Source organism: Acinetobacter sp. ANC 3832 (assembly GCF_002135415.1).
Taxonomy (GTDB): Bacteria; Pseudomonadota; Gammaproteobacteria; order Pseudomonadales; family Moraxellaceae; genus Acinetobacter.
Genome location: NZ_NEGJ01000007.1, coordinates 115,343 through 173,013 on the forward strand (window position 1 = coordinate 115,343; position 57,671 = coordinate 173,013).

At 36.5% G+C, this 57,671-nt stretch carries 48 protein-coding genes and 8 tRNA genes (1 of these 56 cut by a window edge); 17 read left to right on the forward strand and 39 right to left on the reverse strand.

From position 1 onward, the window contains the following. From B9T35_RS11125 to B9T35_RS11135, 3 genes are all read right to left on the reverse strand, one after another. On the reverse strand, positions 1–435 hold the 5' end (the start) of the coding sequence (locus B9T35_RS11125) for an alanine/glycine:cation symporter family protein (protein ID WP_086191187.1). Its footprint begins 1,041 nt before the window's first position; only the first 435 of its 1,476 coding nucleotides appear in the window; the start codon lies at positions 433–435; the stop codon falls past the left edge of the window. Positions 436–513: 78 nt separating this feature from the next. Continuing rightward, entirely contained in the window at positions 514–1,755 is a 1,242-nt protein-coding gene (gene gltS, locus B9T35_RS11130; protein ID WP_086191188.1) for a sodium/glutamate symporter, read from the reverse strand. 641 nt (positions 1,756–2,396) lie between these two features. Then, positions 2,397–3,680: a DcaP family trimeric outer membrane transporter gene (locus B9T35_RS11135; protein WP_086191189.1), complete on the reverse strand. Its 1,284-nt coding sequence runs from the start codon at positions 3,678–3,680 to the stop codon at positions 2,397–2,399. A 397-nt stretch (positions 3,681–4,077) separates the two neighbouring features. Here B9T35_RS11135 and B9T35_RS11140 point away from each other — a divergent pair, with 397 nt between their 5' ends. Beyond that, positions 4,078–4,782 (forward strand): nitroreductase, encoded by a 705-nt coding sequence (locus B9T35_RS11140; protein ID WP_086191190.1) that lies wholly within the window; start codon positions 4,078–4,080, stop codon positions 4,780–4,782. Between the two features lie 92 nt (positions 4,783–4,874). Here B9T35_RS11140 and B9T35_RS11145 read toward each other — a convergent pair whose 3' ends face one another. Continuing rightward, positions 4,875–6,089 (reverse strand): multidrug effflux MFS transporter, encoded by a 1,215-nt coding sequence (locus B9T35_RS11145; protein WP_086191191.1) that lies wholly within the window; start codon positions 6,087–6,089, stop codon positions 4,875–4,877. 145 nt (positions 6,090–6,234) lie between these two features. On the opposite strand from B9T35_RS11145, the gene yccS reads away from it, so the two are divergent. The 4 genes from yccS to B9T35_RS11165 all read left to right on the forward strand — a co-directional run bounded on the left by yccS (position 6,235) and on the right by B9T35_RS11165 (position 12,783). After that, positions 6,235–8,409 (forward strand): YccS family putative transporter, encoded by a 2,175-nt coding sequence (yccS, locus tag B9T35_RS11150; protein WP_086191192.1) that lies wholly within the window; start codon positions 6,235–6,237, stop codon positions 8,407–8,409. 93 nt (positions 8,410–8,502) lie between these two features. Continuing rightward, positions 8,503–9,063 carry a YcxB family protein gene (locus tag B9T35_RS11155; RefSeq protein WP_086191193.1) on the forward strand — a complete coding sequence of 187 codons (561 nt, stop codon included), beginning with the start codon at positions 8,503–8,505 and terminating at the stop codon, positions 9,061–9,063. A 198-nt stretch (positions 9,064–9,261) separates the two neighbouring features. Further along, on the forward strand, positions 9,262–11,865 hold the full coding sequence (locus B9T35_RS11160) for a PepSY domain-containing protein (protein WP_086191194.1): 2,604 nt from the start codon (positions 9,262–9,264) through the stop codon (positions 11,863–11,865). Positions 11,866–12,009: 144 nt separating this feature from the next. Continuing rightward, the gene (locus B9T35_RS11165; protein WP_086191195.1) at positions 12,010–12,783 is read left to right on the forward strand and encodes a YdcF family protein; all 774 of its coding nucleotides are present in this window, start codon (positions 12,010–12,012) and stop codon (positions 12,781–12,783) included. Positions 12,784–12,807: 24 nt separating this feature from the next. Here B9T35_RS11165 and B9T35_RS11170 read toward each other — a convergent pair whose 3' ends face one another. The 10 genes from B9T35_RS11170 to B9T35_RS11215 form a co-directional block, all read right to left on the reverse strand. Continuing rightward, positions 12,808–13,278, reverse strand: a complete 471-nt coding sequence (locus B9T35_RS11170) for a DUF2750 domain-containing protein (protein ID WP_086191196.1) — start codon at positions 13,276–13,278, stop codon at positions 12,808–12,810. Positions 13,279–13,352: 74 nt separating this feature from the next. Next, positions 13,353–13,428: transfer RNA gene (locus B9T35_RS11175), tRNA-Val, on the reverse strand. Between the two features lie 94 nt (positions 13,429–13,522). Then, a tRNA-Asp gene (locus tag B9T35_RS11180) sits at positions 13,523–13,599 on the reverse strand. Positions 13,600–13,656: 57 nt separating this feature from the next. Beyond that, positions 13,657–13,732 (reverse strand) — tRNA-Val (locus B9T35_RS11185). An 82-nt stretch (positions 13,733–13,814) separates the two neighbouring features. Next, positions 13,815–13,891 (reverse strand) — tRNA-Asp (locus B9T35_RS11190). Between the two features lie 33 nt (positions 13,892–13,924). Next, positions 13,925–14,000, reverse strand: a tRNA-Val gene (locus B9T35_RS11195). A gap of 21 nt (positions 14,001–14,021) precedes the next feature. Continuing rightward, positions 14,022–14,098, reverse strand: a tRNA-Asp gene (locus B9T35_RS11200). A 47-nt stretch (positions 14,099–14,145) separates the two neighbouring features. Beyond that, positions 14,146–14,222 (reverse strand) — tRNA-Asp (locus B9T35_RS11205). A gap of 24 nt (positions 14,223–14,246) precedes the next feature. Beyond that, positions 14,247–14,322 (reverse strand) — tRNA-Val (locus tag B9T35_RS11210). A 332-nt stretch (positions 14,323–14,654) separates the two neighbouring features. Continuing rightward, entirely contained in the window at positions 14,655–15,080 is a 426-nt protein-coding gene (locus tag B9T35_RS11215; RefSeq protein ID WP_086191197.1) for a YbaN family protein, read from the reverse strand. A 105-nt stretch (positions 15,081–15,185) separates the two neighbouring features. Between B9T35_RS11215 and B9T35_RS11220 the strand changes: the two genes are divergently transcribed. The 3 genes from B9T35_RS11220 (at position 15,186) to dapE (ending at position 17,626) form a co-directional block, all read left to right on the forward strand. Further along, entirely contained in the window at positions 15,186–16,034 is an 849-nt protein-coding gene (locus tag B9T35_RS11220) for a DUF1853 family protein (RefSeq protein ID WP_086191198.1), read from the forward strand. A 115-nt stretch (positions 16,035–16,149) separates the two neighbouring features. Continuing rightward, the gene (locus B9T35_RS11225; protein WP_171264271.1) at positions 16,150–16,293 is read left to right on the forward strand and encodes an entericidin A/B family lipoprotein; all 144 of its coding nucleotides are present in this window, start codon (positions 16,150–16,152) and stop codon (positions 16,291–16,293) included. A gap of 196 nt (positions 16,294–16,489) precedes the next feature. Beyond that, entirely contained in the window at positions 16,490–17,626 is a 1,137-nt protein-coding gene (gene dapE, locus B9T35_RS11230) for a succinyl-diaminopimelate desuccinylase (protein WP_086191200.1), read from the forward strand. 69 nt (positions 17,627–17,695) lie between these two features. On the opposite strand, the gene B9T35_RS11235 is transcribed toward dapE, so the two are convergent. The 6 genes from B9T35_RS11235 to pilG all read right to left on the reverse strand — a co-directional run bounded on the left by B9T35_RS11235 (position 17,696) and on the right by pilG (position 26,157). Then, positions 17,696–18,157 carry a hypothetical protein gene (locus B9T35_RS11235; protein ID WP_086191201.1) on the reverse strand — a complete coding sequence of 154 codons (462 nt, stop codon included), beginning with the start codon at positions 18,155–18,157 and terminating at the stop codon, positions 17,696–17,698. Between the two features lie 9 nt (positions 18,158–18,166). Further along, on the reverse strand, positions 18,167–22,573 hold the full coding sequence (locus tag B9T35_RS11240) for an Hpt domain-containing protein (RefSeq protein ID WP_086191202.1): 4,407 nt from the start codon (positions 22,571–22,573) through the stop codon (positions 18,167–18,169). 149 nt (positions 22,574–22,722) lie between these two features. Then, positions 22,723–24,792, reverse strand: a complete 2,070-nt coding sequence (locus B9T35_RS11245) for a methyl-accepting chemotaxis protein (protein WP_086191203.1) — start codon at positions 24,790–24,792, stop codon at positions 22,723–22,725. A gap of 47 nt (positions 24,793–24,839) precedes the next feature. Then, on the reverse strand, positions 24,840–25,376 hold the full coding sequence (locus tag B9T35_RS11250; RefSeq protein WP_086191204.1) for a chemotaxis protein CheW: 537 nt from the start codon (positions 25,374–25,376) through the stop codon (positions 24,840–24,842). A gap of 3 nt (positions 25,377–25,379) precedes the next feature. Continuing rightward, entirely contained in the window at positions 25,380–25,748 is a 369-nt protein-coding gene (locus tag B9T35_RS11255) for a response regulator (protein ID WP_086191205.1), read from the reverse strand. A gap of 25 nt (positions 25,749–25,773) precedes the next feature. After that, on the reverse strand, positions 25,774–26,157 hold the full coding sequence (gene pilG, locus B9T35_RS11260) for a twitching motility response regulator PilG (RefSeq protein WP_086191206.1): 384 nt from the start codon (positions 26,155–26,157) through the stop codon (positions 25,774–25,776). Between the two features lie 344 nt (positions 26,158–26,501). Between pilG and B9T35_RS11265 the strand changes: the two genes are divergently transcribed. The 4 genes from B9T35_RS11265 (at position 26,502) to B9T35_RS11280 (ending at position 33,203) form a co-directional block, all read left to right on the forward strand. Then, complete coding sequence (locus tag B9T35_RS11265) at positions 26,502–27,080, forward strand: hypothetical protein (RefSeq protein ID WP_086191251.1); 579 nt, start codon at positions 26,502–26,504, stop codon at positions 27,078–27,080. A gap of 48 nt (positions 27,081–27,128) precedes the next feature. Beyond that, positions 27,129–28,256, forward strand: coding sequence for an efflux RND transporter periplasmic adaptor subunit (locus B9T35_RS11270; protein ID WP_086191207.1), 1,128 nt, complete (start codon positions 27,129–27,131; stop codon positions 28,254–28,256). Positions 28,257–28,284: 28 nt separating this feature from the next. Continuing rightward, complete coding sequence (locus B9T35_RS11275) at positions 28,285–31,389, forward strand: efflux RND transporter permease subunit (protein ID WP_086191208.1); 3,105 nt, start codon at positions 28,285–28,287, stop codon at positions 31,387–31,389. 98 nt (positions 31,390–31,487) lie between these two features. Beyond that, on the forward strand, positions 31,488–33,203 hold the full coding sequence (locus tag B9T35_RS11280) for a proline--tRNA ligase (RefSeq protein WP_086191209.1): 1,716 nt from the start codon (positions 31,488–31,490) through the stop codon (positions 33,201–33,203). 140 nt (positions 33,204–33,343) lie between these two features. Here B9T35_RS11280 and B9T35_RS11285 read toward each other — a convergent pair whose 3' ends face one another. The 7 genes from B9T35_RS11285 to B9T35_RS11315 all read right to left on the reverse strand — a co-directional run bounded on the left by B9T35_RS11285 (position 33,344) and on the right by B9T35_RS11315 (position 43,957). After that, positions 33,344–35,728, reverse strand: coding sequence for a DUF6160 family protein (locus B9T35_RS11285; protein ID WP_086191210.1), 2,385 nt, complete (start codon positions 35,726–35,728; stop codon positions 33,344–33,346). Between the two features lie 44 nt (positions 35,729–35,772). Beyond that, entirely contained in the window at positions 35,773–36,498 is a 726-nt protein-coding gene (locus B9T35_RS11290; RefSeq protein WP_086191211.1) for a hypothetical protein, read from the reverse strand. A 16-nt stretch (positions 36,499–36,514) separates the two neighbouring features. Beyond that, positions 36,515–38,563 (reverse strand): hypothetical protein, encoded by a 2,049-nt coding sequence (locus B9T35_RS11295; RefSeq protein WP_086191212.1) that lies wholly within the window; start codon positions 38,561–38,563, stop codon positions 36,515–36,517. Positions 38,564–38,803: 240 nt separating this feature from the next. Further along, positions 38,804–40,354: a hypothetical protein gene (locus tag B9T35_RS11300; protein ID WP_086191213.1), complete on the reverse strand. Its 1,551-nt coding sequence runs from the start codon at positions 40,352–40,354 to the stop codon at positions 38,804–38,806. 308 nt (positions 40,355–40,662) lie between these two features. After that, complete coding sequence (locus B9T35_RS11305) at positions 40,663–42,120, reverse strand: hypothetical protein (RefSeq protein ID WP_171264266.1); 1,458 nt, start codon at positions 42,118–42,120, stop codon at positions 40,663–40,665. Between the two features lie 499 nt (positions 42,121–42,619). Beyond that, positions 42,620–43,189 carry a dCTP deaminase gene (dcd, locus tag B9T35_RS11310; protein ID WP_086191214.1) on the reverse strand — a complete coding sequence of 190 codons (570 nt, stop codon included), beginning with the start codon at positions 43,187–43,189 and terminating at the stop codon, positions 42,620–42,622. A gap of 174 nt (positions 43,190–43,363) precedes the next feature. Beyond that, on the reverse strand, positions 43,364–43,957 hold the full coding sequence (locus B9T35_RS11315; protein WP_086191215.1) for a LysE family translocator: 594 nt from the start codon (positions 43,955–43,957) through the stop codon (positions 43,364–43,366). Between the two features lie 576 nt (positions 43,958–44,533). Here B9T35_RS11315 and B9T35_RS11320 point away from each other — a divergent pair. Further along, positions 44,534–45,079: a DUF2062 domain-containing protein gene (locus B9T35_RS11320; protein ID WP_086191216.1), complete on the forward strand. Its 546-nt coding sequence runs from the start codon at positions 44,534–44,536 to the stop codon at positions 45,077–45,079. A 12-nt stretch (positions 45,080–45,091) separates the two neighbouring features. Here the strand turns inward: B9T35_RS11320 and B9T35_RS11325 are convergent, their stop codons facing one another. The 3 genes from B9T35_RS11325 to B9T35_RS11335 form a co-directional block, all read right to left on the reverse strand. Next, a complete protein-coding gene (locus B9T35_RS11325) occupies positions 45,092–45,448 on the reverse strand; it encodes a hypothetical protein (RefSeq protein ID WP_086191217.1) in 357 nt (118 codons plus the stop codon). Positions 45,449–45,540: 92 nt separating this feature from the next. Continuing rightward, on the reverse strand, positions 45,541–46,854 hold the full coding sequence (apbC, locus tag B9T35_RS11330; protein WP_086191218.1) for an iron-sulfur cluster carrier protein ApbC: 1,314 nt from the start codon (positions 46,852–46,854) through the stop codon (positions 45,541–45,543). 318 nt (positions 46,855–47,172) lie between these two features. Beyond that, positions 47,173–47,556 carry a hypothetical protein gene (locus B9T35_RS11335; RefSeq protein WP_086191219.1) on the reverse strand — a complete coding sequence of 128 codons (384 nt, stop codon included), beginning with the start codon at positions 47,554–47,556 and terminating at the stop codon, positions 47,173–47,175. A 331-nt stretch (positions 47,557–47,887) separates the two neighbouring features. Here B9T35_RS11335 and B9T35_RS11340 point away from each other — a divergent pair, with 331 nt between their 5' ends. Then, positions 47,888–48,187 (forward strand): hypothetical protein, encoded by a 300-nt coding sequence (locus B9T35_RS11340; RefSeq protein WP_086191220.1) that lies wholly within the window; start codon positions 47,888–47,890, stop codon positions 48,185–48,187. Positions 48,188–48,428: 241 nt separating this feature from the next. Here the strand turns inward: B9T35_RS11340 and B9T35_RS11345 are convergent, their stop codons facing one another. Together B9T35_RS11345 and B9T35_RS11350 are read right to left on the reverse strand one after the other, a co-directional pair. Then, positions 48,429–48,686, reverse strand: a complete 258-nt coding sequence (locus B9T35_RS11345; RefSeq protein ID WP_086191221.1) for a hypothetical protein — start codon at positions 48,684–48,686, stop codon at positions 48,429–48,431. A 316-nt stretch (positions 48,687–49,002) separates the two neighbouring features. Next, a complete protein-coding gene (locus B9T35_RS11350) occupies positions 49,003–49,470 on the reverse strand; it encodes a hypothetical protein (protein ID WP_086191222.1) in 468 nt (155 codons plus the stop codon). A gap of 409 nt (positions 49,471–49,879) precedes the next feature. Here B9T35_RS11350 and B9T35_RS11355 point away from each other — a divergent pair, with 409 nt between their 5' ends. Next, the gene (locus B9T35_RS11355) at positions 49,880–50,098 is read left to right on the forward strand and encodes a DUF6500 family protein (protein ID WP_086191223.1); all 219 of its coding nucleotides are present in this window, start codon (positions 49,880–49,882) and stop codon (positions 50,096–50,098) included. A 41-nt stretch (positions 50,099–50,139) separates the two neighbouring features. Here B9T35_RS11355 and B9T35_RS11360 read toward each other — a convergent pair whose 3' ends face one another. From B9T35_RS11360 to B9T35_RS11370, 3 genes are all read right to left on the reverse strand, one after another. Further along, the gene (locus tag B9T35_RS11360) at positions 50,140–50,436 is read right to left on the reverse strand and encodes a putative quinol monooxygenase (RefSeq protein ID WP_086191253.1); all 297 of its coding nucleotides are present in this window, start codon (positions 50,434–50,436) and stop codon (positions 50,140–50,142) included. A 59-nt stretch (positions 50,437–50,495) separates the two neighbouring features. After that, positions 50,496–50,981: a hypothetical protein gene (locus B9T35_RS11365; RefSeq protein WP_086191224.1), complete on the reverse strand. Its 486-nt coding sequence runs from the start codon at positions 50,979–50,981 to the stop codon at positions 50,496–50,498. A 129-nt stretch (positions 50,982–51,110) separates the two neighbouring features. Then, positions 51,111–51,944 carry a hypothetical protein gene (locus tag B9T35_RS11370; protein WP_086191225.1) on the reverse strand — a complete coding sequence of 278 codons (834 nt, stop codon included), beginning with the start codon at positions 51,942–51,944 and terminating at the stop codon, positions 51,111–51,113. Positions 51,945–52,123: 179 nt separating this feature from the next. Between B9T35_RS11370 and metG the strand changes: the two genes are divergently transcribed. Continuing rightward, the gene (gene metG / locus B9T35_RS11375; RefSeq protein WP_086191226.1) at positions 52,124–54,184 is read left to right on the forward strand and encodes a methionine--tRNA ligase; all 2,061 of its coding nucleotides are present in this window, start codon (positions 52,124–52,126) and stop codon (positions 54,182–54,184) included. Positions 54,185–54,209: 25 nt separating this feature from the next. On the opposite strand, the gene B9T35_RS11380 is transcribed toward metG, so the two are convergent. Both B9T35_RS11380 and B9T35_RS11385 read right to left on the reverse strand, forming a co-directional pair. Beyond that, positions 54,210–55,259, reverse strand: a complete 1,050-nt coding sequence (locus B9T35_RS11380) for a hypothetical protein (protein ID WP_086191227.1) — start codon at positions 55,257–55,259, stop codon at positions 54,210–54,212. Positions 55,260–55,311: 52 nt separating this feature from the next. Continuing rightward, entirely contained in the window at positions 55,312–55,935 is a 624-nt protein-coding gene (locus B9T35_RS11385) for a LysE family translocator (protein WP_086191228.1), read from the reverse strand. Between the two features lie 134 nt (positions 55,936–56,069). Between B9T35_RS11385 and B9T35_RS11390 the strand changes: the two genes are divergently transcribed. Continuing rightward, the gene (locus B9T35_RS11390; protein WP_086191229.1) at positions 56,070–56,552 is read left to right on the forward strand and encodes a hypothetical protein; all 483 of its coding nucleotides are present in this window, start codon (positions 56,070–56,072) and stop codon (positions 56,550–56,552) included. Between the two features lies 1 nt (position 56,553). Here the strand turns inward: B9T35_RS11390 and B9T35_RS11395 are convergent, their stop codons facing one another. Next, a complete protein-coding gene (locus tag B9T35_RS11395) occupies positions 56,554–56,733 on the reverse strand; it encodes an NF038215 family lipoprotein (protein WP_086191230.1) in 180 nt (59 codons plus the stop codon). 129 nt (positions 56,734–56,862) lie between these two features. Beyond that, positions 56,863–57,624, reverse strand: coding sequence for a class I SAM-dependent methyltransferase (locus B9T35_RS11400; RefSeq protein ID WP_086191231.1), 762 nt, complete (start codon positions 57,622–57,624; stop codon positions 56,863–56,865). Positions 57,625–57,671 lie beyond the last annotated feature (47 nt).

Genomic DNA, 57,671 nt, shown 5'->3' on the forward strand with positions numbered 1-57,671 from the left:
TTTTTGAATATAATAGGCTGGACCACCGCGGAATTGTTGATTCTGCGTATCACGCACTTTAAAAAGTTGTGCCAATGATGATTCAACGAAAGCAGAACTCATTCCTAAGAATGCTGTCATCCACATCCAAAAAACAGCACCAGGACCACCAATAGCAATGGCGATAGCAACCCCTGCAACATTACCTACACCAACACGACTGGCTAGACCCGTAACAAAAGCTTGAAAAGGTGTTATTCCATGCTGATCTTCGCCTTCTTTACGGCTACTCTTCATCACACGAATACTTTGCAAAAACAATCTAATTTGTACTGCACCCGTCGCAATGGTGTAAAACACGCCCACTGCAATTAATAAAACAACCAAAAAATCCCATAGTGGATCATTAAAAAATTTCACCCATTGCATGAGTGTATTATTCAGTGGCTCGTTCATAGTTGATACCCGCTAACACGATTTTTCCAAAAACTTTACGCATCAAAAAAGCCCCCTAAGGGGCTCTTTTAATTAAATTTAAGCAAAGAATTTAAGAATAAGTTGAATGACTGTTGCATTGATCAAATCGACGAAGAATGCACCACATAAAGGAACAATTAAGAATGCTTTATGCGAAGGTCCATACATATTGGTAATTGCTTGCATGTTTGCGACGGCTGTAGGTGTTGCACCCATACCAAAACCACAATGTCCTGCTGAAAGTACAGCTGCATCGTAGTTTTTCCCCATGACACGGAAAGTAACGAATGCTGCATACAAAGCCATCGTAATGGTTTGCGCCCCTAAAATAACAACAAGTGGTCCTGCTAAATCAGCCAACTGCCATAATTTTAAAGATAACAAAGCCATTGCGAGATATAACGATAATGATGCATTACCAAATACATCAATCGCACGATCAAATATCTTAACTTTGAATACGCTTTCTAATACATTACGTAAAATTACACCGCCAGCCAAAGTCCAAACAAAGGTTGGCAATTCAAACCATGTGCCTTTACTAAAACCTGTCATAAATTCTGCAAATGCTAAACACGCAGCAAACATCCCTAAAGTTGTAATCGCATTGTCTGCTGTAATTAAACGAACTTGATGCGGATATTCAAAAGGTACAAATTCTGAAGAATCATTTTCTGCATTAAGTTTTGAATCACGTGCTTCTGCTTGTTTTTCTGTGTGCGGTTGAGCAAGTTCATAGCGATTAATTAAAAGCTTCGCCAATGGACCACCAATAATACCACCGATAATCAAGCCAAATGTCGCACTGGCCATCCCCAATGCCAATGCACCTTGAATCCCATGCTGGGTTTCTAAAATCTCACCCCACGCACCTGCTGTACCATGACCACCTGTTAAGGTAATTGAACCTGCAATTAAGCCAACAAGCGGATCAATCCCCAATAAGGTTGCAAGGCTAATACCAACAAAGTTTTGTACAACAATAAATGATGCAACACAAACAAGGAAAATAATTAACCCCAAACCACCTTCTCTCAATTTAGAAAAGTTTGCACTTAAACCGATTGATGCAAAGAATATGAGCATGAAGCTTGTTTGTAATTCACTACTTGTGGAAATACTGTATCCCCACACGTTATGTACAATTAAAGAAAGAATTGCAGCAACCAAACCACCTGCAACAGGTTCAGGAATATTATAACGTCTTAAAAAATCAATTTTATTGACTAAAAAACGACCCAACAATAAAACGATAACTGCTGCAATAAGCGTGTAAAACGCATTAAAAGTAAAGTCCATCTTATTATCCATCAAATTGGTGTGATACTTTTTTGTTCTGCAGTCTTATTTTGTCAATAAAAACAAAACTCAATTCAAGCCATGCTTATCAACATAGACTCATTAAAGCTGCACAACAAAAAGGAATGAAGAATAAATTTCAATAAATTGTAATCTTCCATTAAGCCTAACGGAACAATTTTAACTTACCGAATACAAAGTATGCTGATTATGATTTCAGGAGCATCTCGAAATAAAATTTCAATAATTTAATTCGCGTGATTTGAGCAATTTCTACTGCTGATAAAAGGGGTGTTTTATCATTCAGATAGAAAGACTGCTTAAGCATGAGGGGTAGTCTCATTTTAAGCTCCTGATTCATGTGGTATGGGATTACACGTTCATAACAAAACGTGTGATAAACAGATCTCGACGTACTCTCACGAGTATGAAAGACCTAAAATAAAAATGAGGAGATATTATGCAGATTTTTAAAAAAATATCTTCTCTTTTTTACAAAATAGACCATAAGTTAGATTTATTAAAAACTGTTTTATATTTATTTTATGAATACTTGATTCATAAATTGATCTTTAGAGCTCTTAAAAAATAAAAAACTGAGACATAGAGCCTCAGTTTTTTAACGATGATTCTAAAATAAATTAGAAATTATATTTAGCCATTAAGCCAAAACGATTATCTTTATACGATTGTCCTGCAAAAGTTTCACGCTTACCATTAACATATTCAACACCTAAATCAATTGGTTTAGCCGGCGAATAAATTACATTTAACCAACCTTGCTGAACTTTTTCATTCGCTGACTGATTTGCTTTTGCAAAATCAGTACTGTTATCTGCAAAAAGAGCACCGTAAGCTAGAGTCGAACGTAAATTAGGTAATATTTTATAAGTTGCACCCACTTGGACCGCAGTAAATTCATTCTGCTCAATGCTACCATTAACAATAGAATATGCTGCATTACTACCATATAAATAATTGCTATTGCCCACTACATAAGAAGCATCAGCAAATACTTTTAGTGGATCTGAAACTTTAAAATCTGTACCTGCAGCAATACCCCAACCAGTATTATTATCACGTACAGCATCTGACTTGTAGTTTTCAACCATGACTCGTGCAGAAGCATTACCTTTACCTTCCGCATAACCCTGAACCACTTTAGCAGTTAATACAGGTAAGCTATATTTAACAACAGAATTCGCACCAGTACCTGCAGCAGTACTATTACCTTCTTCAGCAGCAACCAAAATTTTGGTTGTTGGTGCTAAATTGTAACTATAACGAACCTGTGGAATACGGGTTGTACCACCACCAGCATTGGTCGCAAAATCAATCATTTCAGGTGCATGACTAGAAAGGAAGTTTGATGTTGTTTGACCAAATAACCAATTGTTATAAGTTAAATAAGCATGACGAATACGTAAGTTTTCATTTACACCATTTCCAGCAAAATCAACCTCAACTTTACCACCAACTTTAGCATCGCCTACTGGTGTATCAAAATCTAGACCAATACGCGTTGTTTTTGCTGTCGCACGAAGTTTATCTTGAGCTTCACCAAGGCTTGAGCTGACTTTGTTAAAATCATCATCAGCACCTTCAATAATATAGTTAGCGTCACCACGGACGAAACCATATAAATTGATATTTGCACCATTCTTAGATTTCAAACTTGCTAAAGGTGAAGATGGTGCTGATACCTGTGCAGGTTGAGCTTGTACTTCACGAATTTGAACTTGTTGCTGTTGTTGAACTTGTTGCTGTTGTTGAATGAGCGCTTTTAATGCTTGAACTTCATCACGAAGTTGTTGAATTTCTTGTTTATCAGTTGCTGCTGCATTTGCAGAAGTCATCATTAATGCTGTAACAGTGATTGCTAAACCCTGTTGAAGAAAAGACTTACGAGTAAGGAACTGACTCATTTAACACTCCTAGATTTTATAATAAAACGCATCCGTGCATGCCTGACTTTTCAACCCCTAAAAACTGCTAAAAAATCAATCACTCTGTTCCTGAGTAATATGATCAACTCTAAAAACAACGCACTTTTTGCTTGTAATAAACAATAAAAAAAGCTTTAAAACTTATAAGTAACATAATGTGTATTAACACATAAGTGTAATCTAACAATTTCTGAACTTTATTGAAATCAGTTTTACCGACTATTGTTTAATAATCAATCATATTTTCAGATTAATAATTCTGAATTCTTTATATATTCTAGGGCTTAGCTGTTTTTGTTTAAACTGATAACTTTCATTCGTACGACTATTGTATATAGTCTATAGCACGGAAGTAACAGACCAAACTGGAGTTTTTATGAATTTAGAGCAAGTTCGCCTTGTTGATGAAGCAATTACAAGCCGTCATTCAGTACGTGCATTTTTAAATACCCCTATCGAAAAACAGATTATTAAAGATATTTTAAATGTTGCTGGCCGTGCACCTTCTGGAACCAATACGCAGCCTTGGAAGGTTTATGTAGTGACAGGACAAAAACGAGAAGAGATGATTCAGAAAGTCTGTCAGACACAAATTGAAATCTTCAAAACCCCTGAGCTTGCAACTCAATACCAAGAAACATTCCTTTATTACCCTGAAAAATGGGTTTCACCTTTCATTGATCGTCGACGTGAAAATGGTTGGGGACTTTATGGTCTATTGGGCATACAAAAAGGTGAAAAAGAAAAAATGGCAGCACAACACTTGCGTAATTATCAGTTATTTGATGCTCCTGTCGCTTTGTTCTTTACGCTCAATAAAGCAATGGGCATTGGCGCAAAAATGGATATTTCGATGATGATTCAAAATGTCATGGTTGCTGCTAAAGCACGTGGTTTAGACACCTGTCCTCAAGCTGCTTGGAATCCGTTTCATTCTATTGTTTTAGAGGTACTAAATGCGCCTGAAGATGAAGACTTAATTTGTGCGATTGCTCTTGGTTATGCAGATCCAGATCATATTGTGAATACATTTATTACACCACGTGAATCAGCAGATAACTTTAGCGTATTTTTAGACTAATCAATAAGCTTCTTATATATGTGCATAATTAAAATGACATTATAAAAAGAGACTCGATGGAGTCTCTTTTCTCGATACAACATGCCACCTAATTAATGCGCTTGTTTTAATTGTTGCTGTTTAGCGACTGCAAAAATGGCAAATAAACCAATGGAAGTGAAGAACAACATCAGAATTCCCATATTAAACAGAGCATTCCAGACAAGGAAGTTCAACATCAACCCACCTAATAAACCGCAAGAAAATTGAATACTTCCCATCAGAGCACTTGCCGTACCTGCTCTTGCCCCTTGCTGAGACATCGCCAATGCCATTGAGTTTGGGCCAGTAAAACCTATTCCTGAAACAGTCATGAATAATCCAAACATCACCATCCATAAAGGCGCTTGAGTAATTAAACCTGAAATCACAATAATGACGGCTCCAGTTACCTGAATAATTCCCCCTGTTTTTAAGCGCTGAATCACCGTCAGTTTACGTGCCAAACGTTTATTCAGTGAAGATAAAATAATGATCCCGAAGGCATTAAATCCAAATGCATAAGCAAAATTTTGCTGACTTAACTGATATTGATCCATTAATACGGCTGAAGCTGAACTGATATAACAAAATAATGCACCGCCTGTGAAACAGCCTGCAATCATTGGATATCTAAAACTTTTATCCTTTAAAATTGCTGAATATAGAATAAAAACTTGTGCAAAATTAAGCTTTAATCGACGTTCAGGTTGTAGCGTTTCTTTAAAGAAAAAATGTACACAGAGTAAGCAAAACACACCAATCAAAGCCAAAGCAACAAAAATGGCATGCCAATTGAAAAAGTGTAAAATCCATGCACCTAGAGTGGGTGCTAAAATAGGCGCAATCCCCATAACAATCATCATACTGGCAAAAGCCTGAGCAGAAGCTTGCATATCTAGGCGATCACGTATGGCTGCTCGAGCCATAACCACTCCGACACAACCACCCAATGCTTGCAAAATTCTTGCAGCAATCAAAAACCATTGATCTGTAGCAAAAACACAGAGCAAGCTTGCCAATGCGAAGAGCGTCATTCCAAAATATAATGGTTTCTTACGCCCAATACGGTCACTAATCGGGCCATAAATCAATTGACCAATCGCTAAACCTAAAAAGTAAGCAGGTAAGGTATTGGCAATGATTGGCGTAGTTACTCCAAAATCATTCGCCATTTGTGGCAGTGCTGGTAAATACATATCAATGGACAACGGCCCCAATGATGTAAATAAAGCCAACAACATGATCCAACCTGTCGAATATTGTCGCCTAGTGTTTTGCTCAGACATAAGGTTATTTCTAATTTAAATAGGAAGAATGCAGACAAGTTTACACGCTACATAGTATTATTTCGCCTGTAGATAAGTGAATCTTCACATTAACAATAGTATATTCAAATTATTTCTAACCACAGCAATGGATAAGGATTCAACCTTGAATACTTGGCTGACCCAACTGCGTAAAGCAACATACAACACGACTTTTATGTATAACCTGCGCATGATTATCGCGTTTTCAGGTACAGCTTTTGTTCCTTATTTTTTGGGTCACCAATTAATGACAATTCCGCTGACATTGGGTGTCGTTGCTGCGGGTTTAAGTGATATCGATGATCGTTTTTCGGTCAGAATTATGAATCTTATCTATACCTATGTAGGATTTTTTATTACAGCCGCATCCATACAGTTTTTATTTCCTTATCCTTTTTTATTTGCAATTGGTTTAATTCTATCCTGTATCGGTTGGATTTTATTGGGTTCACTTGGTCGTCGTTATGCAACGATTTCTTATGGTTGTTTGGTGATTTCAGTATATTCAATGCTCGGTGTTCACCTCTTTGAAGAATGGTATGCACAAGCTGTGTTATTGGTCACAGGTGCAATGTGGTATGGCATCATTTCAACCATTAGTTTTCTATTGTTTCCAGTTCGGCAGGTTCAAGATAAATTATCGCAATGCTATTCTGCACTCGGTAATTTCTTATTTTCCAAGTCAAATTTATTTGATGTCGATATGACACCCGATAGCTATCAACAAAGTATGATTAGCTTATCTTTAGAAAATGTACAATTAATTACCTTTTTTAATGATATGAAAACTGCTCTGCTTACTCGCTTAAAAGGTGACCGAGGGCAAAAAGATACTCGTCGTAGTTTACAATATTATTTTGTTGCTCAAGATATTCATGAACGTGCAGATTCAGCCCATATTGATTATCAAAAATTGGCAAAAATGTTTGAGCACAGTGATATTTTATTCCGCTTCCAACGTATTTTGTCACTACAAGGCAAAGCCTGTAAGGACTTAAGCGATAGCATTTTGCATCTTTCAACCTATCAACATAACAGCCGTTTTGAACATTCTTTTAAGAATTTAAGACACTCTCTAGAAAAATTAAAAGATGAACAAAGCTATGATCAAATTTGGATCAATGCATTGTTTTCGCTCTATCAAAATTTAAAATCAATTGATGCACAATTGCGAAATGTTGAAACTGAACAGCATATCAAACTGGATAAAAATAAGAATTTTGAAACCCAGTTGAAAGATGACGATTTAAAAGGTTGGGATGATATTATCATTCGAATTAAACAAAATTTAACACCTGAATCCGTATTATTCCGCCATGCAATTCGAGTATCCATTGTTTTATTAATTGGCTATATTTTTGTTCAGGTTTCTCAAATAGAATATGGTTATTGGGTTTTATTAACCGCATTATTTGTCAGCCAACCCAATTTCAATGCGACAAAACGTCGTTTACGCCTACGAATTTTAGGCACTTTAGGCGGTATTATTCTTGGTTATGCTGTGCTCTATTTTGTGCCCTCTATTGAAGGGCAACTTTTATTATTGGTGATTAGTGGCGTACTCTTTTTTGATTTACGCAGTAAACAATATGCCCAAGCAACTGCTTTTATTACCATTATGGCTTTAATTAATTTCAATTTAGATGGCTTAGGTTTTGAAGCTGCTGTCCCTCGTATGGTCGACACGATTATTGGTTGTGCATTGGCATGGTTTGGTGTCAGCTTTATTTTCCCTGACTGGAAATTCCGTCGTTTACCACGCACTATTACCCGTTCCTTAGAAGCGCAGTGTAACTATTTATCTGAAGTCGTGATGCAATACCATCAGGGTCGTAACAATGGTTTGAATTATCGTATTGTACGACGTGCGGCACACAATACCGATGCTGAAGTTGCATCACTCATTTCGACCTTAGCCACTGAACCTGATTTTGATCCTACGCAGAAAGCATTGGCATTTGAGTTTCTCTGTCTCAATCACACTTTTATTAGCTATATTGCCGCTTTAGGTGCACATCGTGAACAAATCCATGATGCAGAAATTTTAGCGCTACTCGATCAAGCTTTAGATGATATTAAAGGCGCTTTATTAGGGGATGAGATGCCTGATCTATCCACACATAATATGTTGCAAACCATTCGTACACGTTTAAACAGTACAGATGAAGACTCATCTAAGGCATTGATAATATTACAACAACTTTCGCTTATGTTTAGTATTTTAAAACGATTAAGTACGTTAAAACAAAGCCTAAGTCATGACCGTGATGATCAATCTACTGAATTGGCTTCACTCTAAATTTGCCTCGTAAATTGGTACAATATACTCACTGATTGTACTAATTTAATGCTAAACTCTGCCTAGTTTTAAACATACATTGTTATTGACACTATGACCGCGAAAAATCTTTACGCTTATACCTTACAACCTGTTCCTTATGAAGTTTCTGAAGCTGAACAACGTTATGCACAATTGTTGATTTGGCGAAGTACAAATAAAATTGGAACCAAAGCTTGGGCAATTATGGGCGTAATTGTTGCGCTTTCATTATTGGGTATTATTTTTATAAAAAACTACTCAACTATTATTTTTTGGGTGGCACTTGCCTGTGTTGCAATTTACCTTCTTGTCCGTAAGTTCGGTTTAGAATGGTACGTTAAACGCAAAATGAATGAATTCCCTGCTCAGGAAATTAAAGGCATTAAATTAGGTGTTCAGCCTCACGGCATTGTGATGCGTCAAAATATGAATGGTCAAGAAGGTGTTGGTACCATCGCTTGGAAAGATATTTACGAATGGTATAATACGCCAGAGTTCCTATTGGTGAACTTCAAAGTAAAAGATCAACAAGGTGCGTATATTTTACCAAAACGTATGGATAGCAAAAACTTCCCTTTCAGCTCTGTACGTAAACACTTAAAAGAAGTGGTTGGCGAGCCTAAAACACTTTAATTCTAAGTTGTAATAAACTTATATAAAGAAGTCGAATAAAAGCCTCCTTTTTCGGAGGCTTTTCTATGAGTTATACTCATAAAACTAATCACCAATAAAAATGATAATGAGAATAAATATTATCTACAAATACATATTCTCTACCGAGTCTTCAGTTATAATTTCGCCATCTAAAAACTCACACCTCTCTCAACACTCATGTTTAAGAAAACTTTTTTTCAAATACACTGGTTCTTAGGGATTACCGCTGGGCTCATACTTTCTATTATGGGTGTGACTGGGGCAATCTATTCTTATGAACAACAAATTCAAAAATGGATTAGTCCCGAAAGTTATACGGTTCAAGTAGAAAATACAGCCAAGTTAAGCCCTGCCGAAGTCTATCAACACTTCCAAACGGCCAATCCTGATATGAAAATTAACAGTATCACGGTGGCTAAATCTCCAACGGAATCTTCAAGTATTAATATCGTCAAAGAAGGTGCTCGCAAGGGTTACAACATGATGATTAATCCTTATACCGCTGAAGTTCTACCTGATGTAAAAGGAAAAGAGTTTTTTCAATTCATCCAACAATTACATCGTAATTTAACAGTGGGTGAAATCGGTAAGCAAATTACGGGTGCTTGTACACTGATGTTAATTTTCTTTGTATTGAGTGGATTGTATTTACGTTGGCCGAAAAAACATTCATTTAAGCAATGGTTTACCATTAAACCAAAACTCAAAGGCAGAAACTTCCTTTGGGATTTACATGCTGTGGTTGGAACGTGGGTGATTATTTTCTATTTAATTCTCGCTTGTACAGGACTCTATTGGTCTTATGACTGGTGGCGTAATGGCATGTTTAAGGTTTTAGGCGTAGAACCGCCTCAAGCTGAAATGCAAGCAGGTGGACGTAGTGGTACAGGTGGTAAAGCTCAAAAAAATGAAAAACCCGCTCAAGCTGAGAATAATAAGCACGGTAAACGTGACGATAAAAAAGGATTGAAGCCTGAACAAATCAATATGGCTTTAACTCAGACTTGGACAGGCTTTAATGCCCAAGTTGGACGAGATTACTCTACCCTCACCTTGTCTATTCCAAAGAAAGCAGACAGTAAAGTAGAACTGACCTTTGTTGATGCAATACCACAGCATGAACGTGCACGAAATAAAGCCACTTATAATTATCAAACTGCAAAAATAGAAAAACTTGAACTGTATGAAGACAAAAAGCTAAATGAAAAAATCATGAGCAGCATGCTACCTGTACATCGTGGTAGCTTTTTTGGCCCTGTATTCCAATTCATTGTGATGCTTGCCGCTTTAGCAATGCCACTGTTCTTTATTACTGGTTGGCTGTTATATCTAAAGCGTCGTAAGCAAAAGAAACTCACTTTGGCTGCGCGTAATACAGCTTCAGGTTTTCAAATTGATCCAAGTGCAACACCTTGGTTGATTGTCTATGCATCGCAAACGGGCGTTTCTGAACAACTTGCATGGCGTACAGCAACAAGCTTACAAGAAGCTCATCAACCTGCCACAGTAAAAGCAATTCAACACTTAACATCCGATGAATTAGTTCAAACCAAACAAGTTCTATTTATTGTCAGTACTTATGGCACAGGTGAAGCACCTGATTTGGCCACTCAGTTTGAGAAAAAAATGCTGAATAGCAGATTAGACTTAAGTGAATTGAGCTATGCGGTTTTAGCCTTAGGTTCTAAAGAATATCCTGAGAGCTATTGTAGTTTTGGTCATCGCATTGATGCTTGGTTAAAGCAAAATGGAGCACAACAACGCTTTGCGACCATTGAAGTTGATAATGGCAATAATGCAGATATTCAATTATGGAATACCGCTTTAGCCAAAAGTACCAAGCTTGATTTACAGGCAATGTCTATTGATAAGGTTTTCGATGAATGGAAATTAACAAAACGTGATCTACTCAATCCAAATAGCTTAGGTGCGCCTGCTTATAACATTGAATTACAAGCAGATCATATTCCAAACTGGCAAGCAGGTGATATTGCTGAAATTCAACCAGGAAATAGTACTGAACGGATTCACACTTTTTTAAACAAATATCAAGTAAATGCAGAGACTCTCGTAGATTCATTAAATGTCACCATCCAACAGGCTCTATGGAATCGCGACTTATCGATCGAAGTCGAACCTTTTGCCAATATGGAACACTTACTTGAGCAGTTACCTGAATTACCAACACGTGAATACTCTATTGCCAGCATCCCATCTCAGCAAGTTTTACGTTTAGTTGTACGCCAACAAAGCAATAAGCAAGGTGAATTAGGCTTAGGTTCAGGATGGTTAACCGAACATACTGCTTTGCGAAGCAAAATTTCATTGCGTATTCGTACCAATGAATCATTCCATTTAATTACAGACAATCGTCCGATTATTTGTATTGGTAATGGGACAGGTATTGCTGGACTAATGAGTTTAATTTCTGCACGTGTTCGTGCTGATCATATTGAAAACTGGCTCATCTTTGGTGAACGCCAACAATCTTGTGATTATTTCTACAAAAACACCATCCAAGCTTGGCAAAATACAGCCATGCTGAAACGTCTTGATTTGGCATTTTCACGAGATCAATCTCAGAAAATATATGTTCACCATAAGCTGACTGAACAAGCTGAGTTACTTAAAACTTGGATTACCAATGATGCTGTGATCTATGTGTGCGGGAGTATACAAGGCATGGCCAGTGATGTTGACCAAGTATTGATTGATATTTTAGGTGAAGAAACTGTAGATGAATTACGACGACAAGGTCGTTATCGTCGAGATGTCTATTAATCTAGATCTAAGAGATAAGTTTTAAATTCTGTTGCAAAAAAACCGAGCAAATCTGCTCGGTTTTTCATAGAGTCACTGAAATCATCCATCAAACTCTTTAGACTATTCAATTAAAATATATCCACTCAAACGAATATCTAAATCATGCTATTACGAATTTTTTTATTGATTATCGGACTGATCTTATTCAGCGATGGCTTCATTCTCATCTTACAAAAGAAAATTCACTTGGGCACAATTATACCGTTCTTCGTAGGTCTAATATTTTTAGGCTATGCTTTATTTTATGCAAAAATTCAGCAATATTTAAAAAACCATCAACAACTATATACGTTTTGGAAAATCAGTTGGATGGTCTTTATTATTTGGAGCATTAGCCTCTTTGGTTTTTTCTTATATTTACATCAAAAAACACAGCAAAATAACCACACTCAACCTGTTGAAGCCATTATTGTACTTGGCAGTGGTATCACTCAAGGTAAAGCCTCTCCTACGCTTGCAGCTCGCTTAGATACAGCAGCTCAATTCGCTGAAACCCAACCCGACGCACTTATTATTGTCAGTGGTGGGTTGGATTATGGTGAACAGCAAACTGAGGCTGAAATCATGTCTAAATATCTACAAGATCAATATCATATTGTTTCATCAAAGATTGCTTTAGAAGATCAAAGTACCAGTACAGACTTAAATCTTAAAAATAGTCAAAAGATTCTACAAAGGTACGGCTTAAAATTAAACTTACCGATTGCAATCGTAACAAGTGATTTTCATACTTTAAGAGCAGCGGCGATTGCTCAAAAACAAGGTTATCTACATTTCACCACAATTAGCGCACCAACACCTTTAGCCACACGTTATAACGCATGGCTAAGAGAGTATTTTGCTTATCTAAGTGGTTGGGTATTGGGTGAGTATTAAATAAAAATACACTAACACATGCATTCATTCAGACTTTTGATGAATGCGAATTTTTCGAGGTGATGGTAATTCAGCATTTTTAAACAACTCAGGTTGAGTCGTGTACAGCTGATATAAATATTTTTTTAAATCAAGAAGAAATACATCCCCTGAAACCAAAACATTTTGACCTTCAGGGGTTAAATTCAATGAAAGATGCGTATTATTTTGTCTAATATAAGGAATCATATGATCAATAAAAGCAACTAATGGAATTTCCTCGACTTTATACCCCACCCAATTATCTTTAATCAGTAATTGAGCCAAACCCTTACTTTGCCAAATTGCTAATGTTTGTTGACCTGATGGTGTTGCACATAAAGCCCAGCCATCCTTATATAAAGCATAGATTTTGGTTTGAGCAGTAATGGTTTCAACAAATTGTTTATAAATGTCTTTTGCAGAAAAATTAGAATTTTGATTTGAAGTCGCTTTACGCTGATAAGGATTTCTCATGATCATTTTTATAAAAATAGTTATAGGCTTATTTTACAGAAAATAAATAGAACTTGATAGATGTGTACGATGTATGGTGGGCGCTGACGGGATCGAACCGCCGACATTCTGCTTGTAAGGCAGACGCTCTACCAACTGAGCTAAGCGCCCTGAGGAAAAAACAACTGTGTTGTTTTTATGACGCAAGACAAACTGATGTTGTCTTGGTATTCAAATATTTTAAATCTCAGGAATTTAAAATAAATGGCGCAGCGGACGGGACTCGAACCCGCGACCCTCGGCGTGACAGGCCGATATTCTAACCAACTGAACTACCGCTGCATACGGTACTTTACACAAAGGTAAAGTAATGTTCTTTAAAGCTAAAGTCACTTTATATGGTGGGCGCTGACGGGATCGAACCGCCGACATTCTGCTTGTAAGGCAGACGCTCTACCAACTGAGCTAAGCGCCCTGAGTCTTAAAAATAGTCATCCTATTTTTATTGTGTAAGATAAATCTTACTTTCATTTATGAAGATCAGAAATCTAAATAAATGGCGCAGCGGACGGGACTCGAACCCGCGACCCTCGGCGTGACAGGCCGATATTCTAACCAACTGAACTACCGCTGCACTGCGGTCTTTATATTGCTATAAAGTAAAACTTGGTGGGCGCTGACGGGATCGAACCGCCGACATTCTGCTTGTAAGGCAGACGCTCTACCAACTGAGCTAAGCGCCCTCAATAGATCGAAAGTGTAAATGGCGCAGCGGACGGGACTCGAACCCGCGACCCTCGGCGTGACAGGCCGATATTCTAACCAACTGAACTACCGCTGCATCTACACAATTTCACGATTGTGGTACAAACAATATTAAGAATTAAGTGGCGCAGCGGACGGGACTCGAACCCGCGACCCTCGGCGTGACAGGCCGATATTCTAACCAACTGAACTACCGCTGCACATAATTCCTAACGTAAAGAGCTTGGTGGGCGCTGACGGGATCGAACCGCCGACATTCTGCTTGTAAGGCAGACGCTCTACCAACTGAGCTAAGCGCCCTTAACGACTTTATCGTTTGTGAGGTGCATTATAGAGAATCTTCGCAGGGTGTCAAACGCTTTTCTCTTGGTTTTAAGTTTTTTAGGTTTGAGTGATTAAAAAATAGATCATTTGAGCAAAAAATATGGTTTTTTGTTTATTATTTATCTGTTTATGCCATTTTAAATTTGAAATTTTCTACTTTTAAATTCAGTTTAAACTGTTGACTCAGACTTATTTAAGTAGCCTTCTCGATAAAATGACAGAATATCTCTTAAATCAACGTTCAATATCCACCCTGATTCAAAAATTAATATGCATTAAATAGCTTCAATGCATAGAAATAACATCTTTTACTTTATCTTTTTCTCAATAAGATCAGTTTGCATCGTTATTTTTTCATCATTAAAAGATAAACTCATCTTTTGTTCGGGTCGTGTCCATAGCCATATTGCCACTATCAACATGGTTAAATTTGTAAAGACCTTGACCAGAAGTGGTGCATTGGTAAAGAGCATGATGATTGCGCTAATCGACATCATGATACTGGCTATCCATTTGGCTTTTCTGGGTACAGTGCCATTCTCACGCCATGCACGTAAATTTGTACCATATTTAGGATGATTCATTAACCATGCATCCATTTGTGGCCAGCCTTTGGAAGCAGCCCAAGCCGCTAAGATTAAAAATACTGTGGTTGGCATACCCGGTAAAAGCGCACCAATAAAACCTAGTATAATAAAGATAATAACTAGGGATCGCCAAAACAATATTTTCATACAGCAACTCATTTGAATGAATTCGGTTAGTATATCTCTTTTTAAAGCCTTCCCCATTTTCTAATTTGTTTTTCACTTTTAGTTAAATTGTTGTGGATACCATCTATGCCGATTTTTTTTGAACCTTGGCTTCTCTATAAACAGCCTATAGTTAGGCAACTCGCCTTTACGATTGCCAGTCCGAATATTTTGCAAAATATTCCAGATGAACTTGATCTACGCCACACCTTCGAACTCCATCAGCCAGACTTTTGGTCTACACAATATTTAAGATATCAACCGCGACTGAAACAGTTGGATGAAAATCCCCAAGCGTTGATTGATTTTATTTCACGTTTAAAAAGTACTCGTCTGGGTTTGCGTTTTGAACATTTGATGTGGTTTTGGCTCTGCGATGCTGAATACCATGATTACGAGTTGCTCGGACATAGCATTCAGATCATTGATGGACGGAATACTTTAGGTGAACTCGACTTTTTACTTTTTAATAAGAATACCCAAAGCATCGAACATTGGGAAGTTGCATTAAAATTCTATCTTGCTGAAGCAAATTTTAGCTTAGAACATTGGTATGGTCTTAATCGTAGTGATACCTTACAGCGTAAATTACATCATTTCAGTCATAAGCAATTTCAATTTGAGCAAGCCAAAGGCTATTCAATTCAACAGCGCTTCGTGGTCTTAAAAGGTCAACTTTATACACCTCATTTAAAAACCAATGAAACTACCCCCTTTTGGCTCAATTCGACACGTAGATTAGGGACTTGGGGATATACCCTATTCGATAAAGACTATTATCGCTTACAACGCCAAGAGTGGATTTGTCATGATTTAGCTTTAAGCTCAGATGAAGCCAAATGGTGGACCAATGGTTTATATCGACATATAGATCAAGAACGATATTACATGTTCCGTCAAGCCCCGACTTTATGCACAAATGTTAAATACATGTAAATTTTATTGATTTGACATACATTTCATAACGTTTTTCACATAAAACCTTTGTAGTTATCTTTTTGATTTTTTTCTAAGCTAAATAGACATCAGGAATAAATTAAAATTGGAGATGATGATGAAAAAAATCCTAGCTGCTTCTTTAATCGTTGCTTTTGCACTTACAGGGTGTAATACATTCAAAGGAATGGGAAAAGATGTCTCTAAAGCAGGTGATGCTGTAACAAACACAGCTGAAAAAACTGAAAATAAAATGTAATTCTAAATTGAACTTAAAAAGCCTTATCAATCGGATAGGGCTTTTTTATGTAAAAATCTAAGATGATGCAACGATAAAATTCATCAATCTTTACCCAGTCAATGTCTACTTTTTATATTTGGGATTTCATTTAAATTGTCATTCAGTTTTATCTTCCTCTATTATAGCCAGTAATTTGATCTTTGATTTTCTGTATATGAATCCTTCTGAAACACTAGAGCTTAGCCTACAACTTCTTCGCCAACCTTCCGTTACCCCTATCGATCATACCTGCCAACCCATTATGGCTAATCGTTTAAGTCGTGTTGGTTTTAATATTGAAAATATGCGTTTTGATGATGTAGATAACTTATGGGCAAGGCGTGGTACAGAGTCTCCAGTCTTTTGTTTTGCTGGACATACAGATGTTGTGCCTACAGGTCATTTAGATGCATGGGAATCAGATCCTTTCTTGCCTGAAATCCGTGATGGCAAATTGTATGGCCGTGGCAGCGCAGATATGAAAACTGCACTTGCTGCAATGGTTGTTGCCTCAGAGCGCTTTGTGAAGAATCATCCGAATCATAAGGGTTCAATTGCTTTTCTGATTACTTCAGATGAAGAAGGCCCTTCAATTAACGGTACAGTCAAAGTCATTGAAACATTAGAAGCTCGTAACGAAAAAATGACATGGTGTTTGGTTGGTGAACCATCAAGTACCAATACATTGGGCGATATTATTAAAAATGGTCGTCGCGGTTCATTGAATGCTGTATTAACCGTTAAAGGCAAACAAGGGCATGTTGCATACCCACATCTTGCAATCAACCCAATTCATACAGCGTCCAAAGCCATCACTGAGTTGTGTGAAACAGTGTGGGATCATGGCAATGAATACTTCCCTGCAACCACATTCCAAGTTTCCAATATTCAAGCAGGTACAGGTGCAACCAATGTTGTCCCTGGTACAATGACGGTGACTTTTAACTTCCGTTACTCAACTGAATTAACTGCTGATCAATTAAAAGCCCGCGTTCTTGAAATTTTAGATCGTCATCAAGTCGATTATGATATTTCATGGACACTTTCAGGTCTTCCATTCCTAACACCTGTAGGTGAGCTTGTAAATGCGGCGAGAACAGCCATTAAAAATGTAACAGGCACTGAAACTGAACTTTCAACCAGCGGTGGAACATCAGATGGACGCTTTATTGCTCCAACGGGGGCACAGGTGCTCGAACTCGGTGTACTCAATGCAACAATCCACCAGATCAATGAACATGTCAATATTGATGAATTAGAACCTTTGGCTGAAATTTACGAACAAATTCTTGTGGAATTATTGGCTCAATAAATATTCTTTTAAAAAAAAGGGGCGCATCATGCGTCCCTTTTTCTTTTAAAACTTATATCAACAGCCCAATCAAGCACTCAAACCGATTTTCGTTTGAATACGAGATAAGTTCGGCACGTGATATTTACTGTCACCGATTAATACATATTGCAGAATCGTGTCATCTTGAATCGTTTGATGATCATCAACCACTTCAGAAATACGTAAACGAATCGATTTAGGCATCTCATTACACATCAATGCAAAACGTTGCTCATCCTCATCGCCTTCAATAACCAAAGCTACGCCTAATGTACGATTTGGATCACTAACACTGAAAACAGGCAATTTAACTTCATGCCACTCAACCGTATTTACATGCGTTGCACTATCCAGTGCTGACAATACAACATTTTGTGGCAACAACATTGGATCTTTTTCATAGCACTCAATGACGTATGCATCAATAAACCCTGTTGATACGGTAATCAAATGCTGAAGTTCTTGCGTACTTACATTATCCAGCGCTGAGCGAATTTCATTTTGACTCATATTAATTTCCTAGCTGGTTTCCAATAATGCTGTAATATTTTCCAATAATTCAGCTTCTTGGAATGGTTTACCCATATAGTTCGTTACACCTAAACTGAATGCACGCTCACGATGTTTTTCACCTGTTCGTGATGTAATCATGATAATTGGCAAATCACGATGAATCTCATGATGACGAACCAAATTCGTCACCTCAAAACCATCCATTCGCGGCATTTCAATATCAAGTAACATTAAATCAGGTTTCACATTTTCAAGCTGTTCGATTGCATCAACACCATCTTTCGCGGTAATTACATCAAAACCATTACGTTCAAGCAGACGAGAGGTTACTTTACGTACGGTCACAGAGTCATCTACAATCATGACTAAACGACGTTGATCGCGATGACGTTGAGCCTCACGATGATCACTGGAATCTTTAATACGTTGATGACTTTGAACTTGTCGTGCAATATTTTGACCATCAAGAATTAAACAAACATGACCATCACCAAGAATGGTTGCGCCTGCAACTGACCCAATATTTGAGAACTGATGACCAATTGGTTTTACCACAATTTGCGAACGAGAACCAACCAGCTGATCAACTAAGAGTGCAATGGTTTGCCCCATATTCCCTTTAATCAACAGTACAGGTAATGAGTGCGCAACTCCTTGTAAACGCGGCATAGGCTGATGCGCAACAAACTCAGCCAAATAACGAAGTTTATAAGGTTGTTGATCGATATCGAAATATTCTTCTCTGCTGTTAAAGAATTCTTCAAGTGCAGTAGGTGAGATTCGAACAATACGATCAATTTGTGATAATGGAACAGCAAATTGTTGATCACCGACTTTTACCATCAAGGCATCACTAACTGCTACTGTTGTTGGTACACGAATGGTAAAGGTTGACCCTTGCCCCAATTCAGACTCAACTGTAACTTGACCGCCTAATGATTTAATCTCGCTTTGTACGACATCGAGACCCACACCACGACCTGAAATTTGTGTTACTTGTGATGCTGTACTAAAGCCTGGATGGAAAATTAATTGTAAAGCTTCATCTGGTTCAAGATGTTGATCTGCTTTAATTAAGCCTTGCTCTAAAGCTTTGACTTTGATTTTCGCAGCATCAATCCCTTTACCATCATCTTTGAAAGTCACAATGACATCTGTACCTTGACGGGTAATATTCAGATCAATACGTCCAGTCACCGGTTTCTTGAGTTTTTGACGCTCAGATGTCTCTTCAATACCATGGTCAATCGCATTACGTAACATATGTTCTAAAGGCGATACCAATTTTTCTAGGATAGTACGGTCTAACTCACCTTCAGTATTGTTAACAATCAATTCCGTAGGACGGTTCAACGTTGAAGCGGTTTGACGTACTAAACGTTGTAAACGCGGTAATAATCTAGAGAATGGTACTAGACGCGTGCGCATCAAACTTTCTTGAATTTCAGCCTGAATACGCGATTGCTGTAATAACAAGCCTTCAGTATCACGAATCTTTTCAGATAATGTTACTTTGAAGTCAACCAAATCCGATGCAGATTCCGCAAGAGATTTAGACAGTTGATTCAATGAAGAATATTGATCCATCTCAAGTGGGTCAAAATCACTATAACGTGAATTGAAATCACCATGCTTCGCAATAATCTGAGACTCTAACTCACCTTCCATACGACGCAACTGATCGGCAAGTCGTTGGATCGCTAACTCCATATCACCGAGCGTATTACCGAGTTGCCCTAAATCCATCTCAATACGTGAACGGTTAATCGCATTCTCACCCGATAAGTCGATCATTTTCTCGACCAAATCAGCAGAAATACGAATCATCTCATTATTTTGATCAGACTTAGATGAAGAATCCCACTCGCCTAACATTGAAGGTGGTTCAGTACCATCACCTTGCACAAATTCAACTGGACGTGTATCCAAGAGCAAATCTGTACGAGTCAACTTATTCGGTAATTGTGCTGAAACATCAACGTATTGAATATTGGCTAAATTACTTTTTAGCGTTTCAAAATGTTGATAATTGTTCCGTAAAATTGCATCTTTTAACCAAGTAAACGCCGTTTGAAGCAGTGAATCATATGCATTTGAGTTAAAGTTATGTACAGCAAATTTTTCAAATGCATTCTCTAACTCATAGGAAATATCAGCTACTTGCTCCAAGTTGACCATTTTTGCTCCACCTTTCAAACTGTGGGCAATACGTTGTAATTGAAGCAATAAACTACGGTTACTACGCTGATCAAACCATTGCGTTAAGATTTTATTAGCATCAAGCAATAACTCTTCAGCTTCTTCGAAATAGCTTTCTCTTGCAATTTTTTCAACTGGATCAACATCATCATGATTCGTTTTCCATATATCAATCAGCTCATCTGAAGCTAACTTTTCATGAACCACTGGAGAAATAATCTCATCACTTGCCAAATGTTCAGAAGCTTCAAACTGCTCAGATACATCCTGCAAGATGTGTTGCGAATCAATAGCTGTTTTACTTTCAACAACTGGTAATTCTTCATGACCCACTCGATCAATATTACGCAATACATTGAGGACATGATCAGCAGGATAATCTAAACCTTGATCACGCAAAATTTGAATACGATCTGCAATATCATCTTGAATTAAACGAATACCCTGAACCAATTGTTCGTTCGGATGCATTTGATTTTTGATAATACGTTCATAAATCGTTTCTAACTCATGTGCAATCCAACCAATATTGGCTGCTTGCACCATGTTTGCGCCACCTTTTAACGTGTGCAAATAACGCATGAGATTATTTAAAGCATCTGTATTTTTGAGATCTTTTGCCCAAGTATTCAAATCTTGATCGATACCAACCAATAACTCATCAGCTTCTTCAATAAAGATTTCCAGTACATCCGCATCGAAGTCTTTTAACGTCGCTTCCGAATGTAATGTTTGTTTATCTTTATGGATTTGAGCTGAAACTTGACCAATACCCGCATCTAAACTTTCAAGCGTTTGAGCTTGCTGTGAATCTACAAAATGTTCTAACTGCTCAATATCTTGCAGTACATAATCACTTAATTTTTGCAGAATCTGTTTGGTATTATCATCCAGATTAACACGTTGACCTGAAGCCAAAGTATCAAATAAATGAATAAACTCTTGATGTGCTTGATCATATAATTCAAAGATATAATCAGTATTTAACAGTGTCTGTTTATCTAAGATGGCATCATAACTGGCTTTTAACGCAAGACAGAACTCATGAATACCTTGTGAAGCACGGTTGTCTGTATTTTCAATGAGCAACTGAGCTTGTTGACTCAATTGTTTGAAGTATTCTGGATATTCAGCTTTAGCACGTTGATCAAATTCAAATTCTGCATCTAACAATAAATCGATGTTCAAATTTACCAATTGAGAAACGAGATCTACAGAATTTTCTTGATCATGTAATTGTTCAACTTGGAAGCCATAACGATCCCAAGCATCATTGAATTTTTGATAAATACCTTTTAACTGAGTATCACTGGTACCCGATGCTTTTAATACGTGTAAATAATCACGTACAAACTCAGCATAATGCGTTAAAAGTGCATTTTCATTCAGGCTTGATTCAGTATCTTCCTGCACCAACATTTTAAATAAATGTTCGACCTTACCACTGGCTTCAAATACATCATCAACTTGCGCCATAGATGAACTACCGCGCAAAGTATGTAATGCACGAATCAAACGATTGTATTGTTCAGGGTTATGCTGTTCTTGTTGTAAAAAACCTTCAATTGTCGCTAAATGCTCTTCAGACTCTTCAACAAAAATTGCTAAAGTTTCAGATAATAAATTATCACTTTCAGCATCCAACTCAACAACAGGTTGTACTGCGCTAGCAGAAGCTTCTGAACCATCAAATTCTAGACCAGTGATCACATTTTCATGATTTAACAAACTCGAAAGCGTTAATAATTCTTCTAATGCAGGTTCAATACTTTGACCTTTTTGTATTTGTTGTCCTAATAGAACCAGTGGTCTTAAATCAAGATGCGGAGGTTGAATCTGTTTAAATTCTTTATATAATTTATATTTATATATATTAAATACAGTATTTACATATTCTTGTAATGTTGTCGTTACTGCTAAATTTTTTGCAATAACACGATTTAGAGTATCTTCAACTGTCCAAGCAAGTTCACCTGAACTTTTTGCCCCAACCATTCTGCCAGACCCTTTTAGAGTATGGAAATAGCGACGCATATTGACCAAGACTTCATCTTGATTCGAGTCTTGTACCCATTTTGCTATAAGTGGCTGAAGACTCTCAAAAATTTCATCAAGTTCTTCTACAAAAATTTCTAAAATCTCAGCATCCTGATCAAGATAACTATCTTCAGGCAAAGCGGTTGTTTCAACTAAATGTTTTAATATTTCTTTCATAGCTCAGGCTTCTATGTTTAGTTCCCTTCATTGGGACTTGAACCCTGAACTAAAGACTTATAAAAATAAGCTCAAGCCCAGAGTCATCATTTTCCCTAGCAATATCCACTTGACAACAGATACTGCTCCCCCGAAGAGTATCAATCTGATTATTCAGGTAGTTTAAAGTCTGTTACAGATTGACGTAATGAATCCGCCATATTTGCCAATTCAGAAACTGAACGAGCAGTATCAAATGTAGCAGTCGTCGTCTGTGACGTAATTTCTTGTACAACATTCATCGTCGTTGCAATATGACCTGCAGAAGCAGACTGTAGTTTTGCAGATTCAGAAATGCTGGCAATCAATTTCGCCAAGTTATTCGATACAGATTGAATTTCATCCAATGCAACACCTGCATCTTTCGCCAAGTTCGCACCGCGTACAACCTCTGACGTGGTTTGCTCCATCGAAATTACAGCTTCATTGGTATCGGTCTGAATCGTTTTAACCAGTGTTTCAATCTGTTTCGTTGCAGATGCTGAACGCTCCGCAAGACGCTGTACCTCATCGGCAACCACGGCGAAACCACGACCTGCTTCACCTGCCATCGATGCTTGAATTGCTGCATTTAATGCCAAGATGTTGGTTTGGTCAGCAATATCATTAATCAAAGAGACAATGTTACCAATCTCTTGAGAAGACTCACCTAAACGTTTAATACGTTTAGAGGTTTCTTGAATCTGCTCACGAATCGTATCCATCCCTTCAATTGAGCGGTTTACGACATCAGCACCATTCGATGCAATCTGTACAGAACGTAATGCAACGTCCGCAGATTCAGCAGCATTGGCAGATACGTGGTCAATCGACTGTGCAATTTCATTAATCGCTGTCGATGCACCCGCAATTTCTTGCGCCTGATGTTCAGAAGCTTCAGCTAACTGATTGGTAATACTCTGAGTCGTTTGCGTATAGTGTGCAACTTCTTGTGAAGTTTCATTGATACGCGAAACAAGGTCACGTAATTGGTCGATTGCGAAGTTAATCGAATCGGCAATTGCACCTGTAAAATCTTCAGATACTGTTGCATATGAACGCAAATCACCATCTGCCAAGTCTGCAATCTCATCTAGTAAACGTAGAATCGCATTCTGGTTACGGTCATACTCATCTTGTAGACGCGTTACACGAACTTTATCTGATTCACTACGTAATACTAAGAGTTTGAATACACAGAATAAGAATGCTGCTAAAGCAAGAATTAATACCAATGCTGGTAAAATTGTTCCAAGACCTGTATTTACAGAAAGCTTGTTTAGACCTTCAAGAAGCTTATCCGATTGAGCAAAGACATCAGATGATGCTTGGCGTACCTTCACAATTTGAGTCGAGTTATTCAATACAGAACTTGAAGCTGATTTCAATACTTCATCATAATCGGCTTTGATACTTTCTAATGATTCACGCATTGCTGGTTGATCAATACGAGTCACACCAAGCTCTGCATTACCATTTAACTGTGCATCTAAATACGCACCAAAAGTTTCAGTGTCGGCATTAAAGTCATCTGCTGATGCACGAGAGTTATCAGAACCACCCAATACTGAACCAATAGAACGTAAAATACGTTCTGCGATAAATACTTGGTTTTTCGCAATAACCACCTGACTACTTGGCATGTTTTCACGCGCCATTTGGTCAACCATTAAGTTATATTCAGCCTGAATACCTGGAATTGCTTCACTGATTGCAATATTGGTATCGTATAGGTGATTAATGATTTTTTGTTGCGAAGCAATCAAACTAATATCTTCAGATACTTTATTCCAAATATCTTCAACATTTTTCACTTGAGCACTTGATGAATGTGTATCTTTCACAACCTGCAAGTTTTCTGCAAATTTTTTCTGTGAAGCCACCAAAGCATCAATCGACTCTTTCGTACCAGAAGCCGTAGCTTCTGTCGCTTGACGAGAAATCGTTTGTGATAATAAGCGCAACTCACCCAAACTACGGGTTAAGTCGTTATTTCGAGGAACTGTATAGAACAAAATCAATAAGAATAAAATTGCGACTGCTAAGCTTGCAGCTGCCATTTGGAGAAATGTTTTAGACTTTTCGCTTTCACCGAACAATTTAGAAAATTGATCAAATTTCAACTTCAATTTTGTTATTGCGACCGAACTACTTTTTGGAGCAGTCCCATCCATATTTTTCTTTTTAAGTTTAAAGCCCATTCAGCTTCTCCCCGATACGCCTAACCGTTCTAAATTCAGCGTCGAAACTAGTTTATAAATTTCTCTGATGCATTCATGTATTGCGAATCGTTCAACAAACGACTGAACAAAAATATATTCCAAGCTTGATTGTGCTGCTGAAAATATCCCTGACAATAGTTATTAAGTTTTTCTTCTAAATCGTTATTATCCGAAAAAAAACTCTTCTTATTAAAATGTTGAATTCCCAAAACTTGATCTACAATCAAACCAACGTAATGATCATTATTGCTAATGCATAAGACTTTTTGAGTCGGCAGAAATGGACTTCTTTCACCCGAAATAAAGCAAGCCAAATCCGAGACAGATAACAAACGTCCGCGAATATTCGCAAGCCCTCTTACCCAGCCCTGAACATTCGGGACTGAGGTCAGTTTCGGAGGATAGATAACTTCCGCTACTTCTCCTAATGGAGCAACAAAATACTGCCCCATCATTTCAAATGCAATGCCTGACCACCGGTTTACTTCTCGCTCACTATCAGCATAGTTTTTATTGCCACGCTTAGATAAACGAAGTAATTCGATAAATCCATTTGCTGCCATATATTATACCGCAGTTAGATATTGTTTAATGACACTAATCAACTGTGTCTCATCAATAGGCTTCGTTAAATAATCACTTGCACCCTGTCTTTTACCCCAAACGCGGTCGGTGTCTTGATCTTTCGTACTCACAATAACAATTGGAATATGTTTCGTCTTTTCACCACGCGCAATTTGACGCGTTGCTTGGAATCCGTTGACTCCAGGCATTACAACATCCATCAACACCAAATCAGGTTGTTCAGCTTGCGCCAAAGTCACCCCATCTGCACCATTAGATGCTTCTAAAACTTCAAAGCCATGCTTATTTAGAATTTCTTTAAATCGGTACATCTCTGTTGGTGAATCATCAACAATAAGAATACGCGCCATTTTTTTCCCCAATAAAATTTTTTATTTAAGCACTTACATGATTTCTAATCGCATTTAATAATTCATCTTTACTGAACGGTTTAGTTAAGTATTCATCTGACCCAACAACACGTCCTTTCGCTTGATCAAATAATCCGTCTTTACTTGACAACATTACCACTGGAATATTTTGATAATTCTGTGAGTTTTTAATCAAAGCACAAGTTTGGTAACCATCTAAACGTGGCATCATAATATCAACAAAGACGATATCAGGGTTTGCTTCAGCAATTTTAGATAGCGCTTCAAAGCCATCCACTGCTGTCACAACATTGCACCCTTCTCTTTGTAATAAAGTCTCAGCTGTACGACGAATGGTTTTTGAATCATCAATTACCATCACTTTTAGATTTTGAAATTTTTCGTCCATTTAACGACCCTTCCCATTAATTTGGATGTTTACAGAGCTGAACTCATTTATTTTTTACAATTAATGTGCTTTTTTTAACATATATTTACTTACTTTATCAATGAACATTTCTTGGCACAACTCTCACTTTGTAAGTAACACTTTAAAATGCTCACATAAATAAATTTATTGTGCATTATTTTAGTACTTATATATTTCTAAATTTGTTGCAAAGCCCTAGAATGAGAAAATTATTATCTAAAAATAAGTTAATGCGTCAATTTTCTAGGGGACCAATCTTGAACAAAATTGAGTCTAACACGTTCATCAGAAAAACCACTGTGAAAAAACAAATTTATGCAGTCATGCTTTGCTCTTTTTTCTTTTTGAGTGGGCAAGCATTTGCAATAACTGAACAGCCTAAAGCTGTTTGGTATCGCTATTATGATCAGAAAGGCATTGCCAATATTAGTACTTCTGTCACGCCTTCACATATTCGTTATGGCTATGAAGCACTCGATCGTAATATGCAAGTCATTAAACGTAATTATGCATATAATGCCGAAAAAGATGCTCAACAATCTGGCGCACGTGCATCACAAGCACGCCAAAAAGAACAAGATGCAAAATTAAAAAGAGCCTATAGCAATAGCTCAGTAGCCATCAATAAACGTGATGAGCAACTTGCGAGTATAAAGAAACAAATTGCTCTACAACAAAGTCAACTCAAACAACTTCAAAGCGATCGAATTTTGTTTAAACGCCAAGAAATGGAATATTTTAGAAAAGGAAATCCAGTACCAACGCAAATTAAAGATCGACTCAGATTCAATACCGAGAATATTACAATTACCAAAAATACCATTGAATCGTTACAAACAAACTATCGTAAAACCCAAGAGGATTACGAGACAATTATTAAACGATTAAAAACATTTGAATAATTTAAAATTCCCACTGAACATTGATGTACTTTATAGGATGAGGATGGCATGCAAAATGCTCAGAGAACGGTAGAATCTTTTAGCAAGATCATCAAGTGTGTGATCATTTGCTTAAGTTTGAGTATTACCGCCTGCCAAAAACAACCAACAACTTCGACTGATATTCAACAAAAAAACAAAGACTCAAAAGTTGAATTTATTCAACAAGACTTAGTTAAAGTTCAGCAAGGTTCCTCTATTTCAAAATCCTTTTTCATTGGCACTATTCGAGCCATTAATCAAAGTTCTATTCAAGCACAAGTGACTGCAACGGCGACCAATGTCACAGCTCAAGTCGGGCAAAAAGTGTCTCAAGAACAAGTTCTTGTTCATTTAAATAATCAAGATAATGCTGCTCGTTTAGCACAAAGTCGAGCAAATTTAGCGTCTACACAAGCACAGGCAAAACAAGCTCAAAATATGGTGCAACGTAAAAAACGTTTATATGATCAAGGTTTTATTTCAAAAGTTGAATATGAACAAAGTCAGGTAGATTATCAAGCTCAGCTTGAAAATGTGAAAGCACAACAAGCCAATGTCGATATTTCACTCAAAGCCAATCAAGATGGCATCCTTAAAAGCCCAATTTCAGGCGTGATTACTAAACGTCAAGTAGAACCAGGTCAAACCGTTTCTATTGGACAAACTTTATTTGAAATTTTTGATCCAGATCATTTAGAAATTCAAGCAAAATTACCAACTGAACAACAATCTGCATTAAAAATTGGCAGTCAAATTCAATATAATATTCAAGGCAATCCACAAAAATTAACTGCAACATTAAGCCGAATTTCGCCAATTGCAGATCAAAATAATCGTCAAATTGAGTTTTTTGCCCAACCCAATGAAACTATCACTTCTTTAAGCATTGGATCATTCATTGAAGGTGCTATTTTAGGGAGCAACCCTATTCAGGGACAATTGATTCCTTTAGATACCATTCAAGATATTCAAAACAAACCCTTTGTTTGGGTCGTAAGAAACAATAAAGTCCAACAGATTCCACTGCAGATTTTAGAACAACGCACTCCCGACAACATTGCAATTGTGAAAGGTTTACAAGATCAAGACCTGATTAGTCGCGTCAAATTACATGCGGATGACATTAACAAACCTGTTGTGATTTCAACACCATAAAAACAGGATCAACTTAAGGATTATCCACATGTGGTTAACTCGAATTAGTGTTAAATATCCTGTTTTCACCATCATGATGATGCTGTGTCTGATGGTTTTAGGTTTAGCATCATGGCAACGCATGGGTGTCGAAGAATTCCCTGATGTTGACTTCCCTTTTGTGGTTATTTATACCAACTACGCAGGTGCTTCACCTGAGTCAGTTGAATCTGAAGTCACCAAAAAACTTGAAGATCAAATCAATACTATTTCAGGCTTAAAACAGATTACTTCACAATCAAGCGAAGGCTTATCCATGATTGTGGCGCAGTTTAATTTGGATATTCCATCTGCAACCGCTGCCCAGGATGTACGGGACAAAATTTCATCCGTGACGGCTAGATTCCGAGATGAAATTGATAAACCTGTTGTAGAGCGCTATGACCCAACAGCCAGTCCGATTATGTCTGTTGTGTTTGAATCTAAAAACATGTCATTAAAGGAGCTCAGTACCTATATTGATCAACGCTTAATTCCACAATTAAGAACGGTTTCAGGTGTCGGTTCTGTCAACTTACTCGGTGATGCTAAACGACAAATTCGAATTGAAGTGGATCCATTTAAATTACAAAGCTATGGCATTGGTGTTGATCAAATCATTAACACGCTCAAAAGTGAAAATGTCCAAGTTCCATCAGGTTCATTAACACAAGCTGGGTCAGAACTGGTGGTTGAAATTCAATCTAAAGTGGTAAATCCAACTTCATTTGGTGACCTTATTGTTGCCAATAAAAACGGTGCGCCCATCTTCCTCAAACAAGTTGCTCAAGTTGAAGATACGCAAGCAGAACAAGAATCTGGCGCATTTTTACAAGGCAATGCTGCGGTTTCAATTGATATTCTCAGAAGCTCTGATTCTAATGTGATTAATGTAGTCGATGGAACCTATAAAGTTCTAGATGAAATTAAAAAACAACTGCCACAAGGCACTCAATTGAAAGTCGTTGTTGATGGTTCAAAATCTATTCGGGGTACGATTAAAGATGTAGCCAGAACCATTATTGAAGGTGCAATTCTTGCCGTTATCATTGTTTTACTATTTTTAGGTTCATTCCGCTCTACAGTCATTACAGGGCTTACTTTACCCATTGCCCTACTCGGAACCTTGACTTTTATTTGGGCATTTGGCTTTACTATCAACATGATGACGCTATTGGCTTTATCACTTTGTATTGGCTTGTTAATTGATGATGCTATTGTGGTACGTGAAAACATTGTTCGCCATACCGAAATGGGACAAGACCATGTCACAGCGGCACTAGAAGGCACCAAAGAAATTGGCTTAGCCGTTCTTGCTACAACTTTAACCATTGTGGCTGTATTCCTCCCCGTTGCTTTTATGGGTGGGATTATTGGCCGTTTCTTTTTCCAATTTGGTGTAACCGTCAGTATAGCCGTACTGATCTCCATGTTTGTGAGTTTTACACTTGACCCGATGCTTTCAGCACATTGGGCAGAGAAGCATAATCCAAATCAAAAACCATCTGCCCTAAAACGATTTTTTAATGCATTTTCAAGACAACTTGATCGCCTGAATCATCTTTATGCCAAACTTCTAAAACTTGCACTTCGTTTTAGATTCGTCACTGTCATTATTGCTATCGCTTCATTATTTGGCGCTTTGGCTTTGTCTAAAATGATTGGAACTGAATTCGTACCTGTACCTGACAAAGGTGAAATTCGGATTAAATTTGAAACCCCTGTCGATGCATCATTACAATATACGCAAGCCAAATTAAAACAAGTCGATCAAATTGTCCGTGAAAATCCTGTTGTGATTTCCACCTATGGCGTCATCAATGCTACGACCAACAAAGGCAAAAACCATGTGTCTATACGTGTCCGCGTAACACCTCGAAATGAACGTAGCAAAACACTAAATGATTTAAACAGAGAATTCCGACAACGTCTTCAATCCGTTGCAGGAATTAGTGTGACATCCATTGCTTCTGCAGATGAAACTGTATCAGGCGGTCAAAAACCGATCATGATTTCTATTAAAGGACAGGATTTAGATGAGTTACAGAGAATCTCTGATCGCTTCATGCAAGAAATGGCAAAAGTTGAAGGTGTAGTCGATTTAGAAAGTTCACTCAAAACACCGAAACCTACTCTATCTATGACCATTAATCGCTTGGTCGCCAATGATCTCGGCTTATCCGTCAATCAAATTGCCAATATCGTGCGCCCATTATTGGCAGGTGATAATGTCACCACTTGGGAAGATAATCGTGGTGAAACCTATGATGTCAATTTACGTTTAAATGAAAATAAACGTGCTTTACCTCAAGACATTCAAAATCTTTATGTCAATTCAAATAAAACGGATACGAACGGACAAAATATTCTGATTCCGCTCTCTTCTGTAACAACACTCGATCAAACCTTTGGTGCTTCACAAATTAATCGTCGTGATTTATCTCGTGAAATTCTGGTTCAAGCCAACACTTCTGGTCGTCCTGCTGGTGACATTGGTAAAGATATCCAAAAGATTCAAGAAAACTTTAAACTGCCTGCTGGTTATAGCTTTAATACCCAAGGTGCTAATAAAGATATGGCAGAATCAGCAGGTTATGCGCTTACTGCGGTTACGCTATCTATTGTCTTTATTTATATCGTACTCGGTTCACAGTTCAACAGCTTTATCCACCCTGCTGCAATTATGGCTTCACTTCCTCTTTCTTTAATCGGTGTGTTTTTAGCACTATTCCTCTTCAACAGTACCATGAACTTATTTTCCATCATTGGAATTATCATGTTGATGGGATTGGTCACCAAGAATGCCATCTTATTAATTGATTTTATTAAGAAAGCAATGGAACGAGGTGAAAGCCGTTATGACGCCATCATTCAAGCAGGTACGACCCGCTTACGCCCCATTTTAATGACCACCAGTGCAATGGTGATGGGAATGGTACCTTTAGCATTAGGAATGGGTGAAGGTGGTGAACAAAGTGCACCGATGGCACATGCGGTAATTGGTGGCGTGATTACATCCACTCTACTCACTTTAGTTGTTGTTCCTGTGATTTTTACTTATTTAGATGATTTCAAAAACTTTATGATGCGACAATTCCAAAAAATCACGACTTAATTCCAATATTTTAAATGTAGTTAACATTATCAAATGTGAGCTACATTTTTTTAACGTATAATCTCAACTTTATTGCTCAAAATAATAGGACAGTTTCCATGCGCGCGAGTCGCTTTTTATTTGCAACGTTAAGAGAAACCCCAAGTGATGCTGAGGTTATTTCACATCAACTTATGTTACGTGCGGGGATGATTCGTAAATTGGCTTCAGGTTTATACACTTGGTTGCCGATGGGTGTACGTGTGCTAAATAAAGTGGAAGCGATTGTACGTGAAGAAATGAATCGTGCAGGTTCACTTGAAGTATTCATGCCTGTGACTCAACCCGCAAGCCTTTGGGAAGAATCTGGTCGTTTTGTACAATACGGTCCTGAACTTTTACGTTTTAAAGATCGTCATAACAATGATTTTGTTCTTGGTCCAACCCACGAAGAAGTGATTACCGATCTTGCACGTAATGAATTAAAAAGTTATAAGCAATTACCAATCAATTTCTATCAAATCCAAACCAAATTCCGTGACGAAATTCGTCCACGTTTTGGCGTAATGCGTTCTCGTGAATTCATTATGAAAGATGCTTATTCTTTCCATATTGATCAAGAATCATTACAAGAAACCTATGATGTCATGTATGACACGTATTGTCGTATCTTCACTCGCTTGGGCTTAAACTTCCGTCCAGTACAAGCGGATACAGGTTCAATTGGTGGCTCAGGTTCTCATGAATTCCACGTTTTGGCTTCAAGTGGTGAAGACGACATCGTTTTTTCAACTGAATCTGAATACGCAGCAAATGTTGAAAAAGCTGAAGCACTCTTGGTTGGCGAACGTGCTGCACCTACTCAAGAACTTAAAATTGTAGATACACCAAATCAAAAAACCATTACTGATGTTTCTGCATTCTTAAATACAGATCCGGCGCAATCTGTAAAAGCATTATTGGTTCAAGGTATTGCCAATGAAAAAGGCAAAGTCCCTGTTGTTGCTTTATTCCTACGTGGCGACCATGAACTGAATGAAATTAAAGCTGAAAAACATTCCTTAATTGCATCACCATTAGAGTTCGCAACAGAAGCTCAATTACAAGAAAATGGTTTAACGGCTGGTTTCTGCGGTCCTCAAGGTTTAGTTGAAAAAGGCTTAACTGTGATTATTGACCGTGCAGCCTCTGTTCTTTCTGATTTTGTTGCGGGTGCAAACCTTGTTGATCAGCATGCAACAGGAATTAACTGGGAACGTGATGCACAATTTACGGAAGTTTATGATCTACGTAACGTGGTTGAAGGCGATCCATCTCCAGATGGCAAAGGCACACTTCAAATTAAACGCGGTATTGAAGTCGGTCATATTTTCCAATTGGGTCAAAAATATTCTGAAGCTTTAGGCTGTAAAGTCTTAGGTGATGATGGTAAACCACAAACCGTTACAATGGGTTGTTATGGTATTGGCGTAACCCGTGTTGTTGCATCAGCAATTGAACAGAACTTTGATGATAAAGGTATTATTTGGCCTGCAGCAATTGCACCATTTGATATTGCGATTGTTCCAATGAATGCACACAAATCACCGCGTACAGTTGAAGCTGCGGAAAGCTTATATGCTGAACTTCAAGCACAAGGTTTTGATGTATTACTTGATGATCGTAACGAGCGCCCTGGGGTTAAATTCTCTGATCTTGAATTGACAGGTATTCCACACCGTATTGTGATTGGTGAAAAAGGTTTGGATGCAGGTACTTTTGAATATAAAGGTCGTACTGATGCGGAATCTGTGAATATTAGCAAAGAAGAATTAATGGCTAAATTTGCAAAATAATCTGTAAATTGAGTCATAAAAAATCCCGCTTTAAGCGGGATTTTTTAATAAAACCAAAAGACTGCTTATCTAGGACTACTCTATTTTCATTAAATAATAGAAATAGGGGGATTCTTCATAGCTATGCAAGATGCCATCTACTAATTAAAATTAAATGACGTATCACGCGGAATAATAGACATACTAGAATTTAAGCGTCCACCAGTAATCGCAATTTCACCTAAGCGCTGTGGATTTCCAACCGTTGTAACACCACCAGTTGTCGTAGCAGGATATAGATTTAAATCACGCGCTCTAAACACACCTTCTTTACTCTTATCTGGATTAAAAATAAAACTAAAATTAAACCCAACATTATCTTTATTAATTGCAATACTATTATCAAATCCAACAGCACCAGAAAGATTATCTAAACCTATTGTAGACCCATCTGGGTCTGAAAGTTGTAAAACATTATTTAGAGGTTGGCTAGAATTAAGATTCATAAGCCCAACAACATTGAGTGCATTAGTACCATTAACCAACTGACTTTGATCAGTTAAAAGCGCTCTAGGTACCAAAGCAAAGTTAATACCACCATTTAATTTAATTTTCAATCCAGCTAAAACATCATTATTGGTTGTAAAACCATTTGAAGGCGCATAACAGCCTCCTGTAGTTGGGCACGTTTTATATTTTGCACCAGGTAAATAACCAGCTGCCAATTGAGCTGCAATAATCATTTTCAAACTAGGCATACTTACATTCAATTGCCCATTTTCAAGCCCTATTGAACCATACCCATTCAGTAACATATCAATATTTCTTAAACCAATATAGTAATCTGTTGGTGTCGACTTAATTGAACCTGCTTGATTGTAATTGGTGTTATCACCACCATCAATCAACATAATCGAGGTCGATTTTGTCCCATCAGTACTCACGCCTTGGGTACTTAATGCAGCACTAAACCCGATACGCTCAGAACCTGTAATACCTGTAACTGTAGGAGCATATACATCACTACCTACATTATTCTTGCTAATAATTTTATCTACCAATCCGCTTGATTGTTTTCCATAAAATGCAACATTGGCATTTAGATTATAAATTGGTAAACCTAAGCCCCACTTAGAAGGGGTAGAAGATGGTAACTTACTCGCATCAGTTACATCTGGTGTTGCAATAAATTGACCACGCCTAGACAGAGCAGCAAAATTTACACCTCTTAATGCAAGAACAGCACTATTTGGATTAGTCGCGCCCGCTGCTGTTGCTGCAATAATTTGATCAAAGTCTGAAAGCGTTGCTAACTTATTCGCCCCACCTAAGCTTACCCCTGTAAGATTCTTATTTTCTGGGAGTTTGAGCAGATTACTATCAACTAAATTCAGATATATACCATCCATATCTAAACCACCGCGAGCAGTTGATAAGGCAACGTCTCCTGTTTCAGAGCCTGTTAAGCCTGTTCGTGTAACTAGCGGTGTAATATTTTCAAATCTAAAACCATAACCAAAAGCACCACCATTACTTAACTCTAAGGTGGTCGCTTTATCTGCAGTAATCAGGCCATTTTTCACATCTAAATCATTGGTGAATTCACCTGTGATTTTAAGTTTGACACCTGTCGAGCCTACAATAGAATTATTCGTTGGTGATCCAGTACGGCCTGCATTCCCCAATAAACTTGAATTTATATCAGAAACACCTAACTGAACAATACCGTTAACCAGACGACCATTTGCTCCAGCCTGAAGAAGACCTTTATTATTTATTGCAAACTCTAAATTCAAACCAGGACGTTGATTTTCAGTACGAATAAAGTCTGCATACCCACCTGTTCCGACTGTACCACTAGATAGTGATAACCCTCCAGCTGAGTCAATATACATATTACCAAAACCTTTAAAATTAAAATTAAAATTTTTCATTTGTAAGGTATTCGATACTGTACTGGTCTGTTTCTGGCTTAATCCCACATTCATATTTTGTACGCTAAAATCTAGATAAGCGGGGTCATTTTTTGAAAACAGACCATTCGAAGTCACTAAATTAAATTTTATTGGGTCATAGGCTTCAACTGATAATGAACCTATTGAAGGGTTTGCAGTATCCGCTGTATTACAAGTCGCACTATTATTACAAACTTTAATACTATTGGTCGTAATTTTACCTAAAACAGTATTTACATTTAAACCAACACCTGGCTTACCATTTGCAGTAAATACATCAAAAGTTGCTTGCACACCTAAGTTTTTACTGGCATCTAAAGCCCCACGTGATATATCTATTCCATTAATTGATGCTTTAAGTGATTGCTCTCCTGTACCAACTGAATTACCAGACTGATCAATCCAACTGACCTGATCAATTTTAACATTTGAATACGTAATTGCTGCTGTAATACCATCTTGCCCATCTATAGCACGCATATCACTTTCAGACATCTCTTCTAAAGCATAAGCCGATGGCAAATACGAATACATACTCAACATGAGTGTCGATAGAAAAAAAATCTTTGTTTTTTTTATATTCTGTTTCATTATTTTATCCTTAATTTGGCTCTATGCTTCCAATGCCTGCTTGATTAGCAACGAGGATGTGAACCATCACAACCAAAAACCATAATCTTTCCATTTAAGGCAAGATTTCCATTCATCATAAGTCCAGTAAATCCAGTTTCCTTACCACGATCATACAGCGAAGCTGTTGCAACTTTCCCTGATGCTACATCTGTAATATCCGAATAAACTGACTTTTTAAGATATCCATAATCATTCGCTGTCGGACCTACACCTTCCAAAGTAGACGTACTATTAAAACTATCTTGTTCAATAGATAGCGCACTAAAACCAAAATTATGAATTTTGATAGGTGATGAGGCTGTATAACTCAGTTGTATAGCAGGTTTTAAAACTATTTCACCTGTTGCTGTTCCCTTTTTGCTATACATCAAATCAATGCCATCCAAGCCTAATTTTTGAATCTCAATGGTTCCCTGTATGCCCTTCAATACCACCCACAACTTATGACCTGAATCGCTATTTGCAACTGTAAAAATATTATTAGTATCACCAGCTCCCATAGTAACGAAACGTTTATTCACAGATAAACCAATACGGCAAAACTCCACAGCACTACAAAGTGTATTATCAAAAGTACCATCATTTTTTTGATTTAATGACAATTTTAAAGATATATCTGCACCAGCCTGTCCCTGCACTTCTTGCAAATCCTGATCAGTTAAAGGTTCCATAGCCGCCACATGAAAACTTAATAACCCTATTAAAATAGGAAGCATTTTTTTTCTCATTTATATTCTCCCTAACCTATAGACCTTTAGTTGTAATTTTCATATGTTGAATTAATAAACCATCAATCGCAGCTGAACCTAAATTATTCAATGCTGCACCTGTAATATTATTTGGTGCCGCTGGTGCTACAGTAGGGGTTATTCCCACAAAATTTTGTACAGTTGAGTTTGAAATTCCGTTAATCCAAACAGCAAGTGAAGTTGCCCACGTCCTATTGGTTTGTGTTGGTAAATCATTTGCAGATGGTGCTGTACCACTACATCCTCCAATAGAGGTACCAGTACACCCTCCTGGAATAGGTTTTTGATTTTGTGTTGCAGTGGTACTTCCATTTACATTATTTACATATACCCAATCACTTATCGTCCCTGTACTACAAGCTCCCCAAAATCCTCCGCAACCATATAACCATGTACGATCATTTTGTTTACGTTGTTGATATTGTAAATCAACATAATTTGTCGTTTGAGTTTGAGTTCCATTTAAGGCACCAAATGAAACTCCTACTGCACCCTCACCACTATATGCGGTAAGTATATTATTCACTGGATCATAGTTGGTTGAACCAATAGTAATACTGCTATGTGTTGCATTATTGCCTTGGTAACCTGCTATACCATTATTACCACACTTATAGACATTACATGTTGAACCTAAATAGGAACTATCACTTCCAGAATAATCTGTATAAATTTTCTTATATACCTCTGGTTTATTTGGAATACGTGCGACTTCCAAGCTGAAATTTTTACCATCAGAGCCTAAAATAAGCGGTTGATAACTTGAGCCTAACACCAAATTAGTATTTAAATTATAAATATAGACACCTTCATTCGCATCAAAACTTGGTGCACCGCCACCATTTATAGCGGGTGTATATAAAAGATTAGGATTGTCTGCTGTCTCTCGAGTACTCAAGCGCAAAATTTTATTTGTATTTACTGAAGATACTTGCGTCGCTGTATCCGTTGTTGTTCTTTTTTGAACCTGATATTGACAACCTATACCTGAATAATTCGGTGCTAAGCTTGCTGTTGTATTATTACAATCAGCACCTGTCGAAGTACCAGTTACGGTATTAAAACCAGCCAAAGAACCATTATGAATCGTACTCCAAGCTGAAGTACTTCTCGATGTATTATTAGTACTTACTGCACGCACATTTTGAGCATCACCACTATTCAAACGTATAACACCCGACGCACCAAGGGTATTATTATAAAAAGCGCTCATTCCACCAGTATTTGTTGCGCCACCTAAAGTCTGAAAGAGTTGAATTCGACTACCATTAATACTAAAGCCATTCCAAATTGCTTGTAAACGCAACCTATTTGCTCGAGCTGAATCACTTGCACCACCAGCATTTTGCCCCAAAGTATATAAATCAGACGAACTATCAAGCTTACTCTGATCTAATACTAAAGCATCTGCCCAAGTCGCTAATTTTAAGTTATAAGCATCTGCACCCTTGCTTGAGTCAGTAGGTAATGTTGTATTATAAAGCGGTGCTTCTAAAGCAAAATATGAAATTTGACAGGCAGTATCTGTTGCAGTACATGCCGCTTGCGCTGGATCAAAGCTAGGTACATTCGTTTGTGTACCTACTTTTAACAACCACGGATTTTCAGCTGTACCCCAACTTTTTATTTGCGCATCTGCCTCAGTGCTTGCTAAACGGCTATTACTATTACCATCAGATTTAGAAAGTGCTAAGCCATATAAATATATATCAGCTTTACCCACAGAGTGATCTGAAGCATCAACTTTACCATCTTTATTTGTATCTTGTGATGCAGCAGATAATGGTCCCACAGGAATATAATGTATATAACCTGTATCATTGGTACGATCACTAAATAAAGTAGCTTTGGTTTCATTTGCACCATAGCCACGAAATACCATATAGGCATCTTGAGGGAGTAAAGCAATGCCCTCACCTGTTGTATCGCTTAAACTAGCATCTGACAATACTTCAAGCGCAAAGCAAGATTGGCTTAAACATAAACCAATAAAACTCGCTAAAACGGTTTTTTGAAATTTTACCGTATAATTGAGTGTAGTCATCTTTGACCTTCCTGTGTTATACGATGCTCCGCACCATATTTATTTTATTTCTATATTTCCAAATAAACTGCTTCACGACTTTCCTTTGTCTATGCAGTTCTGTTATATCTATCACAATTTATAATATGCAATTCTTTTTACCAAGGCAAAAGATAGTTTGTTAAATGCCTAACTTTCCGATAAGCGAGACCTTAATCAATTAAAACCAATTAATTTAAATCTATCTCTTGGTTAATTAAATTAACAGAATTTTAAGCTTCCATAACAATTTGCAGCAACCTCTTGATTTGCTAATTTTAAATTTTGCAAAGTTAAACGTGCAGGGTTTGCTGCCGTATAAGGACCAATATCAATATTCATAACTTTAGTAATTGGCGCATTAAATATAGCATTAAGACCATCCCCTGTTCCCAAATCAATCGGATTATCACCTAATTGTTTCGTAATTAGAGCAGCAACCTGTGGCAATACAGGAGTAATATCTACTTTATCTCCACCTTTTAAATAACCCAATTGTACAGGATCAGCAAATGACATCCACCACCCCTTTTGAGCAACATCTGTCTGACTCATCTGAGCAAGGGTTTTACCAGAAGTATCACTAGAATCCACATAGTTTCCAGGCCATAAAAGCGCCATTTGTTGCAAGCTCAAATATCCACCTGTACCATTCAATGGAATATTATGAAACATGCTCAGAGCCTGATTAAAAGTTACATTTAGGTTCAAATTACTCAAAGTTGAACCTGCCCCCATTTTAAATTTTGCATCACACACTAATCCCAGAACACAATCTTGCTTTGTATGATCACTTTGACTACGAATATTTACCATCAATAGATCATTATCCCACTGACTACAATTGGTAACTGCACTATTACAATTTGTTGGTTTAGCTAAAGAAATACTCGGCAATGTCAGCATAATGTTTTGTGCTATAGCAGCAGTCAATCGATTCCCATTCACCTGAAATGCAGGTAAGGTAAATCCAATACCTTTTAACTCAGGAATTGTAATACCCGTTGTCACATCACCACCAGAAGGACCAAGCCCCGCATTTTCCTTATTTGGATAGCTCTGAATCCATTGATTATATGTTCCCAGAAGACCACCTAGCAATTTCAAGCTAATATTCCCACCAATTGACTGATCGACAGTCTTACCAAAGCTTCCTCCCATGGTATCCACCTCACCTGTAGTCTGTGCAATTCTCATGAATCCACTAAGTGTTTGAATACCATCAGACGATGACGGAGTGCTTGCATTTGTTAAACCCGCACTTAGTAAACCACTAATTTTTTCGGCACTAAACCGTAAACCAACTATTTCTCTAGTTGATGCTTGCCCAGGATTTTTAACGGCAAACTCCATAAATGGATTTGTTAATTGAGCACTAGTCGCAGGTCGACCATCAGCATAAATAGGATTTCCATTTACATCACTAGATGTTGGTAAACCACTTAAAGATAAATTTTTGATATCAATATCGCATGCACCGGCACCGTTTACCCCACCACAACCTAATTGTAAATTTTTAATATTAGCATTCAAGTCCATTGTTGCTTCTAAACCTAGCTTATAAAAACCGATATTTTTATCTGAACTGTATTTACTCATCAAGTTATTAGTATCAGTAGGCGCAATATAAGATAAATTCATAAGCGCTTGCCCAGTAGTATCAGATAATTGCTCATCACTCATACTTTGCAGAGTTGATGCCGCAAATGCAGATGTAACGACAAGGCTATTTATTGCTAACAAAGCAAAAACAAGAGGTTTAAATTTAAACATGAACAGCTCCTAATCCGTAGATTATGCTCAAGAAAAGTCCAATTCTATTGTTTTAAACAATTACTTAAATTCTTTCCAAATTTAAATAAATAACTGTTTAAAGTTCATTTTTTGTTATCAATAGAACATATTATTGTGATTAATTTATCATATTTTTTATTTTATACCGATGATTTTTGTAAATTCAAAGGCATCTAAAATCTATCTTTATATTTTAATTAGATAAATTAAATAGATATATCCATGTTTAACTCCAAATAAAAAAGTGGCTTACACCACTTTTAAAAATATAAAGCTTAATTTTAGGCTTAGCAAAATTTTAAGGAGCCATAGCAATTTGAAACAACTTTCTGATTGGCAAGCTGTAAGTTCTGCAACAAAATTTTAGCTGGTGTTCCACCCAACAATGGATTAGTAGCTTTATTTAAGTCCACAACCAATGCTTTTGGTGTTTCTATTACACTATTTGTCAGCGCATCCAGTGCTTCTTTTAATCCAAGATTTATTGTCTGACTAGCATTTGCCAACTCAGCATTCATTAAACTTGCGACTTGACCATAAACAGAACTAATATCAACAGGATTAACTGCCTTTAGCTCCCCTAACTGTACAGGATCAGCAAAAGACATCCACCAACCTTTTTGTGCAATATCTGTTCCTAAACCCATCTGACTGAGTGCAGTCTTACCTATATCCCCAGACGCCACAGTTGCACCAGGCCAAATTAGCGCCATATCTTGTAAAGATAAATATCCGCCTGTTCCTGTTAACGGTATATTATGAATCATGCTTAAACTTTGTGCAAAATCAACACTCAAATTCAAATTTTTAACAGCAGAACCTGTTTTTAGTTTAACCCTTGCATAATCAATACCTAAAATAGATGGATTAAGTGATACAGCCAACTGGTTGTTCGGACCTGCATCTAGTGGAATACTACCTAAAGAAACATTAATTCCACTGATAATTGCACTGGACTGTCGAATACCATTGACCTGAAAATCTGGTGTGCTAAAGCCGACATGCATTGAAGGCAGAGTAATCCCTGATGTTTGCGCATCAGCTGGTAGACTAGAAAATGTTGAATCAATTAACCCCAAAACTTTAATATTACCTTTAATTATTTCATTAGTGCTTTTACCAAATGTTCCCGTTGCTGTATTTACACTTCCACTAGTCGCTGCAATTTGCATAAATCCGCTTAACCGTTGAATACCATCCGTTGTTGATACTGTTTCATTATTGGCTACACCTGCTGTTAAAAGTGCATTAATTTTCTCTGCACTAAACCGCAATCCTTTAATTTCTCGTGTCGAAGCTGAATTTGGATTAGCAATTGCAAACTCCATAAAAGGATTCGTTAATTCAGCACTAGTTGAGGATCGACCATCAACATAAAGTGGGCTACCACTCACATCATTTGATGTAGGTAATCCGCTTAAAGATAAATTTTTAATATCAATATCACAAGCACCTGCTCCATTGGTACCACCACACCCCAGTTGCAAATTTCTAATATTAGCATTCAATTCTAATTTTGCTTCAAGACCCAGTTTATAGAAACCAATATTGTTAGCTCCTGTAATATTCTTCATGGGATTAGATTGATCTGTGGGTGCAATATAAGACAAGCTCATTAAAGCCTGACCTGTGGTATTAGATAATTGCTCATCGGTCATCGCTTTTAATGTTACTGCAAATGAAGAACTCATACTCAAACTACTGAGTGTTAATAATGCAACATTTAAATATTTCAACTGGAGCATAAATACTCTCCCATCCTTAGCAAAGCTTTAATTTTATTTCCCATTCGAACTCTAAATTTAATTTTCGACTTAAAATAAAAATATAACAAAATCACATTGACTATATAATAAACAATTAAATGGTTTTAGAGTTGCTGTTCAGTTTCTTATAGCATTTATAATAACCAAACCAAATAAATATTATTATTTCCCGATAAAAAACAAAGACTTTTAAATAAAATTAAACAATAAAAATAATCAAATAAAATCAACTAACAAACAAAATATAAATATTTAATAATTATGTAAAATAAATCACAATTAACCAGATTCTTGTATTTAAAATCTCTTTTATAATGAGTTTTATTCCCTTATGCTTTAGAAACTAAATATAATTATTCAAAATCACTTAATCTTAACTTTCTATAGAAGTCTTTTATTCAGCATCAACTTCAATTTCACTTAAAAAATATGCATAAAAAAGCAAGCTCAATCGCTTGCTTTCATTCTTAGTCTAACTTCACGCTTTTGGTAAAGTCACACCAGTTTGACCTTGGTATTTACCACCACGGTCTTTATAAGATGTTTCACATACTTCATCTGACTCAAAGAACAACATTTGTGCAACACCTTCACCTGCATAAATACGCGCAGGAAGATTGGTTGTATTTGAAAATTCCAAAGTCACATGACCTTCCCACTCTGGCTCAAGTGGCGTTACATTTACAATAATACCGCAACGTGCATAAGTCGATTTTCCTAAGCAGATTGTCAACACATTACGTGGAATGCGGAAATATTCAACTGTACGCGCTAAAGCAAATGAGTTTGGTGGAATAATACAGACATCTGACTGAATATCGATAAAGCTTTTATCATCGAAGTTTTTAGGGTCAACAATGACAGAATGTACATTGGTAAAAACTTTAAACTCAGGCGCGCAACGAACATCATAACCGTAACTTGAAACACCATAAGAGACGATTTTTTCACCTTGTTCATTCACACGAACTTGATTCGCCGCATAGGGTTCGATCATGCCGTGTTTTTCGCTCATTTCACGAATCCAACGATCAGATTTAATAGCCATTAGAATAATATCCAAAATAAGTAAAAGCTTTTATTGCGCTGTACTTTAACTGAAAAGAGCATCTAAGGAAATGATTAGCGCCAAAACAATACTCAACACTCTAAATGTTGACCCATAGATAATGATCTAATGCTAAGTTCAAAATTTGTAGATCGAACATCTAATGTATGTGAGCTACAAATTTACAATCGCAGAATAACTCAGTGGAATAGAGAAGCTTACAAGTACCAATGAGGCTGTTTTCTGTAAATTATATTGATTCAACCAACTGACTTTATTGTTGGATAAAACAGCCCCAATAAATGTCCAAAAAAAGGCGATAGGAACAATAAGTAATAAGAAAACCAGCATATGCGATGTGTATGCCGATACATTGTGCCAAACATAATTTGGAAAAATAGCCGAAGCAAAAAGTAAAGCTTTAGGATTAAGCAACGTGGCAACAAATAATTCTCTTGCTCGAATGGTCGCTTGGTTAAAGTTTTCTTCTTTCGATGCTGTTCGCCAAAGTTTCAATGCTAAAAACAGGATATATCCCGCACTAAATAATTTAAGAATGGTTGGGATAATTGGAAATTGCTTTGAGACTGTCCCAATAATGACACCCCAAATTGTAATAGAAATTAAATAACCAAATGCTTCGGCAGGAATAAGTTGCAAAGATTTACGTATACCGACTTGTATACCGGAAGATGCTAAAAGCGTATTGGTCGGTCCTGGCGTCAAAAGTATTGCCATCACCAAACCGATAAAAAACCATGAAATCATTAAATGACCTCACCATGTAATTGAGCGCAGATTAAATCAGTTTAAGTGGCTTGGCAAAAATTTAATTGTAAGACAACATATAAAAAATAAAAATATTTAAAATTTATCATTAAAAATCAATTACTTAATAAAAATTAAACACATATAATATAACTGTACCATTGGGTCACAGATATTACATGGTTTAATCTTTAATCAATATTTTCAATGTCTTATAAATCTCTCCACACTCTAAATTTTGATAAGGTATTTTCACCCTTCAAAATTATCACTTTACGAGAAGCAAGCCTTACAATGTCTACAGTACAACTCACAGCAACCCGATCGATCTAAATGATATGATCCACATTACAATATGCGTGTGCATGAGTCACACCATTAAAAATGATTAAATCTAGAATAGATGTTGCTCAATATTTAAAAATAAAATAGCTGGTTTTGATTTAAGCTAAATTTCAGCATATTTCTTTATTATCAATGCTTATAACACCAGTGTACCTCCTGAATATCGAGAAGCACTGTCGTTTTTATAGACATTCAGGCACAATACTCTTACATTCGATAAATACATTACTTATGGCAAAGCGCTTTTTTCAATCTTGGCTTCCTTCACCTGAGCAAGTCAATAATATGAAAATAATGAAGATTTTTGGCAACAAAGCCTTAAGTCCTCAGCTTTGGTATGTCAATCGTAAGTCTATTTCCAAAGCCATGTTCATTGGTACTTTTTGGGGAATTTTACCGATTCCCTTACATAGTATATTGATTGTTCTGACTGTTTTACTATTTGAAGCTAATTTACCAATCGGGCTATTACTTGCTTGGATTATGAATCCTTTCACGATTGTTCCGATTCTTATTTTTGCATTTTGGATTGGTTCCAAAATTTATCATGTCAATATGATTAATAAAGATATGTTACTGGGTGTTTTTCACCAAATTATGCATTGGATTAAAAATTTTGGTCATGGGCATATTGATTTTAGTTTAGCTAAAATTTTAGCCACAGGTTTATTTATTGAAGCCTTAATTTTTGCCATTTTATTCTTTGTTTTGACCCGTCTTTACTGGCGTTGGAGTGTGGTTAAACGCTGGAGAAGTCGCCAGAGCAACGAAATATAATATCAAGAAAATTTAGTTTAAAACCACCTCAATCAATTCAGAATATCCTGTCGATAAGTCGCCATTCAACCATTGCCATTCTTCTATTAATTTAATCATATCATTTTCAAGTAATTCAATTCTAGTCTTACATTGTCCTGTTCTTAGCTCACCAGAAATAGTCAAATGTTGGTAGCAAATTTCAAACGTACTCTCTGTGAGCATTTGCCCAATAATCGAACCAACCTGAACCACACCACCTTCATAGCGTGCAGTAATTACTTTCGCTTTTTGAGTATAGTAAAAACGCGTCGCTCCATTCACATCACCATTGGATGTATTGGTTAAACTCATAAAGATTTTATTATTCAATATATTTAGATGTTTCATTCTTATATTCCTCAAAAGCCCCTCTTTTAAAGAAGGACTTTTATCAACAGACCTAAGTGATCTAAAGCTGTCAGAAAGTTTTGATCAAACGATTAAAAAATTCGGCTTTGATCTTTTTCAGCTTTAGGTAATTGTGCTGCAATTTTTTCAGCAATTGCGATATAGCTTTCTGCAACATCATCCCCTGCAATTACAGAAGGTTTACCTGCATCTGCATTTTCACGAATGCTCACATTCAAAGGTAAACGACCCAATAACGGAATGTTGTATTGTTCAGAAAGCTGATCACCACCACCTATACCAAAAATTTGCTCTTCATGACCACAGTTCGAACAAATGTGTGTAGACATATTTTCAATGACGCCCATCACTGGAATTTGTACTTTATTAAACAGTTCAATGCCTTTCACTGCATCCATCAATGCGACATTCTGTGGGGTTGTGACAATTACAGCACCTGTTACAGGAATACGTTGTGCAAGGGTCAACTGAATGTCCCCTGTACCTGGTGGCATATCAATGACCAATACATCTAGGTCAGGCCATAAAGTTTGATTAAACAATTGCATGAGTGCACCTGTTGCCTTGGGTCCACGCCATGCAACAGGCGTATTGTCTTGACCAATTAAATGCCCAATTGACAAAACAGCCATACCATAAGCATCCAGTGGTACGAAGTTTTCTGCTTCAATTTTTGGTGTTTTTCCTGCATTACCCAACATTGTTGGAATACTTGGTCCATAAATATCAGCATCCAAGACCCCCACTTTTAAACCCAGTTTTTGCAATGCCAAAGCAATATTCACTGTAGTGGTCGACTTACCTACACCACCTTTACCAGAAGAAATAACAATCACATTTTGGATACGTGGATGTTTAGGTACATCTCGTTGTTGAGGCGCTGCTTTTTGGATTGGTGGGTTATTCGGATCTGTTTCAGGCGGAGTTTCAGTTTTGGGTGCTTGTTCTGAAGCATCAACCACAGGTGGTAATGGATGCTTTGTATTTTTCGTAGTCTCAGTTTTAGGTTGACTTGAACAGCTTGCTTTAGCATGTTCAGAATGATTATGCGCTGAATCATTGCTATGGTTGTGATCTGGATTCGAGCACGATTTATCATGCTGAATTTTTTGTTGAATCACGTGCATATTCAATTCTTGAATGCCACATTTTTCCAAAGCACTGGCAAGATCATCATGAATTTGTTGCAGTTGATCTGCTTCTTTAGGAAACGTATTAATGCTGATTTGAAGAACACGCCCTTCCACATTAACTTGAGTAATCCGATCTTTCAGTGCATTGTTTGAATTCGGCAAAATATAGCCTTGTAGCACATTCTGGATTTCTTCCTCGTTCACCTCCAGAGCAGGTGAAAAAACAGATTTAAGCGAAGAAAGCCAAGACATAAAATTACTCCAAATATGGATATACAGCTAATTCTGATAGTTTAGCCGTAAATTGCCTCAAGGTTAAGTAAAGTTCGATCAAGCTTTTTGAATGTCGATATAAATTCAAGTGATTTGGTTGAATTTTAAAGCCAAAACTTATCCCTTTTATTTTTGCTTCAACTTTCCTACCCATTCATAAAATGATTTTGCTTTTTCAGAATCTTGATCTACATATTTTCCAGTTTGATAAAAATCACCTAAATATTGTGCCGACTGTAAATCTGAATACTCCAAAGCAAATGTAGTTAATTGCTTAATCGCTTCTTCTTTAGCGAATCAAGGTGTTCCAATATGATGTAAAAGTATTAAAAGGAGTTCACGTTCTGCATTTACATCAATATCTTGATAATACTGTTTCTCTTCTTGAGGAAAAGGATCAGGAAGCTTTTCTATAGGATTGGATATAAATGGTTGCTGTGTACCAAATGGTGCTATAGATGATGAATTCATTTGAACAGTTGATACTTCAGACTGTCCCCTCTGTGAAAATGGATCTGGGATTTTATTGTGTTTTGCTAAATGCGGATTGTATTGCTCATAATAATATTCCATTAACTTTTTACCGTAAATTTCTACTACGGTATCATCATTGAATTTTTGATTGCCTTCCTTCTTCATACTCTTTGAAAACCATTGTATGAATCCATCATGCATAAACATTTGCTCGACTTCATCAGCAGGAAGTTTGCCATGCTATACCGCATATCGTTTTACCCTATCCATTAATGCTTGAGATTTTTTTGAAAATCGCCTCATCCAAATCGCTAAAGCAATCAATAAAATTACGATAATCAAAATCGTCATCATGCGTTCCTCATTTTAATTATTCATTTTTATCGTAGGGTTTTGAGACATCTTATATCAGTATAAATCAGCTTTTTATACAATAGGCTTTAATATTTTAGATACAAAAGCATTTCTATAGTTCAGTTATAGTAACAAGAGTACAGCATCATTTTTATCACTTTTTAGAATAATAAAGGCTTTTGATATGAAGTACATTTTAGCTTTAATGCTCTCGCTTTCCCTGTCTAGTATTGCAATTGCAGCGAATCAAACCACTACGCTAAGAACACCAACGGGTCAATTGGTCTCTGTTGGCGACAGTTATACTGAACTCGTCACACGCATGGATCAATCACCTCTTTCCATGAATTCGTATGAATGGAAACAAGGCAAAAATCGCTATATGGCGATGGATTATCTTTATCAAATTGAAAATACGGTCTATACCGTGACAGTGGTAAATAATCAGGTGAAGAAAATTGAATGGATCAATAAAGATCAATAAGCCAGATAGAATTAGATTAGTTTGTAATTTTATAAAAGATGAAGAAAAATATAATTCTGTTCAAAAATCAAAAAGTGTAAATAGCATTGATTAAGCTAAGTCATTTAGGCTTAATCAAATGATGTTGTATTGAAAATACATGTATTCCAAAGAGATTTGTACATCAATCACTTTCTTAAATACTTGCTTTGAAAGTACAGAGAGAATAAATCCTACTGATTCAGAATAAGAAGACTGCTATTTATTTTTCGTTATCTTTTTTAAGGCGTTTTAACGTATCAGCAAATTTCAATCTAAAATCACTAATTGCAATATCACTTTTTGCCACAGCTTGTTCAGCCTTGGCTTTAAAGTCTTCACTTAGTTTTTCATTCATTTCTTCAGATTCTGGTTCTGGTTCTTTTGGTTTAGATTCTTCAATAAGGCGTTTTAATTCATCCATCGGATTCGAGGCTTTATCATTCAAGTCTTCTGATTTATCTAATTTTGAGTCACTCATATTTCCCCCTTTTATTGATTTAAAACCTTAATTTTCTTCTTAATTATTTATTTTATATTCAAATAAAATTGAAATCTGTTGAAGAAATGCAATTGTAGCCAAATATACGTCATCTTACTTAACTTGAACTAAAATTATACTAGAGAAAAATAGATTTAGCTTGAACTTTTAGCTGTTCACAGCTTTTGATTAGAATCATCATGCTGAACAAATCTAAAAATGACAATGCCGATTTAGTCATCAACCAAATCGGCATTGTTCTAAAAACATCTGAATTAAAAGCTTTTCATCTTTCTAGCATCTAAAAAGTTGAGAATTAGCCCTTATCAGTTTTATCACCTTTTAAGCTATTCAGTGTATCTGTCGCCTTTTTCTTAATTTCATCAAATTTTTCTGTTGCATGTACTTTTAAATCATCAATTTTTGCAGCAGCTTCATTTTTTAATTCAGCAGCTTTTAACTTTGCCTCATCAAGTTTATGACTGGCCTCTGTTTTCAGCTGATCTAACTTTTCACTCGCCTGATCCTGTAATGCCGCGGCTTTATCTTTGACAGCGCTCAGTTTGTCATCCAATACTGCCTTATTATCAGCACTACTATCCTGAGCATCTCTTTTCAGATCAGTTAATTTTTCTTCACCTGCTAATTTTGCTTCTGAAGCAGAATGCTTCAAATCATCAACGGCTTTTTCACCTTGAAGTTGCGCTTCTTTTGCCTTAAATTTTAAATCCTCACCTACTTCAGAAGCCTTTTGTTTTAAATTATCTAATGTATTGTCTGTCATTTTTACGCCCTCTTGATTAATGATTCATCTAAAAAGAAAATATTGCTTTATAACGAATTTTAAAATCATGAACACAGTAGCAAATCTATGTTCTAGCTGTACCTTAGTTATATACAATTAAGATAATATTTAATGCGAAAACTGCAATTTGCAATAAATACCATACGCATTGTTACGAATGGTGTTTTTTATCAATCATCACCCCTAGCCATCTTGTGCACATTTTTATTTTCTCTTTTGAAATAATGAAATTGCTCACACTTATCTAAGATGTCTATTTATAATCTTATTAACTGCATTAAGACCAATAAGATAAACAGATGAATATCTTATAATTTGTGATATCGATACAATTCATATTTATTTTAAAATTTCAAACTCACCTACTCAAAAATTGCCAGAGAACAGAATGCACACTGAATTAAAAGCAAAAATCATCAGAATTTGTGAACAGAAAATTGCTCAGAAAGGCGAAAATGTAGGGCTGTCTTTTTATGCTTTTTTCGCTAATAAGAATGATGATCCTGAAACGTTAATGCACGTTGCAGAATGGTGGATTAAAACTCATCAACTTGATCATTTTGAAAAAGCAGTGAAAATTAAGCAGATGATTTTGAATGAGTCATAAATTGTCATACGGAATGTTAAATCCGTAAATAGTTCTTCTACTTAAAACAGCTCTTCAAAATTTTGCATATGAGTAAAAATCCCCTTTTTTCTCGTGTATTGATCGATCTGTAGTACAAGGCGCTGAAAATGTTCAGATTGTACATGAGCATCCAATGCAGTTCGATCTACCCATTCTTCAATAAAGACAAAATGTCCTTGGTCACGTAAATCATGACAAAGTTCATAACTGAGACATCCTTTTTCAAGTTTGGTCTTTTCCACGAGTTCTTGATACAAAGGTAAAACTAAGTCTATTTTGTCGACTTGGATAAAATCTTCTGCAATAAGTTTTAGCATATTTTCGTTTCTTTCTTTTACTAACTCCCCAAACATAGCATAAAGCTAAAACTTAGGTTTTATGAATAAAATACTGAATAAGCCTTTGGAATATTAAATTTTTTTTCTAACTTTAAATACACTGCATTTCCAGCCATTAAACCTGCAATCAGTGGAATTAACAGCAACGTATAGACCATAAAAAAGTAGCTAAAAACCTCGATAAAGCTATACAACACACCATCTAAAAACAGCACCAAAAACAACAATGTAACCAACACTGAAAATATGGCTAAAGTGACTTTCATTATTTGGTGCGTTTCAATCACTTCCGATGGTGCTTTTAATACTCTAAAAATAATGAGATAACTGGAAAATGCACTCAACCATAAAAAAGGCGTGAGATACATCATCACTTCTACACCACGGCTTGAATCCCTTGCTGAAGCCGTGACAAAAAAATCACCTTGATAAAAATGTAAAAACAGACAAAATGGCACAACCAAAATAAAGACTGAAACCACACTCGCTACTACAGATGAAAAGAATAAACGCCATGATCGCATTGTGTTCTCCAATTGCTTTGATCTTGGCTTTATTGTCTAAAACTGCATTGTGTTTTGATTGATGTCTATGTGAAATTTAAGTGAAGTTTCAGCCCGATTAAACAATATAAAAATTTTAGGTGGTTTTATTTATCTCAAAGTACTCATAAAACTCACCACAGAGAACAACCAAATAAACAAGACAAAACTACGTTCCTGACTAAAATGATTTACATCTGTACCATGTAGAATATTATGACGAGTCATGGTCACAGTTGAGCTACTGTCCATTTTATAGGCTTCTAATTCAATAAAATATGCATTCATTTCACAAGCAATTTTAACCTTATGCCACAAACTCTTAATTTCATGCCCTTTTAAGCCCGGAACAATTTTATAGACATCCACAAACTTGGTTTGATTTTGCGTTAAAAAGCCTTTTTCAATCAGAATATCCGTTAATAGACCTTCCAATTGTGCATATAAAACAGGGATACAACCTGCGAAACACTGCATTTCATACAGCTTAAATGCTTCTTGAATGACTAAGCGACGTTGTGCTTTATTATTGCCAATATTAAGCTCATCAAAAGCTTCTAATAATTCAGCCTGAAAATATTCAGTCTTGATCACATCCAGCAGATTAAAATCTACATCACTTTCATGGTGATTAATCAAGTTCCAAATATGCACTAAATTTAACGCATCATTCGCTACTTTATTATCCGTGGCTTGATCAAGTTGATTGGCCAAAACCTCAAAATAAGCTTCATTAGCAACAAGTGCTTTGAGTGTTTTCATCAAATATTGATGTTCAGCAGCAGGCATTGACTGTAGATATTGCTCTGCATCTTTTAGAATGCTTTGTCCGAGTTGTTTGCCTTTCTCATGTTGAGGAATACGAGTTACCTCTCGGTCAAAGTCATCTTGCTCAAAACCGTCTTGATCAGCATCATTGAAACGTTCAACAGAATCATCAATCATGTGTATTCACTCTTTAACATCACTTTAGCCAGACATTATCCCTGTTATTGAGGTATCAATATATAAAAATCTACATTTGAAAATAATTCACAGATTCCCTTGTGCAACATTCTCTCAAGTCATGTAAAATCATTGACCTTGCAACACTTTGCATAACGACGAACGAGAGAGTTAGATCCGTGCGAAATATTTTAGTCACCAATGCCCTTCCATACGCCAATGGTCCCATCCATATGGGTCACTTACTCGGTTATATCCAAGCTGATATTTGGGTTCGTGCCATGCGTGCAATGGGACATAACGTGACTTATGTATGTGCGGACGATGCTCACGGTACAGCAATCATGTTGCGTGCTGAAGCCAATGGCATTACACCCGAAGCGCAAATTGCCAATGTTCAAAAAGAACATATTCGTGATTTTGATGGTTTCGGTGTGAATTTCGATCATTATGATTCAACCAATAGTGATGAAAACAAAGCCCGTTCTGAAGAAATTTATATTAAAAATCGTGAAGCAGGCAATATTGCTGTTCGCCCTGTGACGCAATTGTTCGATCCTGAAAAAAGCATGTTTTTGTCAGATCGCTTCATTAAAGGCACATGCCCGAAATGTAAAGCTGAAGATCAATACGGTGATGCTTGTGAAGTTTGCGGTACAACCTATAACGCAACAGAGTTGTTAAACCCACGCTCAACTTTAAGTGGTGCAACACCTGTCGAAAAATCATCTGATCATTACTTCTTTAAACTTCCAAATTTTGCTGAATATTTGCAAAAATGGACACGTGATGAAGGTCGTCTTCCTGTTTCAATTGCTAACAAACTGGATGAATGGTTTGAAAATGGCTTGAATGACTGGGATATTTCACGTGATGCACCGTATTTTGGTTTTGAAATTCCAGATGCACCAAACAAATATTTCTATGTTTGGGTTGATGCGCCAATTGGTTATATGTCGAGTTTTGAAAACTATATTAAAAGCAAACGTCCTGAATTAAGCTTTGATGATTATTGGAAAAAAGATTCTAAAAATGAGGTCTATCACTTCATTGGTAAAGACATCGTTTATTTCCACGCTTTATTTTGGCCTGCAATGTTGGAAGGTGCAAATTACCGCACGCCTACAGGTTTATTTGTGAATGGTTTCTTGACTGTTAACGGTCAGAAAATGTCTAAATCTCGTGGTACGTTCATTAAGGCTGAAACCTATTTAGATCATTTAAATCCTGAATATTTACGTTATTACTTTGCGTCTAAATTGTCAGATAAAGTTGAAGATTCTGATTTAAATTTAGAAGATTTTGTGCAAAAAGTAAATTCTGACTTGGTGGGTAAAGTCGTGAATATTGCCAGCCGTTGTGCGAAATTCATCAATACAAGTTTTGACAATAAGCTATCGGCAAGTTGTGCAGAGCCTGAATTGGTGCAAAGCTTTGTTGATGCAGGTGATTCAATTGCGCAAGCATATGAAGCACGTGAATTCTCTGCTGCAATTCGTGAAATTATGGCACTTGCAGATAAAGCCAACCAATATATTGATGAGAAAAAACCGTGGGCACTTGCGAAACAAGAAGGTCAGGAACAACAAGTTCATGACGTATGTTCAGTCGGCATCAATTTATTCCGTCAATTGGCTGTTTACTTAGCACCAGTACTACCAACTTTGGCTACTCAAGTTCAAGATTTCTTAAAACTTGAAAGCTTTAATTTTGCATCAGGTAAAACAGTTTTAGTCGATCATGAAATTGCACAATTCCAAGCCTTAATGCAACGTGTTGATCCGAAAGCAGTTGCTGCAATGGTCGATGCATCTAAAGATTCTTTGGCTGCTGCCGCTGAACCTGTCAAAGTTGAAAAGAAAAAAGAAAAAAAAGTTGCTCCTGCTAAAGTTGAACCGAAAATTGGTGAAGCAGAAATCATCGGCATTGAAGACTTTATGAAGGTTGACCTGCGTGTGGCTCAAGTGGTTGACGCTGCAATTGTTGAAGGTTCGGATAAGTTACTTCAATTGACTTTAGATGCAGGTGAAGCTGAGCCACGTAATGTGTTTAGTGGTATTCGTGGTTCGTATGCACCTGAAGACTTAAAAAGTAAATTGGTGGTTTTGGTGGCCAATCTTGCGCCACGTAAAATGCGTTTTGGTATTTCGAACGGGATGGTACTTGCAGCGGGGAATGGTGAAGGTATCTTCATTATGTCACCTGATACAGGTGCAAAACCGGGTGATAAGGTTTCTTAAGTTATAAGCTCTACAAAAAGCTCCTTTAATCAGGAGCTTTTTCATTTATAAAGTTAATATTTCCAAATTTTGTATGCACACCTAAATATTCATAAATAGCATTTGTTTTGATCTCTAATTTTTTATCATGAGTAAAAAAATAATCACAAAATGATGCCATTTGCGCATGTGTAAAATCACTCATAAACCTTTGAACTCCATCAATTTGATCTATTTTTGTATCTTGTTGAAATCCTATAAAATTCATCATATTATAAAAAACACTCACTTTTTCATAGTTATATAGATTTCTACCATTTATTTTTTCATTAATAGTAATGGTCCAAAAATCATTAATATTAAAATTTTTATACCCTTCTTTCTCTTTATACAAACTCCATATTTTTTCAATAACATTTGGTTTTGTAATATTATTTAAATGTTTTGCTTGAATCCCAATTTCATTTCTAAAAATTTCAGACATTTTATCATTCTCAGAATATTTTTTAATTTGCAAAAGCATAAAATCTAAACTTTGTTCATATTCTTTTTTTTGATCATTTATCTGGTTAAACATAGCTTCTGACTGCTCTTTAAATTGAGGAAATTCCTGCAACTCATTATTAGCATTTTTCATAATCTCTAAATTTCTATCATAAGCAAGCAATGCTTCTTTTTTTATTTCATCAAAATTTTTATCTTTCTTATAGTTCAATAAAAATTGATCATAAACATGTTTATCCCAAAAACCCCACTCCTTTTTATTTTCAACATACTTTTCGAACCATTGAAACACTGATACTGGAGAAATAATGCAATGATTAAGAAAAACAAAACTTGTGGTACATGCAATTCGGATATGATGTGCTTCCAACCACTCTAAAACTTTTAAATATTTTGTACTATTACTTTCATCTTGAGAGTTTATAAAAGCTTTATAAATTTCGCCTAATGTTGTGTCTGAATAGACTACTTGATAATTATCTTTAAAAAAATTATATATAACATGCCCTTCATCAAATTTTTTTACAAATAAATCTAAAATATTTTGATCAAGATAAGCTAGAGGTTTTCCTGAATATTGATTTTCATCCATAAGCCTTTTACTCATTTAATATTTTATATAACAATATAAATGAATCATTTATTTACTTCATCCCAAAAATCAATTTCAAACCTAACAAAGTCATCACCCCACCTGCAACACGGTCAAATACCTTCTTAAACTTCAAATATACACGGCGTGGCTTCTCCGCAGACAACGCAACAGCCACCAATGAATACCAACCTGCATCAATAAAGAAGCACAACATTGGCAAAACCACATAAAAATAAGTCGGAATTTCTTTCGGTAAAAGTGCCGTAAAAATACTGGCTAAAATAATCGAAATTTTCGGATTGCTTAACTGCGTGATTAGCCCCAAACGATACGCTTGCGCATAACTCATCGGGTTCACATTCGCTGCTGCGGTTTGCATTGGATCTTTGGCATGTTTAATAATTTTATACGCCAGCCAAAGTAAATATAAGCCACCACAAATTTTTAGAGCCAAATAAGCAGACGGCACAGCCAACAAAACAGCCTGTAAACCAATCACAGCTAAAAAGCCAAATAATGCAGCGCCTGTACCCGTACCCAAAGCCGTGAATAAACCATGCTTACGGGAAATGCCAATCGAATTTTTTGCCACATAAATAAAAGTTGGACCCGGACTAATTGCACCCAGCATTAACGCCAAAGCAATTGAGCCAATAATCAATAATGATTCCAAAGTCGAACCTATCTATGCGAATAATTTATCCTCTGATTTTACGCTGAGTCCACAAAATTACCTATAGGTTTTCAAAAAATATAAATACGTTTACTATTCCAAACAGATCACTAAAAATATTAAAAGAATTCGATATGAATCAACCAGACCAACAACACTATAACGTCGTTTCATTTTTTCGCTTTGGACCTTTTATCGCCACATTTATTCTTGTTTTCCTTGGACATTCCCCATTAATTTTCTTTGAACCTATCCGTTTTTTAACAGGCTTAGTCACACCCTCTATTCTATTTTCAATGCTTGCACTGATGGTCTTGGCACTCATTGTTGGATTTTGCATCGGAATTTTTCCGACGTATATCACAGGTCTAATTTTTCAAAAGTTTATTCAAAATAAAATTGAAAATCTCACCTTATTACAGAGTTTATTTTATGGATTCTGCGCTGGCTTGAGCTGGATGGTCTGGGTTCTGATTGGCTTATTAGAACCTAAAGTGATTCTCCCCATACTTATTTTTGTCGGGATGGTTATTATTCCAACGTCTATGCTTTGTGCACTGCTGGAATGGCGAAGAATCAACAAATTAAAAATACTCAAACCTGAGTACCTAACTTAAATTACGGTTGACTCACTGATTCAGTATTTTGTGCGGTTAATTTATAATCCTTTTCATATACAGGCATCCCTGCGATTTGAATAGAACGTACCTCAGTTTTGGTTGGGTTTGGTGGCTTTTTATCACACCCTACACTCAGCATGGCAATGACGATATAGAAACCTATAGACAGCTTTTTCATGACCTATCCTCTGTCGTTATTTTTATCATTTTAGAATAACACTTTAGAATAAAAAACCATCAAATAATTCAAAAAAAGAGCAAGATGATGTTACCAACATCATCTTGCTCTATCGGATACATTCGCTTTTTAAATTTTAGACAATACCAAATACATCGCTTCACTAGTGAATGTGCCATCCGCTTGAATTTGATAATAATTACGTACTGCATCTGACACTTTACTTTGCAAATAACGAATCGTTTCTACGGCTTCAGGCGGTGTCTGCATGCGCTCAACCCAACTTTGGAAATTCAATACTAAGCTTTGCTTCTCCATGGCTTCAATTTTAAAACCTGCATATTCAGCAAATCGCATCCACTCTTGTAAGCTATAATCTCGTACATGACTTGGGTCACGAATCATTTCAATGCTTTGAATAAAAGTATCCAATATTGGATTTGAACTTCCAATAATATCAAAAATAATGACTTTACCCTTTGCTGTTAAAACACGGTGAATTTCTTGCATCGCTTGCCCAACATTCTGCCAATGATGCGCTGAATAACGGCTGATAATGCAATCAAAATGATCTACACCAAAAGCCAAATGCTCTGCTGCACCCACATGCCCCACCACATGAGTCAATCCCTTACGTTGAGCTTCGACTTCAACCACTTGCACCATTTCAGGCGTTAAATCATATGCAATCACTTGTTCAACAAAAGGAGCAATTTGATAACTGACATGCCCTCCGCCACAACCTAAATCTAGAATATGTTTATAATGATTCTGCTGAACCAATTCCTGCATTTTTTGAAATTCAATACCTTGTGCATGCACTGTACTTTTCAAATAGGCTTCTGATTTATTTTGATATTGTTGTTGATTGACATCATGTTGATTTTTCATATTCTTGCTCTATGCTTGATGTATAAATCTACAATAAGCAACATCAT

Excerpts from the sequence above, each read along its gene's own strand:
- B9T35_RS11245 (WP_086191203.1), bottom strand. The coding sequence starts at position 24,792 with ATGGGCTTTAAACTTAAAAAGAAAAATATGGATGGGACTGCTCCAAAA.
- B9T35_RS11270 (WP_086191207.1), top strand. The coding sequence starts at position 27,129 with ATGCAAAATGCTCAGAGAACGGTAGAATCTTTTAGCAAGATCATCAAG.
- B9T35_RS11285 (WP_086191210.1), bottom strand. The coding sequence starts at position 35,728 with ATGAAACAGAATATAAAAAAAACAAAGATTTTTTTTCTATCGACACTC.
- B9T35_RS11235 (WP_086191201.1), bottom strand. The coding sequence starts at position 18,157 with ATGAGTCAAAATGAAATTCGCTCAGCGCTGGATAATGTAAGTACGCAA.
- B9T35_RS11280 (WP_086191209.1), top strand. The coding sequence starts at position 31,488 with ATGCGCGCGAGTCGCTTTTTATTTGCAACGTTAAGAGAAACCCCAAGT.
- B9T35_RS11165 (WP_086191195.1), top strand. The coding sequence starts at position 12,010 with ATGCTATTACGAATTTTTTTATTGATTATCGGACTGATCTTATTCAGC.
- B9T35_RS11305 (WP_171264266.1), bottom strand. The coding sequence starts at position 42,120 with ATGCTCCAGTTGAAATATTTAAATGTTGCATTATTAACACTCAGTAGT.
- dcd (WP_086191214.1), bottom strand. The coding sequence starts at position 43,189 with ATGGCTATTAAATCTGATCGTTGGATTCGTGAAATGAGCGAAAAACAC.
- apbC (WP_086191218.1), bottom strand. The coding sequence starts at position 46,854 with ATGTCTTGGCTTTCTTCGCTTAAATCTGTTTTTTCACCTGCTCTGGAG.
- B9T35_RS11300 (WP_086191213.1), bottom strand. The coding sequence starts at position 40,354 with ATGTTTAAATTTAAACCTCTTGTTTTTGCTTTGTTAGCAATAAATAGC.
- B9T35_RS11380 (WP_086191227.1), bottom strand. The coding sequence starts at position 55,259 with ATGGATGAAAATCAATATTCAGGAAAACCTCTAGCTTATCTTGATCAA.
- B9T35_RS11155 (WP_086191193.1), top strand. The coding sequence starts at position 8,503 with ATGACCGCGAAAAATCTTTACGCTTATACCTTACAACCTGTTCCTTAT.
- B9T35_RS11360 (WP_086191253.1), bottom strand. The coding sequence starts at position 50,436 with ATGCTAAAACTTATTGCAGAAGATTTTATCCAAGTCGACAAAATAGAC.
- B9T35_RS11335 (WP_086191219.1), bottom strand. The coding sequence starts at position 47,556 with ATGTTTATGCATGATGGATTCATACAATGGTTTTCAAAGAGTATGAAG.
- dapE (WP_086191200.1), top strand. The coding sequence starts at position 16,490 with ATGAATCCTTCTGAAACACTAGAGCTTAGCCTACAACTTCTTCGCCAA.
- B9T35_RS11365 (WP_086191224.1), bottom strand. The coding sequence starts at position 50,981 with ATGCGATCATGGCGTTTATTCTTTTCATCTGTAGTAGCGAGTGTGGTT.
- B9T35_RS11145 (WP_086191191.1), bottom strand. The coding sequence starts at position 6,089 with ATGTCTGAGCAAAACACTAGGCGACAATATTCGACAGGTTGGATCATG.
- B9T35_RS11325 (WP_086191217.1), bottom strand. The coding sequence starts at position 45,448 with ATGAAACATCTAAATATATTGAATAATAAAATCTTTATGAGTTTAACC.
- B9T35_RS11370 (WP_086191225.1), bottom strand. The coding sequence starts at position 51,944 with ATGATTGATGATTCTGTTGAACGTTTCAATGATGCTGATCAAGACGGT.
- B9T35_RS11315 (WP_086191215.1), bottom strand. The coding sequence starts at position 43,957 with ATGATTTCATGGTTTTTTATCGGTTTGGTGATGGCAATACTTTTGACG.
- B9T35_RS11400 (WP_086191231.1), bottom strand. The coding sequence starts at position 57,624 with ATGAAAAATCAACATGATGTCAATCAACAACAATATCAAAATAAATCA.
- B9T35_RS11390 (WP_086191229.1), top strand. The coding sequence starts at position 56,070 with ATGAATCAACCAGACCAACAACACTATAACGTCGTTTCATTTTTTCGC.
- B9T35_RS11250 (WP_086191204.1), bottom strand. The coding sequence starts at position 25,376 with ATGGCAGCAAATGGATTTATCGAATTACTTCGTTTATCTAAGCGTGGC.
- B9T35_RS11350 (WP_086191222.1), bottom strand. The coding sequence starts at position 49,470 with ATGACAGACAATACATTAGATAATTTAAAACAAAAGGCTTCTGAAGTA.
- B9T35_RS11355 (WP_086191223.1), top strand. The coding sequence starts at position 49,880 with ATGCACACTGAATTAAAAGCAAAAATCATCAGAATTTGTGAACAGAAA.
- B9T35_RS11395 (WP_086191230.1), bottom strand. The coding sequence starts at position 56,733 with ATGAAAAAGCTGTCTATAGGTTTCTATATCGTCATTGCCATGCTGAGT.
- B9T35_RS11290 (WP_086191211.1), bottom strand. The coding sequence starts at position 36,498 with ATGAGAAAAAAAATGCTTCCTATTTTAATAGGGTTATTAAGTTTTCAT.
- B9T35_RS11295 (WP_086191212.1), bottom strand. The coding sequence starts at position 38,563 with ATGACTACACTCAATTATACGGTAAAATTTCAAAAAACCGTTTTAGCG.
- B9T35_RS11225 (WP_171264271.1), top strand. The coding sequence starts at position 16,150 with ATGATGAAAAAAATCCTAGCTGCTTCTTTAATCGTTGCTTTTGCACTT.
- B9T35_RS11320 (WP_086191216.1), top strand. The coding sequence starts at position 44,534 with ATGGCAAAGCGCTTTTTTCAATCTTGGCTTCCTTCACCTGAGCAAGTC.
- B9T35_RS11140 (WP_086191190.1), top strand. The coding sequence starts at position 4,078 with ATGAATTTAGAGCAAGTTCGCCTTGTTGATGAAGCAATTACAAGCCGT.
- B9T35_RS11215 (WP_086191197.1), bottom strand. The coding sequence starts at position 15,080 with ATGAAAATATTGTTTTGGCGATCCCTAGTTATTATCTTTATTATACTA.
- B9T35_RS11275 (WP_086191208.1), top strand. The coding sequence starts at position 28,285 with ATGTGGTTAACTCGAATTAGTGTTAAATATCCTGTTTTCACCATCATG.
- B9T35_RS11135 (WP_086191189.1), bottom strand. The coding sequence starts at position 3,680 with ATGAGTCAGTTCCTTACTCGTAAGTCTTTTCTTCAACAGGGTTTAGCA.
- B9T35_RS11240 (WP_086191202.1), bottom strand. The coding sequence starts at position 22,573 with ATGAAAGAAATATTAAAACATTTAGTTGAAACAACCGCTTTGCCTGAA.
- B9T35_RS11160 (WP_086191194.1), top strand. The coding sequence starts at position 9,262 with ATGTTTAAGAAAACTTTTTTTCAAATACACTGGTTCTTAGGGATTACC.
- B9T35_RS11220 (WP_086191198.1), top strand. The coding sequence starts at position 15,186 with ATGCCGATTTTTTTTGAACCTTGGCTTCTCTATAAACAGCCTATAGTT.
- B9T35_RS11255 (WP_086191205.1), bottom strand. The coding sequence starts at position 25,748 with ATGGCGCGTATTCTTATTGTTGATGATTCACCAACAGAGATGTACCGA.
- pilG (WP_086191206.1), bottom strand. The coding sequence starts at position 26,157 with ATGGACGAAAAATTTCAAAATCTAAAAGTGATGGTAATTGATGATTCA.
- B9T35_RS11265 (WP_086191251.1), top strand. The coding sequence starts at position 26,502 with ATGCTTTGCTCTTTTTTCTTTTTGAGTGGGCAAGCATTTGCAATAACT.
- B9T35_RS11340 (WP_086191220.1), top strand. The coding sequence starts at position 47,888 with ATGAAGTACATTTTAGCTTTAATGCTCTCGCTTTCCCTGTCTAGTATT.
- B9T35_RS11170 (WP_086191196.1), bottom strand. The coding sequence starts at position 13,278 with ATGAGAAATCCTTATCAGCGTAAAGCGACTTCAAATCAAAATTCTAAT.
- gltS (WP_086191188.1), bottom strand. The coding sequence starts at position 1,755 with ATGGACTTTACTTTTAATGCGTTTTACACGCTTATTGCAGCAGTTATC.
- B9T35_RS11345 (WP_086191221.1), bottom strand. The coding sequence starts at position 48,686 with ATGAGTGACTCAAAATTAGATAAATCAGAAGACTTGAATGATAAAGCC.